Consider the following 50,015-nt stretch of genomic DNA (forward strand, 5'->3'; position numbering starts at 1 on the left):
ACGCTTATTAGGTTTATCCGCCTTTTCATGCTTGGGATAGCCGAGATGGTCTTCCATTTCAGCCTCTAAGGCAGTATCGATAAAGGATTGCATGAGCTGCTTTTGGAAGTCTTTGATGTCATCAAAGCTTTTCATGCTACCAGCCATTTGCTCGGCTAGTTTTTTAATGTCAGATTGAGTAGTCATTGCTTATTCTCCTGTTAATGGATTATAAGCAGTTACACAGTTTTTAGGAAACTCCCAAGCAAGTTGGAATAAAGAGTAGAGGACATAAAGTATTTAAAGAGAATTGGAATGAGAACTTCAGATAATTCAATGAAATAAACTTCCCAATACTTACTTATTCCTTCTCACCCAATAAAAAAGCCCAGTCCCCTATATTAAGGAGACTGGGCTTTATATTATTCTAACTTTAATTAACCATTAAGCAGCGTCTTTACTCTCTGCTGCTAATTGGCGTAGTACATAGTGCAACACGCCGCCATGACGCACATATTCGCGCTCTTTTGGCGTTTGTAGACCGACGTTAACCTCAAAGGTTTCAGTTGAACCATCAGCGCGAGTAGCAGTGACTTTGGCAGTTTTGCTCTCACCATTATCGAGACCACTAATGCTGATGACTTCTGAACCATCAAGCTTGTAAGTCTCAGCGTTTTCACCTTCTTTAAAGGTCAATGGCAACACGCCCATGCCCACTAGGTTTGAGCGGTGAATACGCTCAAATGAGCTGGTCAATACCGCTTTGACACCGAGCAAAATAGTACCTTTGGCTGCCCAATCACGGCTAGAACCAGAACCATACTCCGCGCCGCCAAGAACAACGAGCGGACGCTTGTCTTCTTTATACTTCATTGCGGCATCATAGATGGCCATTTCTTCACCATCTTGTAGCGTCGCGCTGTCACCCTTGAAGTAATAGGTATAGCCGCCTTCCTTACCGCCCATCATGGTATTTTTGATACGGATGTTGGCAAAGGTACCACGAGTCATGACCGCATCATTACCACGGCGTGAGCCATAGCTGTTGAAGTCAGCTTGCATGACGCCGCGCTCTTGCAAGTATTTGCCTGCAGGCGAGTCTGGATCGATATTACCCGCTGGTGAGATGTGATCGGTGGTGATTGAATCGCCGAACAGACCTAAAATGCGAGCGCCTTCGATATCAGGGATACCTTCTGGCTCCATGGTCATACCATCAAAGAACGGTGGGTTTTTAATATATGTTGAGCCTTCATCCCATGGATACAGCTGGCTATCGGCTGAGCTAATAGCGTTCCAAGCAGCACTACCGTCAAACACTTCGCCGTAGTTTTTGCGGAACATTTCAGCGTCGATATTATTGGCAATCAGCTCATTGATCTCTTCTGATGTTGGCCAGATATCTTTTAAGAACACATCATTGCCATCTTGATCCTGACCTAGTGGATGGGTGGTCAAGTCAATATCAACAGTACCTGCCAATGCATAGGCAACGACCAATGGTGGTGAGGCTAAGTAACTGGCTTTGACATGCGAGTGAATACGACCTTCAAAGTTACGGTTACCAGACAGTACCGCTGCTGCGACTAAGTCGTTTTCTTCAATGCCTTTTTCGATCTCTTCTGATAATGGCCCTGAGTTACCGATACAAGTCGTACACCCATAACCTACTAAATAGAAGCCCGTTTTTTCTAGCTCATCCATCAGATGAGTTTTCTCAAGATAGTCGGTGACCACTTTAGAACCCGGTGCAAGCGATGTCTTAACCCAAGGCTTGGCTTTAAGACCTTTGGCAGCAGCTTTTTTGGCCACTAGACCTGCACCAATCATTACTGCTGGATTGGAAGTATTGGTACAAGAAGTAATAGCAGCAATAACTACCGACCCGTCTCGTAACTTGTGTTGTTTGTCATTGATGCTGACATTTGAGAAGACATTGTTTGCTGGCGCATAACCTGCATTATCATCACTAGTATCAACTTCGATATTCGGCTCAGCCGCCAAGTGTTCAGCTTGCTCTTGCTCACCGCCTTCTTGATCGAAACGTACTTTACCTTCAACTTCCGACTTGCGATCTTTGGTCATTTTTTCTAGCGTTTCGCCAAATTTTTCGTGCATATCAGACAAGTTGATACGCTGTTGTGGCAAGTTAGGACCAGCCAGCGCAGGCTGTACTGAGGACAAGTCTAGATGCAAATTGCTTGAATAGGTCGCCGCTGGGGTGTCGGCATCGTGCCACATGCCTTGTGCTTTGGCATATTTTTCGACCAGCTCAATTTGCGCTTCGTCGCGGCCTGATAGACGCAGATAATCAATCGCCATTTGGTCAATTGGGAAAATACCACAAGTTGCGCCATATTCTGGTGACATATTGGCAATCGTCGCACGATCGGCAAGCGGCATGCTGTGCAGGCCTTCACCGTAGAATTCGACAAACTTACCAACCACACCATGGGCACGTAGCATTTCAACCACACGCAATACCAAATCCGTGGCGGTGACGCCTTCGGTCAATTTACCCGTCATCTCAAAACCAACGACTTGTGGAATCAACATCGATGATGGCTGACCAAGCATGGCAGCCTCTGCTTCAATACCGCCCACGCCCCAACCAAGCACGCCAATACCATTAATCATGGTGGTATGACTGTCAGTACCAAACACCGTATCAGGATAGGCAGTAAGCTCACCGTTGACATCAGCGGCCATCACCACACGCGCTAAATACTCAAGGTTAACCTGATGAACGATACCGGTCGCAGGTGGTACGACGACAAAGTTTTCAAAAGCGTTACGACCCCAATGCAAGAACTCATAGCGCTCATTATTACGCTTAAATTCGATCTTTTCATTCAAATCTAGCGCATCTTCGCGGCCATAAGCATCGACTTGTACCGAGTGATCGACGACCAATTCACTGGGAATAAACGGGTTGATTTGCTCGGCTTTACCACCCAGCTCAACCACGGCATCACGCATGGCGGCCAAATCGACGACCGATGGCACGCCAGTGAAATCCTGCAAGACGACGCGAGCAGGCATAAAGGCAATTTCTTTTGACGCTTCAGCACCTGCGTCCCAATTGGCGACGGCTTCGATGTGGTTTTTACCCACAGACTGACCATCATCTTCGTTACGCAATAGGTTTTCTAATACGACTTTCATGCAATATGGCAGCTTACTGATATTGCTATAGGTTTTGGTTAGCTCAGGCAGGCTGTAGTAGGAATGTTCCTTGCCATCGACCGACAAGGTGTCTTTTACGTTAAAGATATCACTCATGGTAGCTTCCTTATCTACTGGGTAGATTGTTATGAATTTATTGTTATAACTGGTGGCTAGATTAACTTTGAATTTATGAGCTTAAAGAAAAAAGGCTGATAAAATTTGCATCGACTGACCACTGGAATCAAAGAAAAAGATAAATAGTGTTTCCGTCGTTTATAACGACTCCCCTTCACCATAACAAATTTAGAGCCCTTTGTTAACGCCTAGACGGTGTCAAATCGTGGCACAATCGTAAACGTAACAGCCGCTTAGCGGTTTATTAATAAGGTGTTCAATGATTTTTCACTTTTTCTTTTGACGGCGACCATGACGAAACACATAGTTATCTTCATAAAAGCTCATATCAGCATTTTCTGCCCAAAAATGTGGCACGCCCAAAATAGGCAAGGGAGCCAGCTGGCGCGGTGTGACATTATCTTGTGACAGCAATTTATCCATATATTGAGCAATTTTGCCATCTAGATAGACCATGCGTGCAGATAGCGGCAAGGCAAAGAAATCTTGCGGCACAAGGATGACGATACTGTGCGCACATAAAGGTTTGCGCGGTTTTATCAATTGCTCAAGCAGTGCATGACCAAAAACATAAACCGCAGCCCGAGACTGACTATTCAGTTGTTGTGGATTGTCCCACTGCGCGCGCGGCTCTATCAAACTTGCCTGCCAATCGAAATTAATCAAAGCCTTGCCAATACGCGGCTCAGACGTCACTAGTACCGCCCCATTTTCATCAAACACAGTAATGGTATCGCGGACACGACCTCGGCTAGCGCCAATCCCCTGCTGGGCAATCTCTACCATATGATAATAATTAAGCAGCGCTTTAGTCTTTGGAAAAGTCAGCCAAATACTGCCGTTAAATAAATCATGCAAGTTATCACGTGTCGGAATCTTGCCACTAGTGCCAATAAAGCTTTCGTATGCTTCGCCTTCTGACAACGCCTCTTGTGAAACAAAGTTTAGCGCATGTGCTTGATTGTTTTGCGTGGACTTAGTGGTAGGTAATTGGCTTTGCAAATGCTCACTTTGCTGGTTTAACGCTTCGTTTAAAACCTTAGCGATCACGTCAGGCCGACTCTTTGGTTTAGCTTCATTAGAGCCCTCAGCTTCATGAGAGCCTTCAGCATTGTCAAAGCCTTCAGCGTTTGCCCCACCGAGCTGAGCGATGGCGTTACTGAGATAGTCCAATTGGTTTAAATGACCCAGCCATGGCACTTGCCAATCAATCTCAGCAAAGCTTTTGTCAAGACTGCTGTCGCGTGTAGACAGGCTTGTAATAGGCGCTTCAGAAGAAGCTGTTGAATAAGGTTTGGCAGGTAAATCAGTGGCGGTCATGTTCACTATCTCTATTAGACGTAGGGCTTGTCTATGGTATCATAGGGCGCTTTTTTGCTGCTAGATAGGCGGCTCTAAACACCCTCCTTAGCGATATTTTATGGCAAATCTTTATGGCAAATTTTAATACCCACTTAAATGTCGCATTCATGGCCAGTGGTACGCTCAGCTTGACGGTTTATAAAGCGGGATTGATCGATGATTCAGGGTTTTTGATGTGCGTGGCGCTCGGTACCATCGGTGGGCTATTGCCCGATTTGGATTCTGATAATTCGACACCGATTAAGCTGGGTTTTAATATTATCTCGTTTATATTCGCCTTTGGTCTGGTGATGCATTGGCGCAGTGAGCTGAGTTTACTGGCGCTCATTGCGCTATGGTTAGCTGGCTACGGCTTTATGCGTTACGTGGTGTTTTCGATTTTCACCAATATGACCGTGCATCGCGGTGTCATTCATTCCGTCCCTTATATGGCGATAATGGGGCTTGGAATGACCTATGTCAGCTATGATATTTTAAACTTACCGTTGGCAGTTAGCTGGTTTTACGGTTTGTTTTTATTCGGCGGTGCTATGGTACATTTGGCATTAGATGAGCTGTATAGCGTTAATTTATCAAATATGAAAATGAAGCGCTCATCGGGTACGGCGATGAAGTTTTATCAGCATAAAGATAAGTGGTGGTATCTGCTGCTGTATGTCACCCTTGTATTATTAATATACTTTGCACCGCCTTTCGATGAATTTTGGCAACAATTACGTGACCCAGCACCTTGGGCAAAGCTAAAACTCGGTCTATGGCCGGAATTGATAAAAAACTGGCTAAATTGAAATTTATAAAACTGTTAAAAAATGACTAACAACTCGAGTAAATAATGTCGATGTCCCTACAAACCTGCCCTTGCCAAATTAACCCATCCTCAAACGTTATAAGCTCACCGCTACTTTATAAAGATTGCTGTCAGCCTTATCATGACAGTTTATTGAGCGAAGAAGCTGATAAGACAGATGGCGTAAAAACGGACTCTGCTGAGCGTCTCATGTGGTCGCGTTATAGCGCCTTTGTATTGGTCAAGCCAGAATACATCGTCAAGACCACGCTACCTGTACAGCAAAAATTGCTAGATATTCAGGCGATTGAGTCTTGGGCAAAAGAAACAGATTGGGCAGGATTAGAAATCGTAGCGCATACACCAAAACTTGGTAAACGCCATGCGCAGGTTGAGTTTAAGGCTTACTTCAAGACAAATGAGGATTTGCAAGCACATCATGAGTTGTCTGCCTTTGTGAAGGTGACAGACAAAATCAATAATGATGAGCGTTGGTACTTCTTAGATCCAACCGTTTCAATGTCTGTCAGCCAAAAGCAGCCGTGTATCTGTGGTTCAGGTGAGAAGTTCAAAAGGTGTTGTGGGGTGTACTTGAGTTAGAAACTAAATTAGTTTTCCTTCGTAAAGAGTATATAGCTTCTCAAGCTGCGGCAAGTGCTTGTCATTAGATAGCAATTCGATATCATTAACCTTAGCCGTAGCAAAATGAAATATATCAAACTGACGTTTATCAATATTTTTATTGACATTATTTTCGTTGGCAATAAATTTATCTAGTCGGTATAAGTCAGCAGCTAAATCTGCGACATCTTGACTTATATCTAAAGTGGTGAGCATGTTCATCACGTTAACATATCTTTTAACCTCGTCATCTCCTTTCTTCCATAAAAAGTATCTTAGAAACTCATAACGGATGAGTGGTGTGATGACTACTTCGACGTTATTTGAAGCTATTTCAGCACGTAAGGTCTTTAATTTTTGCAAAAGATTAGCGTCATTTTCGTCAACCTTATCCTCTAGTAAATAAATTAAATAATTGGCATCAAGCAATAGTTCTCTTTCACTCATCATTGCCCTGCCTCTAGTTGTTTAATTTTTTCATCTAATAAACTGATAAGCATCTGCTTTGCTTCTGCTTGCTGTGGCGCATTATCACGTGCCAGCTTAAGACGATTGATATCAATATCAAAGGCATCTTTTAGTAGGTCTACAAATGCAGCATTATTCGGATGCTCTATCAGCTCAGTTTTTACGATTCCATCTTCTTTATCACGATACAACTCATAAGCTTCGCCATGTTGTAACTGGCTCAAAACAATAGCAGAGTGAGTAGTGATATAAAAGGTAGTATTAGGGAATAGACGTTTCAAGGTAGGAATAATAGTCGCTTGCCATTTGGTATGAAGATGGCTTTCTATTTCATCAATGAAGACCACCCCTTTGACATGAGCGATATTGGTTTCATTAGTGAAATAACTGTAACCTGCGATAATGGACTGCATGATTTTTAGTATTGAGGCAAAGCCACTAGATAATTCAGACAGCTCAGTTTTCTGTTCAGCTACCTTGATAAATACGCGATTGCTACCTGATATTTCAAGAAACTTACTATCAATTCGCTCGTCTACTTTGTTAAGTAAATTTAGCAGCGTGGTAATTTCAACTTCGCGATTATCTTCTACAGCTTGATAAGGGTTAGCAGATTGAGCACGCTGAATTATCCATTGATTTAATAACTCACCCATCCCAATGCTCTGCATTTCTTTGCTATTTAATGCAGAAAGATTTGTACTAAGATAATTTGATAAGCGAGGACCGTAAGATAAAATACTTTTTTCAAAATTACCTTCATGATATTTGATTGTGCCTCGATTCAAAGCTCCAATCATGACTACAGCCATACCATGACTTTCGAAACCTTTCAAATTTTCATTAGAAACATTATTAAATGTTCGCCCGTTAGCAATTATATTATCAAATGTGAATAGCTCATCGCTCATAGTGCTAGGATGAAGGATTTCATTGGTAGTAAAATATAAAGCAAACAAAGCCTCTAAACATCTGGTCTTACCAATGCCATTTTCACCGATTAGACAATACACTCTTTGGTCAGGTTGAAAACTGAGATGTACATCACCGACACCTACTAGCTGTTTTATTTGAATGTCATTGCCTAACATGGCTTCACCTAATTTTTATTAAACTATTAATTTCATAGTGGAACAACCAATTTAAAAATACAAGCCAACCATCCTAAACACTCGCCCCAACCGCCCGTGCCACCGCAATTCCTTCGTCAACCGTCAAAAACTTACGCTGGCTTGGGCTGTCTTTAAAGAGGATCTCGCCGTCTTGGAAGATGAGACATTCATTGACCGCCAGTTGTTGCCATTTTTCATTTTCAGTCAATGGCACGGTGACTAAGATAGTGACTTTATCCTGATCTGTGGTCACATCACCAAAGTTAATCGCCAAATCATCATCAGCCAGTTTGGCTTCCCCAAAAGGCGCTTTACGAGTGAGATAAAACAATAAGCTACCGGCATAAGCCAATTGCCATTTGCCATTAGATATCAAGCAATTAAACAAACCATTAGCAGACAGATAGCGACATTGGATGGTCAAAAAATTAAACAGCGTTTTGTCGTCAGGTCGGGTTTTAAAGCTGCTTTTTAGGCGATTGACCAGATAACAAAACGCCATTTCAGAATCAGTTGTGCCGACTGGTTGGCAATGTGACGCGTTACCATTGTCTTGCAAGCGTTGACAGCGTTTAATAAACTCGCTATTCATCTGCCCATTGTGCGCAAATACCCACTGCTCGCCCCAGACTTCACGGACAAAAGGATGAGTATTCGCCAAACAATTTTGCCCTTGGGTGGCTTTACGAATATGGGCGATAACATTCATGGCTTTAATCGGATAATTATTAACCAAATCAGCAACGGGTGACAAATGGCTTGGTTTATTATCATGGAAAAGACGCAAACCAGTTGAAGCATGCTCTGAGTCGCACTCACTACGCTCAAAAAACGCAATGCCAAAGCCATCTTCATGACTGTCTGTCATACCGCCGCGCTTGCGGAAACCTGCGAAGCTAAAGCCAATATCGGTTGGCGTATTACAGTTCATTCCTAAGAGTTGACACATTTACGCGTTACCACCTTTATTATATTGATTGTCTGCTGCGTCATGATTAACCGGATTACCTGACACAATACCAAGTTCTATATCACTCATACTAGCCAACAAATCCGCCCCAGTATTGTCATCGCTTTCAACACCATCTAGGATACGCTGGGCTTGTGCCAAATCCGTGTTTTCTACCCACAGCACGACACCAGAATTCATCCCGGGAATCGCACTGAGCGGTTGCAAGGACACGGTAATGCCATTGTTGCGCAGCAGATTGGCATGCAGCTCGCCTTGCATATTGGTATCGTAGCGCGCCAGTTTGTGCCAGTTATCAACTTGATCAGTCATGGTAAATTCCTTTTAAACAGTTAAATGTCTTGTTAATACAGATGAATTTAATAGAAGTCAAAACCTGATGACCAGTTAATTTGATTTAGCGGATAAGCATCAATATGAAAACCGTTTGGATACTCTTTAAAACCAGGTTGTGATTTTAATTGGTTGATAGCTGCTTGCGCTTGTTGCTCAGTAGCAAATACGCCGATTAATTTAAAATCTTCGACATCGTTGTTTTTATCATCGTCTTTATAAAGCGCGTGTTCTAAAACAAACACCGTATTTTGCGCTTTTTCAACATGTGACCAATGATAAGCAGCAAGGCGTTTCATCAGGTCAGGGTTTTTGACCATGATATTATCGCCAGTACGCCCTTCGGTACGGTTGTAATGGATAACGTTTAAACGCAATAGCCAAAAAATAACCGCCGCTTTGGCCAGCATAACAGGCAACGCTCGTTTTTCATCTTCGCCAAGCTGACGTTTTGACTCATAGCCTTGCAAAAAAGCCACCATTTTACTGCGATCAAAATTCACCGACTCGCCTTGCTCAGCATCGCCCCACGTGGTACAAAAATCATTAATCGTAATGGCAATATCCATCACATAATGCTCGACGCTGACTTCGGTAAAGTCTAACAAGCCTGTGAGGCGCTCTTCACCTTTTTGGATATTATTTAACGATAAGTTCCACAGCGTATTATCAGCAAACATATCTAGATGACACAAGCCTTTTGGCAAGGTCGCAAGCGGTAATTCGCTATATGACTGCCAAATATCGCTCATCAGCTTGGCTTCGTCACCGGGCATAAACTGCATTTCACGGTCACGTACTTCTGACCATGGATACAAAGGTACGCCATATTCTTCCGCAGGCTGTAATACTTGCAGCGTCTCATGCAGCATGGCTAAAGCGGCACCGATTTCATGACACATCGCTTGCGTGGTTTGCTGTGGATGCGAGCCAGCCAAACAAGGTACTAAGGTAATGGCTTTATTGTCGTAATGGATAACATAGCGTTTATCACCACTATTTTTATCCCTGTCTAATCCTTCACCATCGATCAATGCCAATGGCGCAGCGACCGGCAATTTACCATCTAATTGATTAAGGATAACTGCCATTTTTTCGATATCTTCTGGTGGCCGCTCTTCAAATAAGGTAAATACATAAGAGTGCGCACCATCTACATCATCAGTCGTCTGAATAAACCAGTTAGAGTTCTTAATGCCTTGGGTAATCGGAATGGCGCGCGCAAACGAGACGCCAAAGCGTTGGCAAAAGGCGGCAAACTGATCATTGGTTAACTGGGTATAGACGGACATGACATCTCACTTTTGGCAATTAAATAAAAAGTTAAATAGGACAGATTTAAACAGCAATGGCGACAATTGTAGCGCGCTTGGGCAAACGATAGCGAAAAGCGTAATAATCTTGCGAAAATCTGCCTGATATGGCGGTGATTTTGCTAGACTAGCGCATTGAGAGAATTGATTATAAGGTGAAAGACCCTATGTTAGCAAAGCGTATCATTCCTTGTTTGGACGTTGATAATGGACGCGTGGTCAAAGGCGTGCAGTTTGTTGATATTAAAGACGCTGGCGACCCTGTTGAAGTCGCCAAGCGCTATAACGAACAAGGCGCTGACGAGATTACTTTTTTGGACATTACGGCCACCAATGACGAGCGCGACACCACCTATCATACCGTTGAACGTATGGCAGAAACCGTGTTTGTGCCATTAACGGTCGGCGGCGGTGTGCGTAAAATCGCTGATATTCGTAATTTACTCAATGCAGGCGCGGACAAAGTGGCGATTAATTCTGCAGCCGTCTTTACGCCAGAATTCGTCGGCGAAGCGGCGCAGAAATTTGGTAATCAATGTATCGTCGTTGCTATCGATGCCAAGCGCGTTGCTGATATTGAGGTTAATGGCATTATCGTACCGCGTTGGGAGATTTTTACCCATGGCGGTCGCAAGCCAACGGGCATCGATGCCGTCGCTTGGGCAAGTAAAATGGCTGAACTCGGCGCTGGCGAATTATTAGTGACGTCGATGGACGGTGACGGTACTAAAAAAGGCTATGACTTGGCCTTAATGAAGCAAATTACCAGCCGCGTCAATGTGCCTGTCATTGCCTCAGGCGGCGTCGGTAATTTACAACATTTAGCGGAAGGAGTATTACAAGGCGGGGTCGATGCTGTGCTTGCCGCCAGTATTTTTCACTTCGGTGAATATACGGTGCAAGAAGCAAAAGAATATATGGCAGCGCAAGGGATACAGATGCGCCTGTAATACGTTGGTAAAATGCAAATAAATTAGAAAAAATGTTATCATAGCGCTAACTGCTTATTATCATTTGGTTTTCGTTCATTTAACGCTCAATTCGTTTGCGTGATAACCAATCGAATAAGTGATACCAATCACAAAAATTAGAGTAGCAAGGAAAACGAGTGTAAGTACTACGCATTGTAGACTAAACAAGTTTGACACAGCCAATCATACTTTTTGGGTTTGGTATTATTTGAATCTATCATTATATTTAACTACTCCTACATTTTAATTAAAAGCCCATGAGGCGAAGGATGTTTTTATGTCGAATTTACAACAGCAACGCAATGACGTGACTCATATCGATGGCAACCTGCATCAAAATGAAGGCGCTCGTATTGGTATCGTCGTCGGTCGTTTTAACGGTTTTGTCGTTGAATCATTGGTAGATGGCGCAATCGATGCCCTACTGCGCCATGGTGTATTGGGTAGCAATATTACCGTCATCCGTGTGCCTGGTGCATTTGAGTTGCCATTGGTTGCCCAACGCGCGGCTGAGTCAGATCGCTTTGACGCCATCATTGCGTTAGGCGCGATTATTCGCGGTAGCACGCCGCATTTTGACTTTGTGGCGAGTGAATCAGCCAAAGGCCTAAGCAGCGTTGCGATTGATTATAATATTCCTGTTGCCAACGGTGTATTGACGACTGACAGCATCGAGCAAGCGATTGAGCGTTCTGGCACGAAAGCCGGTAACAAAGGCTCAGAAGCCGCCATGGTCGTGCTAGAGATGATTGCAGTGCTATCACAGCTAGACATTGACGACGATAGCGATGACGCTTAATTAAACTCGTTACTTATTCATACTCATTAACATTTGAGTATTTTTAAGTCAGATTAAGCACCGTTGATTATTAATAAGCATTATTGTTGATTAAACTATTTAGGGCTATGGTTATTGCAATAGCCCTAAGTGTGCAGTGTAAATGTTCAACAGCAGTATCCAAAACTGTCTGGTAAATTTACCAGCCGACCACTATTTAACATTTTATTTTAAAACTTCTTATCTTAAAAACTAGGTATAGACCCCTTATGACTGACCAACTCAAGCGCGCTATTAGTGCTGCGAAAACTGCCCAAACCGATGATAGTCAAGCTGAAGCCACGCGTATTGCGAGCAGCAGTGCGGGTGATCAAACCTTCGATATGAGTGAGTCTTCTTATAAGACCAGTCACACCGCTGTCCGTAAAGCGCGACGCTTTGCGATGCAAGGTCTATACGAATGGCTCGTCACAGACCGCCGCTTCGACACTAGTGGTAAGCTTGGCTGGAAGGCCAATGCGCCGCATGATATCGCCGCTCGTACGCGTGCTACCAATGCCATGCATACGGTACATATTGGCTATTATCATGAAATGATGCACGATATTCCAGAGCAGATTGAAGCGCTAGATGCGCTTATTAGCCAGCATCTTGACCGTGAAATCGATAAACTTGATACCGTTGAACACGCTATTCTTTTGATTGGTGCTTATGAGCTGCAAAATCATTTAGAAATCCCTTATAAAGTCGTGCTTGATGAAGCGATGAAGCTGAATAATCACTTTGGTGCCACTGACGCTCATAAACTGATTAACGCCGTCCTTGATAAAATGGCGGTTGAGCTACGTGCTGTCGAAGTAGAAGCAGATAGTAAAGCCAATCTACGCACCTCACAAAAAGCGGCTGCTAAACCTGCAGTAAAAACTGATAGCAATATAGAAAATAGTGCTGATACACAAAGTATTGAAGAAAAGTCAACTGCTTCAAACAAGCCACGTATCAGTGCCAATAATGCCACCGTCAAACGCAACAGCGCTAGTAAAGCCAGTGCGAATATTAGTGACTTTAAGGCAACTAAGAAAAATGCTGCTGAAAACACGGTTGAAAATGATACTGTTAAAACAGCGACTGCGGCAGAACCAATTGTTGAAGAAGGCATTGTTGAAGAAAGCATTGTTGAAGAAAGCATTGTTGAAGAAAGCATTGTTAAAAAAGATGTCGTCGTTGATGAACAGCCTGCAGAAGAAAAGGTAGCTGCTAACGCTGTCAATAACGACAGCAACGAAGAAAATACGGCCGTTGATATTGGTCTAATTGACTCTAATCTTGTTAGTTCTGATGAAACTGTTAGTCCTGACGAAACTGTTAGTTCTGATGAGATTGTTAGCCCTGATGCAAAAAGCCAAGACTAACCATGAACGAATTTGAGCTGATCGAGCGCATATTTTCCCAAATGCAAATGCCACAGTCATTGTCCAACATTGTCAAAAAAAGCAGTGTCGAAAAAGGCATTGGTGATGATGCCGCGGTGATGAGCTTGCCTGCAGGCGCGCGCTTGGTCAGTTGCATCGATACACTCGTCCAAGGTCGTCACTTTAGCGCTGATTGGCAACAAGTCAATGAACTGGCATTTGCCATCGGTTATAAAGCGGTTGCGGTTAACGTCTCAGACATTGCTGCGATGGGTGCAACCCCGCATAGCATTCTGCTAGCGTTGGCCTTACCTGAGCGTTTGGCAAATGAGCAATGGTTAAGTGAATTTGCTAAAGGCTTGTTTCATGCCTGCCAATTATTCGGGGTTGCCCTTATTGGTGGTGATACCACGCGTAGTGATAGCTTAATATTAAGTGTCAGCGCACAAGGATTGCTTGATGCCAACACGGCAGCTGTTTACCGTTCAGGGGCGAAAGTGGGCGATAAAATATATGTATCAGGGTCGCTCGGCGATGCCAGCTATGCCTTGCAGCATCCTGACAACGCCGAAGGCGTAGAGCTTGCACATCGATTGCACATGCCGACCCCGCGTATTGCCTTAGGGGCAGCCTTAGCAAAAATTGGTGCTACAGCGATGATAGATATCTCTGACGGTCTTTATCAAGACCTTGGACATATCTGCCAACAAAGCAGCGTTAGTATGCGCCTTAATCTGGAGCAGCTACCTACTAGCAAGCCATTAGCAAGCGTTGATTTATCTGAGCGCTTATTATGCCAACTGACGGGTGGGGATGATTACGAATTGGCTTTTACTTTGCCTGCTGATATCGAACCTCGTGTTAATAACAACAGCAACACGCCAGTCACCTGTATCGGTGAGGTGACTGCGATGACAAATCATAAATACACAGACACATCTACCGCTTTACGTCCTGAGTTATTTTATCAAGGACAACTAGTCACCCCAACTCATTCCGCGCCATTTTCAACATGGCCCGACCTTACTGGTTACCAACATTTTGCAGGTTAATCCATGACCGATCAAGACCTCTCCAAGCCTGATATCCGACAAGCAAATGACTGCCCACCGCTACCAGCAAATGCTAGCCTGCTTGATCGTGCGGTTTATTGGCTTGGTATTGGTTTAGGTAGTGGCTTGCCTCGCCGTGCGCCCGGTACTTGGGGGTCGGTGGGTGGTTTAATCGTCGCCATACCTCTAATGAGCTTAGGTTTTGTGCCATTTTTGATTATTACTATCCTATCCTGCCTCATTGGTATTTGGATATGTGGTCGTACCTCTGAGCTGATGCAAGGTCATGATGATCCGCATATCGTCTGGGACGAATGGGCTGGTATCTGGATTACTTTACTGCCATTTTCTTATATGAGTGTCTCTACTGCCAGTTATTGGCAAGATATCTCACAGAGCTTATCGGTCATTGCGCTTATCATCGCTTTTGTTTTGTTTCGCTTTTTTGACATTATTAAGCCACCACCAATTGGTTGGGCAGATAAGAAGGTCGCTGGCGGTCTCGGTATTATGCTTGATGATATTATTGCTGGCGTAATGGCGGCAGCGGTATGGATAATTGTGATGCTCGGTATGCTGTTATAGTCAATACTCTATAAGCAGATGCGTAATTAGGCTTTCTTATATTAATTGTTATGTAACTTTTTATATAACTTTAAGTTACAAAGCTTGCACGGCATTGCGTTTTTTCGTCTTAACATTTGCGTTATAATAATAGATTATATTTTGTTACATTTAACGAGCTACTATGACCTCTCCTCTTTCTGTCATTATCCTTGCTGCCGGTAAAGGTACGCGTATGCAGTCGGCTAAGCCAAAAGTGCTACAGACACTGGCTGGCAAATCATTGTTAAGCCACGTATTAGATACCTGTCATCAGCTGACGATGGATGAGACTATCATCGTCCATGGTTTTGGTGGCGAGCAAGTAAAATCAGAAATTACCAGCCAATATGCGCAGTCCTCAATTACTTGGGTCGCCCAGACTGAGCAATTAGGCACAGGGCATGCGGTCAAAGTAACTTTAGCTGACTTACCAGCAGAGGGACAGAGTCTCATTCTGTATGGTGATGTGCCATTGGTCAGCTGCCAGACGCTAGCGGCATTGAAGGCAGCTAACACTAGTGGCATGTCGATGCTGACGTTAACGGTTGATAATCCATTTGGCCTCGGTCGTATCAAACGTGATACAAACGGCAATATCGAAGCCATCGTCGAGCAAAAAGATGCCAGCGCTGATGAGCAGAATATCCAAGAGATTAATAGCGGTATCTATTGCGTTGACAATGCTCTACTGCATAAATATCTGCCCAAGCTCTCTAATGACAATGCGCAGCAAGAATATTATCTCACTGATATTGTCAAAATGGCCGTTGCTGATGGCATTACGATTGCCGCGATAGAGCCTGAACATACGTTTGAGATTGAAGGTGTCAATAACCGTCAACAGCTGGCCAGCTTGGAGCGCACATGGCAGGGTAAACTGGTTGCAGACTTACAAGAAGCGGGCGTCCAGTTTGCTGATCCGACGCGCGTTGATATTCGCGGTAGCTTGAGCGCAGGTCAAGATGTATTCGTCGATGTTGGCGTGGTGTTTGAGGGCGATTGTGTCTTGGGTGACAACGTTTATATCGAAGCGGGTTGTGTCATCAAAAACGCGAAAATTGGTAATGCCTGTCATATTAAACCTTATTGTGTGATTGATCATGCTGAGATTGGTGCAGGTGTCGATGTTGGTCCTTTTGCCCATTTGCGTCCAGAAACCGTATTGGCTGACAATAGCAAGGTCGGAAATTTTGTCGAAATCAAAAAATCGACGATCGGTCATGGCAGCAAAGTCAATCATTTAAGCTATGTTGGCGATGCCACGGTTGGTACAGGCGTCAATATTGGTGCTGGTGTCATTACTTGTAATTACGACGGCGCCAATAAATCGCAAACCATCATTGAAGACAATGCTTTTATCGGCTCTAACGCCAGCTTGGTCGCGCCAGTAACCATTGGTGATACCGCTACGGTTGCAGCAGGTTCAGTGATTACTAAAAATGTCGATAGTAAAGCATTAGCCTTTGGTCGCGCGCGCCAAACGCAAAAAGATGACTTCCAGCGACCGACTAAAAAATAACGGCAGCTTTGACAGTTAGTTCAATGAAGCTAGCTCTGAGCAAACTTAAGCAGTACGACAATGATTTGTGGTGCTGCTTATTTATATTTATAGATTAAACAAACATCATTACATATCGAAACATCATCAAAATCTAAACTATTGAAATATCGAAACATCAAAACATGAAACATCGAATTTAAGGAATCACTATGTGCGGAATAGTCGGGGCAGTTGCTGAGCGTAATATCGCTAATATCTTACTTGAAGGTCTTAAACGTTTAGAGTATCGCGGCTACGATTCCGCCGGTTTGACCGTCATTCGTGATGGCGAATTACACCGTGAGCGTCAAGTAGGCAAAGTACAAGCCTTGGTCGATGCCGTCGCAGTCAATCCAGAGTTTTTTGATGGTCATATTGGTATTGCGCATACACGTTGGGCCACGCATGGCGAGCCCGCCCAGCGTAACGCCCATCCGCACGTATCCGGTAAAATTGCTGTTGTCCACAATGGTATCGTTGAGAACTACGCCGAGCTAAAAGAAGAGCTGATTGCTAAAGGCTATGAGTTCACCTCGCAAACCGATACCGAAGTCGTCGCTCATTTAATCAATGATATCTACAAAAGCACGCCTGATTTATTAGAAGCAGTTCGTGCGGTTATTCCTTTATTACATGGTGCTTTTGCCCTTGGTATTGTGCATATTGATTGCCCAAACGAGCTGATTACCGTCCGTTTGGGCTCGCCACTGGTCATCGGTGTGGGCATTGGTGAGAACTTTATCGCCTCCGACCAATTAGCGCTTTTACCCGTGACCAATCGCTTTATGTATTTAGAAGAAGGCGATATCGCCAAATTGACGCGTAGCAGCATTAAAGTTTATGCCGAGGGTGTCGAGGTGAAACGTCAGATACATGAGATCGACGCCGCCCAGCATAATGCTGATAAAGGCGAGTTTAAGCATTATATGCTCAAAGAAATCTATGAGCAGCCAGATGCGGTTGCTCGTACGGTTGAGATGGCGTTAGATAGCGATGAGCCGTCTAAACTGCGCGATGACTTTTTGCAGCGTCATGAAGCACAATTAAAAGGCATTAAACATGTCCAAGTCATCGCTTGTGGCACCAGTTATCACTCAGGTTTGGTGGCAAAATATTGGTTTGAGAGCCTAATTCGTGTGCCTTGTTCCGTTGAAGTCGCTAGTGAGTTCCGCTACCGTAATCCGGTCGTCATTGATAACACTTTGGTGATTTGCATCTCGCAATCTGGTGAAACCGCAGACACTTTATCAGCACTACGTGATATACAAAAGCACACGCCAGCAGGCTTAGTCAGCTTGGCCTTGTGTAATGTACCGACCTCATCTTTGGTACGTGAAACGGATATCTTTTTACCCACGCTTGCCGGCCCTGAGATTGGCGTTGCTTCTACCAAAGCATTCACGACTCAGCTAGCCGCTTTGATGCTACTGGTCTTAAAAGTAGGTGTCGTGCAGGAGCGTATGACTGGCGAAAAATTAACCACGCTGCTAGGTCAATTACAAGAACTACGTGGTCAACTGCATGCCAGCTTAAACCTCGACGCCCCTATCAAAGCCATGAGTGAACACTTTGAATATAAGAAAAGCTGCTTGTTTTTAGGTCGTGGCCTGCAGTTCCCCATTGCCTTAGAAGGCGCATTGAAGCTAAAAGAAATCTCTTATATTCACGCAGAAGGCTATGCAGCAGGTGAGCTGAAACACGGTCCATTGGCATTGGTCGATAAAGACATGCCTATTGTGGTGCTAGCGCCAAAAGACAGTATGTTTGATAAGCTAAAAGCCAACATGCAAGAAGTACATGCGCGTCACGGTGAGCTGTTTGTATTCGCCAGTGAAGAAAGCAAGATGGTCGCAGAAGATAGAATGCACGTGGTCTATGTGCCTGATGTTTGCGAGACGCTAGCCCCTATCGTATACAGTGTGCCCGTGCAGCTATTGTCCTATCATGTGGCAGTCATGCGTGGTACTGACGTCGATCAGCCACGTAACCTCGCAAAATCGGTGACGGTTGAGTAAGTTTTTAATTTTCAGATGATTGATTTGTCATTCAGTAATTACCTATCATATCAAGTAATTACTTATCATACTGATTAATTACCTATCATACTATTGTGTGATGATTGATCCTTCGCTATCTCATATTAACGAGATCGCGAAGGATTTTTTTTGAGTTTTAGACTGGGGTCTATTGAACATTCAACCATGGCACTGACAGAGACTATTTCTGTTAGTATCGGGGCTGATGCTAAAATCGCCCCATACTGCGTTACAAGTCTAGCTAAGGTATTAACATTATCGTCGACTTGCGCCTTATATGGAACAATTTTAGCGATGAGCACTGCCTATTTGTGAATGTTCAACACGCCCTAACATCTAAAGTGTAATATCACAGAGAAAATGAAAAAAGTTATAGATGCGTTTTTGGTTAATGTTCTTTTGATGTTTTTATAAAAAACGACATAATCAACCCGCTAATCGCCAGTACAATACCCAAGATAAAGGCCGTTTGTACACCAGCGGTTAACGATGTGCTTGCCATAGAGGGATCTGATGGATTGGCAACATTTTTTAAGAAACTATTTTGCGAAGCCGACATTATTGTAATCGCCAAAGCGGTTCCGATAGAGCCAGAGACTTGTAGTAACGTATTGATCAAAGCTGTCCCATCTGTATACAGATTTTTGGGTAGTGCGTTCAAACCATGAGTTTGCAAAGGCATCATAACGAATGTCACGCCAATCATAAGACCTGAATGCAACAAGATTGCCATCAGAATAGAGGTCTCAGTGGTCACATTCGATAGCAGCCAGAGCATAATAAGCATAATGATAAAGCCCGGCGTAAACAGCCATTTGGCGCCATATATATCATAGACACGGCCTGCGACTGGTGAAAGAATGCCATTTATTGCGCCACCTGGCATCAATATAAGACCTGCAGTAAGCGCCGTTAACCCGAGTCCAATTTGTAGATACAAAGGCAGCAAAATCATGCTTGATAAAATAATCATAAATGTGGCGGACACACTCAATAAGGCTAAGGTGAACACTGGATATTTTAAAGTCTGCAGATCTAACATGGGCTTATCGAGTTTGAACTGTCTTGACGAAAATATGAGAAGAGAGATTAGAGCCATAGACGATACCGCCAAAGCCAAGCGTCGATAAAAAGATGGAAAGTACATCGATTTTGGGCTTGGTCAGCTCCGTAACATTCTGCATAAAAAGCAGTCCGTATATCAATGAAAAAACTAGAAACGGAATGAGCAGCCAAAGAATCCAATTCCAACTCAGTACTTCAATGATCAATCCTGCCGTAGCGGGGCCTATAGCGGGTGCTGACATCATGACCAGCCCAACCAATCCCATAATCGTCCCTCTTTTATGAATAGGGAAAATAATCAAGATAGTGTTGAACATAAGCGGGATCAATAAACCGGTGCCGATTGCCTGAATGACACGGCCTAGGAGTAATACCTCAAACATAGGGGCGATACCAGAGACTAGCGCGCCAGCAATTGAAAATAGCAGTGAGGCCACAAATAACTGCCGAGTGCTAAACCATTGTATCAATAGCGCGGACACAGGAATGAGTATGCCCATCGTCAGTAAGTAGCCTGTGGTTATCCATTGTACTGTCGAGGAAACGACATTAAATTCAGTCATTAAATTACCAAGCGCCATATTTAAAGCCGTTTCGCTAAATAATCCGACGAATCCTGCGATTAGAAAGGCGATCAAAATGGGAATTGGTTTTATACCAGTTTGGTTTTGTTCAATTGCAAGGGTAGACATTAAAACTCTCTTCAGTTATTAACAGAATCAATTTTTGATACGCTAAGTAATTATTTCTCAACCAATTTTTTTATAAATAATGAGGGGATTTGTTCTGCTATCGCTTCAAGTGGCTTACCACTTTTCATCGTTAACGCTAATAAGATACCGCCTTCAGTCAACGCATGAAAAACAGTCGCTAAGCTTTTGGCTTGATCCTCTGGATAGCCTGCTTCAAGAAACTTCTCCGTATAGATAGATTGCCAACTCTTAAAAGTTGCTTCACACGCCAATCGAATCGGCTCACTCGTAGAATGTTTTTCTCCAGCAATGGTGCCAATCGGAGAGCCAATCGGATCACCACCCTCCCCAAATACCTTGGACAATTCATACACATAAGCTTGCAAGGCATCTATTAGATTAGAAGTCTTATTAAAAATATGCTTGATGTCTTCCATAACCAGTTTTTTGGTGTTATCAATCGCTGCAATTGCTAATTGTTCTTTGCCTTCTGGAAAGTAGTAATACAACGAACCCTTAGGGATGCCGCTCTCTTCAATAATGTCATTTAAGCCTACTCCGCAATATCCACGCACCTTAAACAGGCGTGATGCTGTCTCAATCAGCACATCTTTTGACTTCACTTTCTCATTCATTAACGAGATCCTTTTTAAAATTATAACAACCGGTCTATTAGTTGGGTATGGTAATGGTAGATTCACTATCTGTCAATGTCATAAGCATATGCCAAAGATGAATGCCACCCATACCCAAAAGGAGTTGAAAGTGGCTGACGAATTGCTCTGTAACTGCTTCACTGAGTCTTTAGCAGAAACAAAAAAAAACACCCAACCAAGTTGAGTGTTTTCTATTTTTAGCTAAAGCAAGAGCGACTAGATGGGTTCAATAAGATTCATTTACACGATTAATTGGATATCGCTTTTTGAAGGTCAAAATCGATATGCTGCTGCGCTTAAACCAAGCCTTTATAAAGGAAATAAAACCCTACCACCGTTAATAATATCGCAAAACATTTTTTTAGTAATGCTGGTGATAGTATATGCGCGACTTTCGCACCTACTTTTGCGGTAAAAAAGCTCATAATACTAATGCCTAAAAAGGCATAAATATGGACGAAGCCAATGGTATTGGGCACATCGACTTGCTGCTGCATGCCAAAAATCATAAAGCCCAACGCACCAGCAATGGCAATCGGCAATCCACAGGCTGCTGATGTGCCAACGGCTTTTTGCATGACCACGCCATAACGCGTGAGATAAGGAACGGTTAAGCTGCCACCACCGATACCAAAAATGGCAGAAGCGACACCGATAACCCCGCCTGCTGCTAATTGCTTAGGCTTAGACGGCAGTTCTGGATTAACATCATGAGAATGACTAGCGACCTGCTTTTTACCCCCAAAAAACATTTTATAAGCGACCCAAAGTAAGAATACGCCAACGATAAGCTGGAGATATAGCCCAGATATTTGCCCTGCTATTCCTGCGCCCAAAAAGCAACCAAGCGCTAGACCTGGTGCGAGATTTTTAAAGACAGGCCACATGACCGCGCCCTTTTTATTATGCGCCATGAGCGAGCTAATAGAGGTGACAATGATGGTTGCTAGTGATGTCCCTAACGCCAAATGCATGATATTGTCAGGGCTGTAGCCCATTTGAGTAAAGACAATAAATAATAATGGTACGATGATGGTGCCACCGCCCACGCCAAATAGCCCTGCAGCAAAACCTGCCAGCGCCCCAATTATTAAAAAAATGAGTATTTCCACGGGATAGTTACTTCTCGGTTAAATGATAGTTTTATAGTCGATGCTAAATAAAATAGATACGTTATCTTAAACGATTTCTATCTGACCTACTTGATGGTAAGCACGATTAAAATACACCAAACTTTCATCAGTGCCACCTTGTGATACGGCGTGCTTGATGGCGACTACACGACACATAAAGACGCTATGTGTGCCTACTTCTTGAATATGCTCAATCTCACAATCAAAACTGACCAGCGCATCCTCTAAAACAGGCGCACCTGTCGCTAATTGCGTCCAAGCGCCCTGTTTAAATCGTTCTTCCGAACTTAATTTTGAGGCAAAGGCATTAGATATTGGCTCATGCTGTGCGCCTAGTACATTGACACTCAAGGTTTTATTTTCAAGAAAGTGGGCATGTGAGCGAGAGGTCTGATTCATACAGACCAGCAAGGTAGGCGGTGTGTCTGTGACGCTACATACCGCAGATGCCGTAAACCCATGAATACCAGAGTTACCTTTTGTGGTAACCACATTAACGGCAGTCGTCAATAGCGACATGGCATCTCTAAAGTCGGTGGCTTCAATCATAATTTCAGTCCTAAATTTATCACAGATTATTTTTAAAACGCGCTCAGCTGTAGGCTGGGTTTTTGACCCAGCATTGTATTTTTAAAAATATAGAAGCTGAGTTAAAAACCCAGCCTACAATAATTAAATTTTATAGCTATAAGTTTGTTTAGTAATAACTGAGGCCATTCATGGGCTTAAACAAGCTAGGGCTTGTTAAGAAATGCTAAACGCTTAGCTCTTTGCGAATGATTGCCGCGCCCTCGCTCAACGCTTTCAACTTGCCGCGTGCTACCTCGCGAGGCAAAGGTGCCATGCCGCAATTGGTCGAGGGATAGAGCTTATCGGCATCGACGAATTGTAGAACTTTGCGTAGGGTATCTGCCACTTCTTCAGGGGTTTCAATAGTATTGGTTGCCACATCGATAGCGCCGACCATTACTTTTTTACCGCGAATCAGTTCAATCAAATCCATCGGCACGTGCGAGTTTTGGCACTCAAGCGAGACGATATCAATGCTTGACTGCTGCAATTTTGGAAAGGCTTGCTCATATTGACGCCACTCGGAACCCAGTGTTTTTTTCCAGTCATTATTAGCCTTGATGCCATAGCCGTAGCAGATATGCACCGCCGTTTCACACTTTAGACCTTCAATAGCACGCTCTAAAGTGGCAATACCCCAGTCGTTTACGTCATCAAAGAACACATTAAACGCAGGCTCATCGAATTGGATAATATCCACCCCAGCTGCCTCCAACTCTTTGGCTTCCTGATTGAGGATTTTAGCAAATTCCCAAGCCAGCTTTTCACGACTTTTATAATGGCCATCATACAGCGTATCAATCATCGTCATCGGACCGGGCAATGCCCATTTGAGTGGCTGATCGGTTTGCTGACGTAAGAATTTGGCATCGTCCACAAATACTGGTCTTTGACGGCTCACCGCACCCACGACTGACGGCACACTCGCCTCATAGCGATCACGAATTTTGACAGTTTTACGATTCTCAAAATCTACGCCATCTAAATGTTCAATGAAGGTGGTCACAAAATGCTGGCGGGTCTGCTCGCCATCACTAACGATATCTATCCCTGCATGTCTCTGTTCTTGCAATGTCAAACGTAGTGCATCTTGTTTGGCTTCACTTAACTGCTCCCCTTCTAATGCCCAAGGTGACCAGATTTTCTCAGGTTCTGCCAACCAAGAAGGTTTTGGTAAGCTGCCCGCGGTTGAGGTTGGTAATAATAATTCCATATTGGTTACTCTTTTATATTTTAGTCTTTTAGTTTTTTTTATATGTCGGTTGATAAAGGTCTATTAAGCCGCGCGTTTTTTTACCGCTTCTTTTTGCACAGTTTCACTTGTCACTACATAGTTTGCCGCCCACTCATCAAGAATGGCCTGATAGGGTTTAATGAACTCATCTTCGGTAAATTTGCCTTGCGTCACCGCCATCTGGCTGCGCTCCTCGCGGTCATAGACAATTTGAGTCAGTGAATAATCTTGGTATTTCAAACTTGGCTGATATACGTGACCAGCGGTTGAGTTGGCATTATAGATTTCAGGGCGGTAAATCTTTTGAAAAGTCTCCATGGTACTGATGGCACTGATTAGCTCAAGGTCGGTGTAATCACTCAGCAAATCGCCCGCGAAATAAAATGCTAAAGGCGCCACACTACCGGCAGGCATAAAGTAGCGCACTGTTAAGCCCATTTTATGGAAATAGTCATCGGTTAAGGAATACTCATCTTGCTTGTATTCAAGCCCTAGTACAGGATGCTGATTGCCAGTACGCTGATAGACTTTACTACTTGACACACTCAGACAAATCACAGGTTGTTTATCAAAGTTGGTTTGATAGGCCTCTGAGTTCAATAAGTGTTGAAACAGTTTGCCGTGCAAATCACCAAAATCGGCTGCTGGTGGCGATTTTGGGTTTTTCTCAAAATGTTCCGGCAGTACAATGCTAAAGTCATAATCGCGCACATAAGAGGAGAAGCTATTGCCAATCATACCGTCAATACGCTTGTTTTCTTTATGATCCACAATCGTTGTTTTTAAGGTCTCAATGACTGGGAATGTATGACCATTACCTTCGATATCCAAGTCAGCAGAGATGATATCAACTTCAACGGAATAACGGTCTGCTGTTGGGTTATCCCAATGCGCGAGATCATTAAAACGGTTATTTATCATAGTCAGCGTTTTGCGTAAGTTCTCTTGACGTCTCTCGCCACGCGCCAAATTGGCAAAGTTAGTCGTCAGACGTGTGCTGTCTGCTGGCTGATAGTTTTCATCAAAACGAATGCTCGAGATGGAATATGTAAATTGTTTACTCATGATAATCTCCTACCCTAATCTCATTGACTGAGATAACACCAAATTTTTGTATGTGGTAATCATACCTAAATCACTACATGAATAAAAACGATACAATTTTGATATAAGATGAATATTATTCATGTTAGAAGAGTTGCCACACGATAGAAGAAAACTGATATCAGCAATATCGTCGCGTTTTTAGGATATTTTGACTATATGATGGATACGGCAGCCCTATCTAATGCAAGAGCTAAGTAGGCACCAACAAGGAAGATAGGAAGAGTTTGGCGATAAGTAATGACTCAATAAAAAAACCAAAACGCTATAAGTCTTGGTTTTTCTGCTTACCATGATAAATATACTTCACACGGTTACATAAAAAATCTGCTTCTAAGCCTAGAGCGTGTCCTCAATTCAAACGCTTGTATCTAAATGGACTAAAAATGGCTAAATTTTGCCAAACATTGTCAAATAGCTGATTAATATCTCGATATTATTTGCGCTACTTTCCTCTTTTGACGGCAATTTATCTTATTTTTATGACCATTTTTAAAATGAGGACACGCCCTAGAAATCTACTGCTTTGCCGCCTCAATCTGAATATCCAAATCAACTTTTTCAGTGATACCTAACAAGGTATATTTGCTAATGCCCCACTTGGTTCGATCAAGCGTCGTCTTAAAATCTCCACCGCACACGGATTTTTTTAGTATAAAGCTAAAATAGCAGTTGAATTTGGTTGCTGTTAACGTAATAGGGTTGGTCTTACCATGCATTGTCAGCATGCCATCAACTTTAGTGACCCCGGCGCTGCCTTTTTCATCTGCAAAATGCCACTTAGTAGACTTAAAAGAAGCCAATGGGAACTTTTCAATATCAAAAAAATCTGCACTTTTAAGAGTGTTATCAAATTCTTTGTTGCCAGTATTTAGACTGTTTAGCGGAATAACCAACGAGACATTGCCTAGCTTAGACTCTGGGTCGTACTCTACCTGACCCGTTATATTGTAAAAGCCACCTGTATTGGTAGAAGTACCAAAATGGTCAATCGCAAAGCGGGCATTGGCATGGGTTGGATCGATATTATAGGTGGTAGCTTGACTACTAGTGATACCTAAAGCAAGCAATAGAAGCGCTGCCAGAGGCTTACGATAAGATAAAACGACGGGTGGTAGTGAGAATCGACGCATAACGACATTCCTTTGTAGCGGTCTATGGTAGGTCAATCACGTCCGCTGTGATCAACAACTTTGTCCATATATAATGACGCTAAGACCCTATTTAAGCAATAAATATTGTCTTGCGCCATCATCATGTCATCATTCACGACCTACTAAGGCCCTACAATAAGGTATGCCCTAGACCTTTTCCTCAGACCTTTTCCTCCATCGTTGCCTGCTTTTCTTTGCCATGCGGCATTAGCCATTTAGCAAACCAGCCTGACAAATCATCCATCAAGGTATAAACCACTGGAATCACCACTAAGCTTAATAATGTGGAGGTTACCAGACCGCCAAGAACAGCAGCTGCCATCGGACGACGGAAAGTAGGATCCGCATCGCCCCAGCCAAACACCAATGGCAACATGCCAGCACCCATCGCAATAGTGGTCATAATGATAGGACGCGCGCGCTTATGACAGGCATCAATAATTGCCTCAAAACGTGCCATGCCACGACGCTGTGCAATCAGCGCATAATCGACCAGCAAGATAGAGTTCTTGGTAGCGATACCCATTAGCATGATAAAGCCAATCATCGATGGCATAGACAGACTACTATTGGTAATCACCAAGCCGACGAAGGCACCACCAATAGACAAAGGCAATGCCATCAGAATGGTGAAAGGTTGTAGCAGACGTCCAAATAACAGAATAAGCACGCCTAAGATACAGACCACACCGACAGACATAGCGATAATAAAGCCGCTGAATAACTCGGCCATGTTTTCTGCCTGACCTTGATCAATGACAGTAATTGACGATGGTAGTTGCTGCATCGTCGGTGTACTTTTGACCGCTTGCACCAAATCACCCAGCTCGCCACTGGCAGGCTGGACAGTAATCGTAATAGCACGCTCTCTATCAAGCCTATTAATCTGAGCAGGTCCTGTGCCAAAGTTTAGCGACGCAACCTCACCGACCCGCACCCCTTGACCTGCAGGCTGGGTATTCGGCACATACAAACCCTCTAATTGACTGACATTTTGCTTGGCAATATCTGGCAAGCGCACCACAATAGGTATCTGCCGCGTGTCTAAGTTCAGCTTGGATAAACGCTGCTCATAGTCACCAACGGTCGCTATACGTAACGTGGTAGCGATATCTTGGGTGGTCACCCCTTTATCAGCCATCGCCAATCGGTTCGGCGTCACTGTCAGCTCCTGACGCGGCAAACTGCGGTCGCTGGTCACTGATCCAGCACTCGGTAACGCACGGATATCTGACATGATCTGCTGGACAGTCTGTTCTAATACTTCTGGATTGGTACTGGTTAAAGAAAAATTATATCCTGTCTCACCGCCGCTCGATAGACCGACTGTAAAACGAGCACCCGGCACCTCTGCCAACATATTACTAATTTTTCGTTCAATCTCTTGTTTAGAGATACGCTCTGCTCGCGGCGCTAGCACAATATCCAAGCCAGCGATGTTTTCTGCTTTACCCCCGCTTGAAGCGGAATCCATCTCCTGCTGCGCTTCCCCCACTGAGGTAAAGATATTGGTCACTTCAGGCATGGCTAAAATACGCGCACTGGCCAGTGCGGCAACGCGCTCAGTATCCTCTAAAGCCACATCAGGCGTAAGCTCAATTGCCACACGCGTTTGGTTAATATCGTTATCGGGAATAAAAGACGTCGGTAGCAGTTTTACCAATGCCAGCGAGGCCACAAACAAGACCAAGGTTGCGCCCATCGTGAGCCAGCGATGCTGCAACGTCCATGAGACTATCTTGAGATACCACGTCATCATTTTGCTTTGTTTTTCGACGTACTTTTTTTCTGGTCGTAGGATATAGGCCGCCATCATGGGCGTGATCAAACGCGCCACCATTAATGAGGCAAAAATTGATAAGGCGGCCGTCCAACCAAACTGACGAAAGAACTGACCGACAATACCACCCATAAAAGCGGTGGGCAAAAATACTGCAATTAGGGTAAAAGTCGTGGCGACTACTGCCAACCCAATCTCATCGGCGGCTTCCATCGCTGCCTCATAAGGCGTCTTACCCATACGCAGATGGCGAATGATGTTTTCGACCTCAACGATGGCATCATCGACCAGTACGCCAATGACCAGTGACAGTGCTAACAGGGAGATAATATTGAGACTAAAGCCAAACAGATACATGCCTAAAAAAGTAGGAATGACGGATAGCGGCAACGCCACTGCCGCTACGATGGTGGCACGAATATTCTTTAAAAACAGGAATACCACTACTACGGCGAGCAAACCGCCTTCAATGAGCATACGTAGTGAGGCTTGATAGTCTTCTGCAATGGGAGTGGCCCGGTCATAGACTTTTTCAATATTGATATTGCCGACGTCTGCGGACAGCTTGGCAAGCTCTGCATCGACCAGCTCCATCACTTCAACTTCACTGGCACCGCGTGAGCGCGTAATATTAAACGCCACCACCGTTTGCCCATCGAGTTTAGCAATAGAGCTTGGATCAGCCGCGCCATCAGTGATTTGTGCCATACGCCCAAGCGCTTGGGTGCCACCTGTTGGTACAGCTACTTGCAGATCATTCAGCTCACCTGCGCGCTCGACCGCACCCAACACCCGAATGGTTTGCGTGGTTGTGCCCACTTCCGCTTCACCACCTGAGCTGTCTTGTTGAATACCCGCTATTTGTTGCGACAGCTGAGTAATAGAATACTTTAGCCCACTCAAAGCGATAGGATCCGCCGCGACGGTAATCTCACGCTGTAAACCACCGATCCGGCTTACCGTACTGACGCCCGGAATGTCAGAGAGACGCTTGGTAACGGTATCATCCACGAACCAAGAGAGGTCTTCTACATTCATGTTATCAGCAGCCACCGAATAGGTGACGACTGGGAATCCGGCAGTTGAGACCTTCGTAATGATAGGATCATTGGCCGCTGCTGGTAGGTCGCCCTGCACTTCACCGACCGCTGAACGCACATCGTCGACCGCTTCTTGGATATCTTTTTCTAAGACAAACTCAGTGACCATCGTGGCCGCCCCAGTTTGTAGCGTCGTCCGAATATGCTTGACACCTTCAATACTAGTGAGCTTATTTTCTATCTTTTTGGCAATATCGTTTTCGAGCTGCGACGGTGCGGCACCCGGCAAAGTCACCGTGACCACGACCGCTGGCAAATCAATATCTGGAAACTGCTGCACCTTCATTTGCATAAAACCGTAGATGCCGCCCAAGGTCAGCAGCACAAACAGCAAGATGGCAACCAAAGGGTTTCTAATCGAGTAAGCGGAGACATTTAAACTCATGAGCGCGCCTGCGTGGCTGTGCCAGTGGTTGCAGTGTTTGCAGCTTTACCAGTTTGGCTGCCTGATGTATCAATGGCGGTATTTAGACCATCAACGATACGTACCAAGTCGCCGTCGTTTAAAAAGCTACCGCCCTGCTTTACAAGTCGGCTGTCTGCTGATAGTGGCTCCGTTAGTGCCACATTGTCACCAAAGCGCTCACCCAAAGTTACGCGTTGTTGCTTGATACGGCCAATGTTTTGACCGTCTTGGCTCTTAATATTGGTCACTAGCATCACGTAATCATAGCCGTCATTACTGACGATAGCGCTATTGGGCACCGTTTGCGCGCTGGTGCTACCCAATAAAAACTCGCCCGTTTGATACATGCCCGCGCGTACTTTTGAGTTTGGCGCAAGGCTAGCATAAATGGTGATTTGGCGATTATCATCGGCCGTTGGCGCAATACGATTAACTTTACCCATGACCGAATCGCCGGCTGGCAAGCTGACGCGCACTGGCGTACCGACACTCACTTCGCCTAGCAGCTTAGGATCGATATCCGCACGCCACTCTAAAATACCGCCTTTAATAATGGTAAATAATGGCTCGCCTCCAGCAACGCCTCCAGCAACGCCTCCAGCAACCATACCGACTTCCGCCATTTTTTCACTGATAACACCGCTGACTGGCGCGAGCACATTGGCGTTCTTCACACTCAAGCGTTGGGTACTAAGACGCGCTTTCGACGCTTGCAAGGCCGCCTCTGCCTGTAGCTTTGAGGTACGATAGCGATCCGCTTCTTGCCTACTAATGGCATCAATCTCAATCAGCGGTAGGACACGAGCGGCATCGGCAGTTGCATTGGCAAGCGTTGCTTCGGCTTCGGCAACATCGGCTTCTGCCTGCAAGACTTGCTGCCGCATGGCATCAGTATCAAATATCGCCAGGACTTGCCCCGCTTTGACCCGATCGCCTTCTTCAACCAACACCTGCTCGATAGCCACACCATTTACTTTAGGGCTGACATTAGCGACATCTTTGGCACTGATGGTACCGTCCGCACTCAAAGTATTGCCAATCGTATCTTGGCTTGGCATCACGGTTTCTACCGATAGCACAGACTGCTCCGTACTGGCATCGCTCGGATTTTTGCCATCGTTTTGTGTGCTTGCCGATGTTGGTGACCCATCGCTGAGCGCCTCATCACCAGCGCCCCAATATTTTCCGAGCAGGACACCAATGACCAGCACAATACCGAGCACTGGCAACAACCACAGCGGCATCTTTGACGAAGGTTTATTACCTAGCGTGTCAGCTTGACGGTATGGTGGCAGCTCAGATTCAGGAGATAGTTTAGGGTTGGTTTCTTCAAGATCGCTCATGATAAGTCTCTATAAGTACGGGCAATAATAAAATTCAAAACAATTAGCATAGGTTGTTAAGCCTAGTCATAGCTATAAATGATAGTAATAATAAAAATGGCAGAAAGTAGAGGCAGTCTCTAAGCTGATGTTTATTATTGCAATAATCTATAAAATAATTGAGGATAGCACAATCTAATCGTCATCTTGTTTTTTATATAGTCGGTTCAATTTGGAAATAGTACAAGGCAGCCGAGTGCAGATGTATAGGTCATACTTCAAACGAGGTCAACGCCGTAACATTTTTATAGTAATTTGACTATAAAACGAAGTAGCCACATAACACAACGCACACCCCTAAGAATGTGCGTTGTCATTAATCAAGTTCGAGCATCTATCACCAGTAAATTAGAAGCGATAGCCGACGCCAAGATAAGTAATGTATGGATCGATATCAAGGTTAGACTTGGCACGAATCAGTTTTTCGCCAGCTTCGTTTTTGACCGTAATAGTTGTGTCGCTATCGAGTTTTGCATAGGACAAAGAGCCGACGCCAAACCATCTGTCATTAAAGTCATAAGTCGCACCAAGAGTGAGGATAGGGGCAAAGGCGCTATCGGCCTCGACATCAACCTTCATCGCACTACTAGATTTTACATTTTCTAAAGCAGCGCCTGCTTTGCCATCTTTGATATTTTGGATTTGATCGCCAGCACGCTCCAAGTCTTGACGGATACCGTCATTCAAATCGATATCATTAAAGTAGGCATACATGACGCCTGCTACCACGTAAGGGCGGAATTTATTGACGCCAGATTGGCCAAATTGATACTGTATACCAGCTGCTGGTAGCCAAGCTCGCGCCGTTGATGCCACCCCATTGCCTTGCTCTAAGTCCGTAATCGGAATGTCTTTTTTAATCGCAAACTCTGGCAATACCGAGCCTATCCCACTAGCATTAACCTCACCAGTAAAGGGGGCGAAGACCTGACCCTTACCCATGATATCTACTTTTGGTGGTATGCCCGCTTTGAACTCTACTGACCAGTTGTCATCAAAATAATAGTTGAACAACAAACCTGCCGTATCGACATCATCAGATTCTAAACCAGTACCAGCACTGGTCCAGCTCTCTAAGCCATTAACGTTGACTGTGCCCGATGCCGATGCACCCAACTCTCCTAGATCCGTATCAGCTGGCAAAATACCTAACAGCCCATTTACGGCTCTTAATGTGCCGGAATCTTGATCAGGGTCGATGACTTCTCGAACCGTTGAGATACGTACACTACCATTTTCTAACGTCCTGTTAGAAGCTATCAAAGCAACGACTATAGTATTATTTGGCCACTTTTCGTTCTAACTAAAACGCCAAAACAGCCACATACTAGCAAACCAGCACGGTCACAAATAGTGATGCAGCAACATAAACTGCCATAGTAGTGAACATATATCAACCGAAATTATCGAACAAATAAGTCAATATTAGTTTATTAAGATATTAGAGTGCGAATATTTGAGCGCAAGCTATCGCAATACAGATAAACTATAAACAATTGATTATACTCATATTTTATATTCGTAAATTGATATTAGCGAATAAATATAACCAGTAAAAGAACATAACTATATAAATTATTCGATAATAGTATGGTTGGCTCAAGACAATTCAGATAAAAGGGAGGCGAGTGAAAGTAAGGCAAGTAGTAAACTTAATGAGTCTAATTTATATAGGATTGACTATACGGATAAAAAACCCGCTATGCATTGGTGTAACGGCTGGCTTCTGGCATCCAGCGATGGATAAGCTGACTGACATCTGCTTTACGTGCAGGATCAGCAATTAAGTGTTTGGCAAGGTGCTGGGCAATGGCAAATAATTGCTCATCACGAATCAGATCGGCCAAATAATAACCGACATTGCCCGTTTGACGTTTACCCAGCAGCTCACCCGGCCCGCGCAGCTCTAAGTCTTTTTGGGCAATGACAAAGCCATCGGTACTGTCGCGCAATACATTTAAGCGCTCCGTGCCTGTTTCTGACAACGGCTTTTGGTATAACAACACACAGTAGCTTTTGGTCGAACCACGCCCGACGCGTCCACGCAATTGATGTAGCTGTGACAACCCTAAACGTTCGGCATTTTCAATGACCATGAGCGACGCATTCGGCACATCGACGCCAACCTCGATGACCGTTGTGGCAATGAGCAGATCAAGATTTCCGGATTTGAATGCTTGCATGATGGCTTGTTTGTCAGCGGACTTCATCTTGCCATGGACGAGACCAATGCGAATATTTAAGCGCTCATTTAGGTCTTCATAAGTGGCTTCCGCCGCTTGCGCATCCAGCACACTAGATTCTTCTACTAATGAGCAGACCCAATAGGCCTGCCTGCCCGCCTCACAATTAATCGCAATACGCTCAATCACCTCATCGCGGCGATTACGGTCAATGGTCACTGTCGTAATTGGTGTACGACCGGGTGGCAACTCATCAATGATAGAGGTATCCATATCACCATAGACGCTCATCGCCAGCGTACGCGGAATGGGCGTTGCCGTCATAATCAGCTGATGCGGCGTGCTATTGGCTACGCCTTTATTGGTCAAGGCCATACGCTGCTCAACGCCAAAACGATGCTGCTCATCGATAATGACCAAGCCCAACTTGGCAAACTGTACTGTTTCTTGAAACAACGCATGAGTCCCAACCACTATTTGCACCGTATTCTCACTCACCGCCTCTAATGCTTCGCGGCGCTGCTTCGCGGTTTGTTTGCCAGCCAACCAGCCGACCCCAACACCTAAGGGTTCAAACCAGTTTTTAAAATTGACCAAATGCTGCTCTGCTAAAATCTCTGTGGGTGCCATAACCGCCACTTGCCAGCCACTGTCGAGCGCATAGCCTGCCGCACCTGCCGCGACCAACGTTTTACCAGCGCCCACATCGCCTTGTACCAGTCGCAACATCGGAATAGAAGTCGCCATATCAGCTGTGATGTCTTTCATCACCCGTTGCTGTGCGCCTGTTAAATCAAAGGGTAAAGCGGCAAACAACTTATCCGCAAGCGGGCTTTGAGCGGCACATTTAGGTGCTTTATGCTGATGTAATTGCTGACGTCGATATAACAAACTGAGTTGATGCGCGGTTAACTCTTCAATGATTAATCGCTGGCATGCCGCATGAGTACGAGCACTTAATTGAGTGAGCAGCTGATATTGCCGACCAGCATCGGTATAAGTGGGCGGCGTGTGCAATAACACTAAGGCTTCAAATATCGTCAGGTTATAGACATTACTATTGGCAATACTAGCAGCGGCTGTATGGGGTTCATTATTTGCACTATAAGTAGAAGGGCTGGTTTTATTGACACTATTATTAATAGAATTGTCAGGCACACTGCGGGCAAGCGTTGAAAAAATATCGTCTGGAAAATCATCTTCTGTAACTGCTGATTTAGTAGGCTCAAAGGGTGCTAACGGTAAATCAGCGACCACGGCAAAATCGTCATTGGTAAACAGCGTCATCGGTAGACCTTGACTGCGCACAGTTTGTAGCGCCAACTTAATCAAAGTACGCAATTTATTCTGATGCAAGCCTTTGACACTAGGATAAATGGGCTGCAACCCAGTATTGGTTATGGCGCTGCTATCAGTAATGATTTGATACTCGGGATGATGCATCTGCTTACCATAACGGCTGACTTTTACTTCGCCGAACAATTGCAATTGCGTGCCCAAACTCATGGTCTGCGCCAGACCTCGATAGACTTTAAAAAACCGTAAAGATATCGTCCCAGTGTCATCATCTACAATCACGGTCATGCCACTGCGCTTGACATCGACGTGTACCACGCGCCCAGTGATTAACGCTGCTTGTCCATGCCCCACGTCTGCTATCGATACCAGTCGGCTACGGTCTTCATAATCTCGTGGCAGGTGCAGTAGCAAATCAAAGATTCGCACAATACTCAACTGTGCCAGTTGCTCGGCAACCTTGGAGCCAACACCTGCCAGCGCCGTCACTGGCATATCGAGTGCCGACATAGGCTGCTCAGATCTCCAATGCTCGGCTGACTGAGTTGAGGAAGGTGATGAGGCGTGACTAACCGATATGGGCATCAAAAATCCTAACGATATTGGTTTTACATTGCGTAAGTGCAAAATAGTTTATTAGGCACTCTGATACTACTTACGACCTATAAAAGCGATGATAATCAACTGGCTATAAAAATACTGAGTCAGACTCATTATAACTGACAATATGATTGATTATGCTAAGCTATTTAGTAATACTGCGTCTAGATGCTTTGTGGAGACATACATCCAATCTATCCTTTATGGATTAGCAACTTTACCGATAAGAAACTTTATCGATAAATAGCTTGCTTGATAAATAAATGTCTCAAGAATTAAACGTATAAACAATCAACCAATGCCCTAACTTATGATGATTTTATAAGGTCTTTTTTATGTTTGCGCCCACTTTACTGCCTCAATCTTATCATCATTTGCTATTCCTGCGTATCAGTGTGTTTGCCATATTGTCCCTAAGTATCAACGCTTGTAGCACGCTGACACCGCCACCAACATCAGTAGCACCCATAGCAGATGCACCAAAAGTTGCGTTGGTATTGGGCGGCGGCGGTGCCAAAGGTTTTGCGCATGTTGGCGTAATTAAGGCGTTAGAAGCAAACGGCATCAAACCAACTTTGGTCGTTGGCACCAGCGTCGGCAGCTTGGTTGGTAGTCTATATGCCAGCGGTTACATGCCAGCACAGCTTGAGCGCTTGGCATTGACCACCACTGATAGCGAATTGACGGACTTTACCTTATCCAACCAAGGCTTTATAGAAGGTATCAAACTCAAAAACTTTATTAATACCAAAGTTGGCGGACGCCCTATAGAGTCTTTTCCCATACACTTCGCTGCGGTCGCGGCTGAGAAGCACACACTAAAAAAAGCGGTCTTTAGCACGGGAGATGCTGGACTTGCCGTTCAAGCGTCTTGTAGCGTGCCCAATATTTTTATTGCCCCGCGTATTCCCGAAAAAGTTGGCAAAAAATATATTGATGGCGGTGTGGTCAGCTTAGTGCCTGTCGATAGCGCGCGTGATTTGGGGGCAGATATCATCATCGCTGTCGACGTGACAGTGCCTACTAGCAAAAAGAACGTAACGAACAATCTTTTACCTGCTATCACCTCATTGAGTGGCTTTTGGGCATTACTTGAAAACAATCTATCCTCTAATGTAGCACCTAATAACACTTCCAACGTTGCTTATGCAGACGCCAAACACAGCGCATCGATACGCAATGAACGCGGGCGCGCTGACATCGTCATTACCCCTGATGTGGGTCATATTAGCTCATTAGATACCAGTCAACGTAGTGCCCTTATTACGGCTGGCGCGCAAGCCACCACACCACAAATCACTGCGATTAAGCAATTAATTAAAGAAAAATCGCAGAGTAAATATGCGACTCTATAGCGATATATAATCAAAATACCCTAAAAACGCCACGGTATTGCTGATATCAATTTTTTGTCGTCTCTGTCTGCGCAGGTACATTACAGCAAAGAAGATTGATATCAGCAGTGCGTAATGTCTCGATATTATCTGCGCTATTTTCCTTGTTTGACTGCAATTGACCTCACTTTTATCACCATTTTTAAAATGAGGACACGCCCTAGAATTTCAGCCATTAAAAAAGCACCGCAGTCATAAATCGTGGTGCTTTTTACTGTTAGCTAGATCAATTCTGCTTAAACAGACGGCATCAATTAATAAGCAAATTTATTTAACGCGGGCGCGATATTTCACTGCCACGGTGTCATTAAGGCCAACCCCTTCGATATCCCAGCGTACCGATTTATAGTATTTCAATGGGATTTCTTGCAGTTGGTTGTCTACTTTGCCACGTAGCGGCATACGGGCGAAAGTATTGCCATCGGTGCTACCATAGGGAAAGTCAGGAGAGACCGCGCGCAATAGTTCTACTTGCTCAGGGATACTCATGGTGACCGTCATTTTACGGACGCGATCAGCATTGGTATTGGTAAAATACCCTTGATACTCTAAGACATTGCCTGACTGCAAACGCGTATTGGCATTAACCGGCACCAAGACCTCTTGACCATTGGCATCAACACTAATCAGCGAGGCGGTAATTTTGCTATTAACGGCTTGCACGGTAGAGTTACCGCTATTGGTGCTTGCTTGATTGCTGTTGGACTGCACAGCAACTGAAGTATCGATCGCTTGCTCTGGCGTCGGCAACATCGCTGATGCTTGGGTGACCGCCATGACACCGACGAGCGTACCGGCTATCACGTGAAACAAGCGGTGGCCGCTAAAAGCGCTAAAAGGATTGGCAAGATGGTTACTTTTTTTCATGACTTTCATTATCCCTAGTTAATGTATCGGTAAAACGTAGCTGGCAAAACTTGACTGTCTTGTTAATACCTTCTTAGTAATACTGTCTTGTTAATGCTTTTTTATCAGCACTGACTTCTGAATACTTTTTAATATAAAACTTATCGCTGCAACATTGCGTTTTAACGTCTTAAGTTTTTGACGATTTGAATAGATGAGACTTTATATAAGCAATGTATTTAATGGCTACCATCTCTGGCTATAGATAGACCAGTCATCATCATATACACTGAGTACTAATAACGGTTATTTTTATTGATTATCTGCGTTAGCCGTCTGTAAAGCAATAGCGATTAGCATAGCAAAAAGCGTTTGTAGGTACACTAACCGCGTGTTGAGGTTGTGTATATCGTCAATCTACTATAAAGATTGATTAACGCTACTGAAATAAAAGATAGCTCATAACGGCGTTTTTTGCTATGGTAATTCTTTAGCGACAGGTATCTTTTGTCACGCCCCTTTTCTTATTCTGACTACTATTGCTCCTATTATGACTACTAGCGCCATGCCACAGATTAATCCTGAATACGTTCATTGGTTCCGCAACTCTGCCCCCTACATTAATACCCATCGCGGTAAGACTTTCGTGATTATGTTTGGTGGTGAAGCGGTCAATCATTCGAATTTCAGCACGCTTATTCATGACTTTGCCTTGTTACATAGCTTGGGTATCAAGCTAGTCTTGGTACATGGAGCACGACCGCAGATCGAAAAGAACCTGCAAGGGACTGATATCACCTCGCCGTTGCATGAAGACATTCGAGTGACGCCGCGTGTGGCGATGCCTTCTATCTTACAAGCCGTTGGTGCCATCCGCTTACAGATAGAAGCACAGCTGTCGATGGGACTGGCCAACTCACCCATGTATGGCTCGCGCATCGATGCCGTTTCGGGCAATTTTGTCACTGCTCGTCCCTATGGCATTCGTAATGGTGTCGATTATCAGATGACCGGTGAAGTGCGCTCTATCGACGTTGAGGCGATTAAAAATAACCTACTCCACGATCATATTGTGATTTTAGGCTCAATGGGTTATTCGGCGACAGGTGAAGTCTTTAATTTACTCGCCGAAGATGTAGCATTGAGCGCTGCGGTGGCACTTGGCGCGGACAAGCTTATATTTTTGGGTGAAGAAGCCGGCATCAATGACGATGACCGCTTGCTACGCGAGATGATTCCAAACGAAGTCGATCGCTTCTTACGGGATCGGGACTTAAACTGTGAGATTAACTACTTTTTAAATTGCGCCAGTAACGCTTGTCGCCAAGGTGTCCATCGCACCCATATTATCTCTTACGCCAAAGATGGCGCGCTATTGGAAGAGCTATTCACCCGTGATGGCTCTGGTACGCTCATTAGCCACGACCCTTATGAAGAGATTCGCCGCGCAGATATCGACGATGTCGTGGGACTTATTGAGCTGTTATCGCCATTAGAAGAACAAGGCATCTTAGTCAGCCGCTCGCGCGAACGCTTAGAGCAAGAGATTGATCATTATAGTGTCATTGAGCGTGATGGTATGATTTTGGGCTGTGCAGCGCTCTATCCATTAGATGCGGATGCTGCAGAAGTGGCTTGTGTCGCGGTTCATCCTGAATATCGTAGCGGTAGCCGCGGTGCTGACTTGCTGGCATTTTTAGAGCAGCAAGCACGCAGCCATGGTCTGCATAAGTTATTTGTTCTGACCACTCGTACCGCGCATTGGTTCGTTGAGCAAGGCTTTGCGGAAGTTGAGGCAAGCGCTTTACCAGAAGCGCGCCGTGAAAAATATAATAACGGTCGTAACTCTAAAGTGTTCCAAAAAACGCTATAGCACCAAAATCTCTATAGTCAGCGCCTAGGTTAAGTCGTTAAAAGCTCACTTAATTACCGCACACGAAAAAGCCCTCATAATAGTTATGAGGGCTTTCTTATTTCTTATAACCACTATAGGTTAAAAGTCTAATAACGCATTATTTTACTTTTAACAGCTCAACCGTAAAGATCAATGTGCTGTTAGGCTCGATACCTGAGTTGCCCGCTTCGCCATAAGCGATGTCTGATGGGATATAAAACTCATATTTGCCGCCCTCTTTCATCAACTGTAGACCTTCGGTCCAGCCAGCGATGACTTGATTCAGTGGGAACTCAATTGGCTCACCACGCTCATAAGAGCTGTCAAATACCGTACCGTCAATCAATTTGCCTTCGTAGTTTACTTCGACCACGTCAGTTGCTTTTGGTGATTTACCAGTACCTGGGGTGATGACTTTATATTGTAAGCCAGAAGCCGTCTCTTTTACGCCTTCTTTTTTCGCGTTTGCCGCTAAGAATGCTTCACCAGCAGCTTTATTGTCAGTCGCTTTGCTTTCCATATCTTTGACAAACTTCGCTTCTTGCTCTTTTTGATAGGTCATCAATACTTCTTGCATTTGCTCTTGCGTCAATGCGGAATCATTGCCTTCATAACCATCACGGAAGCCTTTTTCAAAGGTATCAAGATTTAGATCACCGACCGCTTCTTTGTTACCTTCAGCCATCATATAGCCCAAGCTATAACCTACTTTTTCATTGGCTGGGCTTTTTTCAGTGACTGAAACGCTTTGGGTAGAAGTTTCTTGATTACCATTATTAGTACTACAACCGGTAACTAATAACATAGCACTAGCAAGTGCACTAACGCTTAAAGTGGTGATTTTTTTCATATATTACTCTCAAATTGTAAGAATAGTGGCGAGATGTCACATATTTCTATAATAACAAATCTTAGTTTTAGGAGCCACGGTTAGGATAAAATTATCGGGCTAATGTACAGTCTGTGTTAAAATTTATCATAAAAATAACAAGTTATCACACAAATATAGTAACAGGTTAAGCTTTCTGTCTTTAAATCTATCAATACATCAGCTAAGCTAAATTAGTTAAGGTGATAAGTAACTGAACGTAAGTTTTACTAATATATGTTTAGGTATCGGTAGCAGCGCTGCGCAGCACAAATGTATCACCAGCGCAAGCCTATGTTTACCATAATAGTATTACTGATTCAGTCATTATAATATCCCTGTATAACTTAAATTAAAAATACTATTTATAATTACCATCTATATGGTTTTGCTGAATAATAACGGTGCTGGGTACATGACAATTGTGCCAGCTATTCTTGTTATTTTGTGGCTCATGTATGATGATTAAAGGAGGATAAGATGAATCCAATGTTTACATCTTTTAACGGTTATCTTGGTGGGCCCATCGGCTCTATCATTGGCGCGATTTTGATATTTATTATTGGCTGGCTCGTGGCACTAGGTATCGCGGCGTTGGTACGTGGTGTGTTGTCTAAAGTGAACCTTAACCAACGCATGAACTCTTCCACTGGTAAAACCTACGATCTAGAGGGTATTATCTCTAAGATTGTTTTTTGGTTTATCTTTATCATCGCAATTTCAGGGGCTCTTAGCCAATTGAACTTGAACTCTATTTCGGCACCATTTGCAAACATGGTCAACCAAGTATTGGCCTTTATCCCTAACCTTATCGGTGCTATCGCCCTTGGTGTGATTGGTTGGGTAGTGGCAACTGTTGCCCGCACAGCGATCAATGCCGCATTGGCCAAGACATCAATGGATGAGCGTTTAAGTGCACAAGCTGGCGTCAAACCAATGAGCAGCACAATTGCTGATATGGTTTATTGGTTCATCTTATTGGTTGTTCTAACCATGGTATTGGGTCAATTAGAGCTTGATGGTCTATTTGCACCATTGACTAATATGGTTGACAAAATCTTCAGCTTTATTCCGAACATCCTAATTGCTGGTGTTGTATTTGTCGTTGGTTATATCATTGCTAAAGTAGTACGCGGCATTGTGACCAACCTTGTTTCTACTTTTGATGTGCAAAAACTGGCAACAAAAGCAGGTTTAAGCGAACAAAACAGCCTACCTAATATTGCGGGTTCATTAGCCTTTTTAGTTGTGATTATCCCAACGATTATCGCAGCATTAAATGCGTTAAAAATCGAAGTGATTGCTCGTCCTGCGACGAACATGCTGAACAAAATCATGGAAGCGTTGCCAAATATCTTTATGGCAGTTGCTATCCTCGTTGTGACTTTCTACGTGGTACGTATGGTCGCTAACATCATCAAAGGCTTGATCGAAAACACTCAGATCAACCAATTGCCTGCCAAAGTTGGCTTGCAAGAAACGATGGGCGATAAGAAAGTTTCAGACCTCGTTAGCTATGCGATCATCTTCTTTGCGATGTTATTCGCTTCTATCGCTGCCGCTGATTTGTTAGGTTTTGAGCCTATCTCAGCTATCATCGCGATGTTTATTGCTTTCGGTGCCAACATCATCTTGGGCGCGATTATCCTATTCATCGGTTTTTGGCTTGCCAATATCATTGCTGGTGTCGTTGAGCGCTCTGAGCAAGGCTCACAGTTCTTAGCAAACATCGTACGTGTATTAATCATGGGTTTGGTACTAGCCATGGGTCTAAAAGCGATGGGTATTGCTGACTCTATTGTTAACCTAGCATTTGGTCTAACACTAGGTGCCGTTGCGGTTGCCTTTGCTCTATCATTCGGTCTTGGTGGTCAAGAAGCAGCAGCACGTTTCCTCCGCAAGATGCAGGATAAAATGGACAAAGAGCGTACTGAAGCAAAAGCGAAGTCTGCTTTGACGCCTAATTCATCGACGCAAGACAAAGTTGCTGATTCAGTTCGTGAGAATACGCCGAGTGCACCAACTACCTCGGCAACTAACTTACGTACAGATACAGTCGATACCACAAAACTTGGTACTGACCCTGTAGATACTACTGATGTTGGAACGACTAGAACTCCTGGAATTCAGACAGATAATGATTTGTTACCTGGTAGTGGTCTTATCGACAACACTAATAAATAAGTCTTTATGACAGTATAATTTTGCATGAAAAAAGACAGCTTAGGCTGTCTTTTTTTGTGGGTATAATCAAAACATCCTAAGAACGCGACGGTATTGCTGATGTATCAATATTACTTTCCATTGACTATATTGGTTCGTGTTGGTTATTTCAATAGTTATATAGATGTAGTCAATTCGACATAGAATCGATACGCTAATATTACCAGCAGCACTGTATTTTTTTATAGTGATTCAACTATACTTTTTAAGATTGAACGCCTACGCATTTACCTAATTACCAAGGCGTGCCACTATTTATGGTTTATCTTTGCGGGCTGGAATAGAAAGGTTGAGACGAACTTGAGGCAAATCGTTTGCTTGCTGCGTCAATTTTTTGCTCGTAGGCTGCTCAGTACCTTGTTGTTTAAGGCGCTGTATTTGCTTGGTAAGTTGACGCTCGCGCTGGGTCATACTATTCATAGGTTGAATCCACAGATCGATATCTATAAAGGTCTCGCCTGCCTCAGAGATAAAGTCTATACCAAGTACAATGACGTGATGCAGCTCAGCCATCGGTAGCCGCGTGGCAACATCTTGCGCAATTTGCTGTAAGTTTGGCTGAATAGCCGCCTTACTATTCTGCCCCTGCACATCTTGACCATAGAATATCAGCACATAATGCCGACCGAGATTTTCATACGAATGCTGATGTACTACATAGCCAGTTTTTTGCAACGCCTGCTGTTGTTTTGGGTGTCTATATAAAGTGCGGATAAGCTCATGCCGCGAAAACAAAGACTCATCTAAGAGTTGCTGCTGCCAAACAGAAAATGAGGGTGTTATTGACTCTTTATCTGCCTTAGCTTTTAGCTCTGCACTGACCGTATGAATCATCTGCGCACTAAGCTGCGACCAAAGTGTCGCGGCCTGGGCCATATGTCTTTCATACATCGGTGCCGTTTTGCTTTGATTCTTTTGCGCTAGGCTCATGGCTATCAATGCAGAATTGGGCGCTTGCTGAATACCGTACTTGATAAGCGCGTTATCGACCGTGATAGCGTGGTTAAATAAAGATACACTGCTTAAAAACTGCCTGATAATTCTTTCTTCGGACTCAAAGCTCGCGATGTGACTAGATACCGACTGCTGTAGCTGCTCTAGATGATATCCCAAAAACCGCCATAGCTCGCATGGTGTCTGCAACGCTAGCATTATCGAACACCAATCATGCCAGCTGAATATTTGAAGTTGCTGACCACTGTCACTTATATCAACGACTAAATCTTCCATAAAGTAGCGCGCAGCAAACGCATGCTTTAGACGCTTGGGTAACTTACTTGGCTGACTATTACTTTCAAAATCACTATTGTTTTCAATATTACGGTTATTATCACTATCGCTACTGTTGTCATTGTCGCCACCATTGTTAATGCTATTTTTAGCGTGCTCACTAAACTGGATATCGACGACCAATACCTCATAGCTGAGCAGCTGAGCGTCTTTACTTTGAGAGGTGTAACTCTTATGCCATGCCAGCGCTGCTTTGACTGCTGCCATCCGCACTGACTCAATCTTAGCCAAGCTCGTCTCAGAAGGCAGAGTTACCGTGAGCGTTAATAGCTGCAGCTTACCTAGTCGCAACTGATAGTGATACTGCCGAGCCTCATAACGCGCCTCTATGGTTTGGAGATTAGGTAAAACAATCTCTGACGCAGCTGCCTGCAGATAACAAGCCAATTCATCAGCTAAATGACCCCATTCAGATGTGGCAGTAGTCGAATTTAACACAGTTCCAACCTTTTATTATCAATTGAATATAACGCATCCTATAATGCCACTGAGAACGATAATGCCCTTCTTGCAAGGATAATAAGCATTCTTCGCTAAAGAAAAACTAAACTATAGTCAAAATATCCTAAAAACGCGACCTTATTGCTGATATCAATTTTTTATAGCCTCTGTGTCAGCGTAGACACAGCAAGCAAGAAAAATCGATATCAACAGTGCGTGAGGTATCAATATTACTTTTCACTGACTATACATAAGTGCAATTATACAAAGTCGCTTTCAAAGCAATGACTTGTTATGATGACATAAAAGCAGCAAAGCTGATGCATCGATTTATAACTCACCCACCACTTAGGGTTTGCTTACTCATTTTTTATGTAGTGACTATTATCTGCATATGATAACAAGGACTGAACATCATGAAACGTTTTAAAGAAAAAACCGTCATCGTCACAGGGGCCGGCTCAGGTATCGGTCGCGCAACTGCCATTCGTTTTGCTCAAGAAGGCGCTAGCGTCGTTTTAGTAGGACGTACAGCTGACAGTTTGGCAGAAACCGCTAAGGAGTTTCCGACAGATCGCACTTGGATTCATACCGATAATTATATGACCATTACTTGCGACATTAGTGTGCAGAGCCAAGTGCAAGAAATGATTAAAAGAGCCATCGATCAATTTGAAAAGATTGATATCTTGGTGAATAATGCAGGTAAGGCCATTCAAGGTAAAATTACAGAGCTAACGGCTGAAGACTGGAAATTAGCGATTGATGTGAATTTAAATGGTACTTTTTACGTCTGTCAGGCAGCCATGCCGCACTTGATAGCAACCAAAGGTAATATCGTCAATGTCTCATCATTGTCAGGGGTCGGCGGTGATTGGAATATGGCAGCTTACAATGCCGCCAAAGCTGGCGTTAGCAATCTAACACGGACGCTGGCTTTAGATCATGGTCCTGATGGGGTACGTGTCAACGCGGTTGATCCGAGCGTGACTAAGACAAACATGACCAGTGCCATTCAAGATAATGATGCCAAGACCGATAAATTCTTAGATCGTTGTCCACTTGGTCGTTTGGCCACGCCAGAGGACATTGCCGCTGCCATTACTTTTTTGGCAAGTGACGATGCGTCGATGATTACTGGCGTCAATCTTGCGGTGGACGGCGGGATTAGTGCTTCTAACGGTCAGCCTCAGTTTTAGCTATTGCTCTCTTTGTAATTGAATATGAGTATTTTGCTAGCCATCCCTAAGAGGCTTAAATACTCATATTCGCAAGACATATCTAATCGGCTGATTGATTAACATCCTGTAGTGGCTGCGACAAGCGCTCAGGATATTTTGGTAATACGCCTTTATATTGAGCATAGATTTTTGGCAAGTCAGCCTCGATATCGCCAGTAGGATACACCGCTGACAAAAAACGTATTTCTTTGGTCTTATAATCCAATGCCACTGGCAAAATAGGGACACCAGCGCCCACTGCTAAATAATAAAAACCTGTTTTCCATTCTTTCCTATAATCGCGAGTGCCTTCTGGAGATAGCCCCAAGAACAAAGGCTTACCAGTCTTAAACTTAGCAATACTCGCTTGTAGCACTGAGCCCTTATTGCCCCGATTGATGGGAATAATACCCATCCAACGTAATAGTTGTGCCAGTACTGGTACTTTGAATAATGTGTGCTTACCCATAATGCTAACTTTTAAATCAATAGCAAACAAACCGGGCAATGCATAGAGGCCATCCAAATAAGAAGTGTGCGGCAAAGCCAATACCACTGCTTGCGACACATTTGGAATATCGCCAACAGTACGCCAGCCTAATACTTTTAACAAACGCGCACCGATAACTGGCGTAATAGCACCGCCACGTCTGGGAATTAAGTCACCCAAATCCTTTCGGCTAAGCTTCGGTAATATTTTAGAGCGTGTAGAACTAGCGGCAATAGGCTTAGAACGACGGCTAAACTTCGATGTCATAACGGCACCAGATAATAAAAGATAGCTACATAATAACATTAACCTTATGCCACTAAATTGCCTTTTATAATCTTTTATCGTGCTGTCTCTTACTCAACCCTACAGCGAGCATCAGCCTACCTAATGCTCGTTGTTACTATAGTTTATGAGATATCAGCCAAGTTACCTTTGTCCTCAAGCCAAGTCTTACGATCAGCAGAGCGTTTCTTAGCGAGCAGCATATCCATCACACTATTGGTTAATACCATGTCGTCCATGTCTAGCTGGACTAAGCGGCGGGTATCACGATTCATGGTCGTCTCACGTAGCTGCTCTGCACTCATCTCTCCCAGCCCTTTAAAGCGGGTAATTTGTGCTTTTTTATTACCCGGTACATTAGCCAAAATATGGGCAAGCTCAGGCTCATCTAACGCATAATGTACGTCTTTACCGACATCCACGCGATATAACGGAGGCATGGCGACAAATAGATGTCCTGCATCAACCAACGCTGGAAAATGCTTAACGAACAACGCGCAAATCAAGGTGGCAATATGCAGACCATCAGAATCCGCATCCGCTAAAATACATACTTTATCGTAGCGTAATTCGGACAAATCGTCTGACGCTGGATCGACACCGATAGCGATGGCGATATCATGGATCTCTTGGCTCGACAGCACGGTATCTGAGGATACTTCCCATGTATTTAGAATCTTACCGCGCAGTGGCAATATAGCCTGATAATGACGATCTCGTGCCTGTTTGGCACTACCGCCCGCCGAATCTCCTTCCACCAAAAATAACTCTGCACCATCACGTAAATCACCACGGCAATCAGCCAATTTACCCGGTAAGGCAGGACCTTGAGTAATCTTTTTACGCGCGACTTTTTTGGCAGATTTTAGGCGACGTCCTGCTTTATTAATCGCCAACTCGGCGATCTGAGCACCCATATCGGCATGCTGATTTAACCACAAACTAAAGGCATCTTTTGCCAATGTCTGTACTGCGCCAGCGGCTTCTCGACTCGATAAACGCTCTTTGGTTTGCCCTGAAAACTGCGGTTCAGAAAACTTAAGCGACAGGATATAATTGACCCCATCCCATACATCTTCTGCGGTCAGCTTGACACTACGCGGCAATAAGTTATGAATATCACAGAACTCACGTAAGGCCTCTAAAATACCTGTGCGCAGACCATTAACATGCGTGCCCCCCTGAGCCGTCGGGATAAGGTTCACATAGCTTTCTTGAATGGGCGTACCCCCATCTGGCAACCAAGACAAGGCAAAGGTAATGGCGGCACGTTCGCCCGCTTTCGCATCGTAATTATAATAGAACGGTGCTTCAGGCAAAGTTTCAAGACCATCTAACTGTTCATTTAAATATTCAACGACGCCATCAGCGAACTGCCAGACAACTTTTTCATTATTAATATCATCGACGAACTCAATCGTCAAACCCGCGGCCAACACCGCTTTGGCTTTTAGATTGTGCTTGAGTTGTTTAACATTAAATTTTGGCGTATCGAAGAAACTACCATCCGCCCAAAAATGTACTTTAGTACCGCGTTTACGCTTGTTTGAGCTGATCGTTTCCGTCAAAGGCGTAACTGGTGCACCATTTTCAAAGACCATTTCAAACTGGGTACTATCACGCCATACGGTGACTTCCACTCGCGTGGATAGCGCATTGACGACCGAGATACCAACGCCATGCAGACCACCTGAAACTTCATAATTAGAGGTCGAAAACTTACCACCAGCATGTAAGCGGGTCAAAATCAGCTCAATCCCTGACTGTTTAAACTCAGGATGAATATCAGTCGGCATACCTCGCCCGTCATCCTCAACTGACAACGAGCCATCACTATACAATTGAACTTTGATGGTTTTAGCATAACCCGCCAACGCCTCATCGACTGAGTTATCAATCACCTCTTGTGCCAAGTGGTTGGGGCGTGTGGTGTCCGTATACATGCCGGGGCGACGACGTACCGGCTCAAGTCCTTCTAAAACTTCTAACGATTGCGCATTATATTGACTCACAAATGCATCCTTAACGATTCATGTCTGATTAATTCTATTCAACCATTATAACGAAAAATAGCGACGTTAAGGTTAATAGTCCATCGCTCACGTCATATAATGTCGCCTGTTTAGACTCGTACTAAATCTTGTAGCATATTTATCACCATCGGCAACTGCTCACCAAAGTCACTAAACCGATGATCGCCACCCGCTTGTAAAATAACCGTACTCCCTTGCTGTTGATAAAAGGCTTTAGACAATTCAGGATTTAATAACTCATCGTCTTCTTTGATAAATACCGCAATTTTTTTAGGATAATGAATTTCTGATAACTGATGATCTGCAAACCATTGCAAATCCGCAGAAGTAATATCCCAACCGCCAGCAGTCGTATAGAGAATTTGGTTCTTTGGCAATTCATCTTCGCCTTGACCTTCATTACTATCGTTATTTAATAGTAGGTCATGAGCAAAGCGCTGTAATGTCACGTGTGGCTGGGTACTAGGATTTAATAGTAAAGCCGGACAGCCTGTATGATTGCTCACCAAGGTGGAAAAATAGCCACCTAATGAACTGCCAATTAGTACAGTTTTTTCTTCTGTATTGAGTTCGGTTACCAATTTAACTAATTGCTCAAACACTTGCTCAGGGGCGCTGTTAAGATCAGGGCGATATACGTTAATATCAGCATGATGCTGCTGGCCATAGCTTTCTAATAATATGCCTTTGGTCGAGTTGGCATCACTATCCAATCCATGAATATAAATAATGTTCACGTACAATCTCACTTATTAATTTTGTTATGATGACTTTATATATGCTATAAAAGCTAAGCATAGCATTGCCTCGCCAAAAACAGTAACAATAAAGTGGCACACTATTATTCGTTATTTACGACATAATAATGTTTTAAAATAAGATGAGGCAAGTTAAGGGAATAACGATAAACGCGATGGAGCCGCCATGAATCAACAGTTTGAACTGTTCGAGATTGCCAATCCATGTATTGGTCTTTGTCAAAGCAATAAGAAGGGTTATTGCTTTGGTTGCCTGCGTAGTCGAACTGAGCGCCAGCGATGGCATGACATGACGACAGAGCAGCAACGCGAGGTGCTAAGGCTTATCGCAGGACGTAAGCTGCGTATTGAGCTTATGCGGCTACGTAAAAACGAGCAGTTAGATTTTGATTTTGAAGAAGACGTTGAGATGGGTGAGTTGTTTTGAAAATATAGGGTTGTGATATAAGATTAAATAAGAATACCTACCCTATAACAATTAAATTAAAAAAATTATACTTTCTGACCTTATTTATCTTCTTTTTCATACCAATACTTCAACTGTCTCTTAGATAGCATTTCTCTCATTTGTTTAGCTAATTCTTTATTCTCAATTGATCCATTTTCAAAAATCTCAATCATTTTTTGACGAATTGGTTCATGTGCTTTACGCCTCGTCATTATTGCACTCATAGTACTCATAGCCGTCCTATATAAAAAATCGTTTTCTTTCATACTGACAAGAATCTTTTTATATTCATTGGTGACATCCACCCAATCTTCCAAATTGTCTGCTTCTTTATCAAAATGAGCAGGCGTAACCTTACTTGGAGACTTTGCTTCAATAATTTCTATTCCAGCACGAGCATAAGCCTTTGCTACCAATTCTGAGCAAAAAGAGGAATTGTCGTTTCCAGAACCCATAAAAGCTTTATTGTAATCTTGCGCATAGAAATACATGGCTGCTTCTTGTAGCCTCTCAGTATCTGAACAAGATTCGGTAATTGATTTATGTCTAATAACTCGCCAGTTTTGATTGCAAGCTTCATCCTCATCGACTAATAAAGCCAAATGAACACCCTTATCATTAGTCGAGTGTATAAAAATTCCATCGCCCAAGCTAAATTCGACATGGCTTGAACTGGCGTTGGAATAAAGTATTTTCTGCGCTTTTATAAGTGATGAGGACAACTTATTTTCACCAGTCACTAGTAAAATATCTCCAGGTAGCATTTGATTCTCCTAAGTAGCTAACACTGTACAATATGTACGGAATAATAAGTCATTTGATAGAGC

General features: G+C 43.9%; 39 protein-coding genes and 1 pseudogene. 14 read left to right on the plus strand and 26 right to left on the minus strand.

Going from position 1 to position 50,015, the window contains the following annotated elements; genetic code table 11:
• The 3 genes from CXF65_RS01865 to CXF65_RS01875 all read right to left on the minus strand — a co-directional run.
• On the minus strand, positions 1 to 186 hold a 186-nt coding region (locus tag CXF65_RS01865; protein ID WP_198551944.1), incomplete at its 3' end, for a transposase.
• A 237-nt stretch (positions 187 to 423) separates the two neighbouring features.
• Positions 424 to 3,261 (minus strand): aconitate hydratase, encoded by a 2,838-nt coding sequence (locus CXF65_RS01870; protein WP_101210837.1) that lies wholly within the window; start codon positions 3,259 to 3,261, stop codon positions 424 to 426.
• A 288-nt stretch (positions 3,262 to 3,549) separates the two neighbouring features.
• Complete coding sequence (locus CXF65_RS01875) at positions 3,550 to 4,602, minus strand: DUF3025 domain-containing protein (protein ID WP_101210838.1); 1,053 nt, start codon at positions 4,600 to 4,602, stop codon at positions 3,550 to 3,552.
• Positions 4,603 to 4,715: 113 nt separating this feature from the next.
• On the opposite strand from CXF65_RS01875, the gene CXF65_RS01880 reads away from it, so the two are divergent.
• Both CXF65_RS01880 and CXF65_RS01885 read left to right on the plus strand, forming a co-directional pair.
• On the plus strand, positions 4,716 to 5,432 hold the full coding sequence (locus tag CXF65_RS01880; protein ID WP_101210839.1) for a metal-dependent hydrolase: 717 nt from the start codon (positions 4,716 to 4,718) through the stop codon (positions 5,430 to 5,432).
• Between the two features lie 50 nt (positions 5,433 to 5,482).
• Positions 5,483 to 6,031, plus strand: coding sequence for a YchJ family protein (locus CXF65_RS01885; protein WP_264754718.1), 549 nt, complete (start codon positions 5,483 to 5,485; stop codon positions 6,029 to 6,031).
• 3 nt (positions 6,032 to 6,034) lie between these two features.
• Here the strand turns inward: CXF65_RS01885 and CXF65_RS01890 are convergent, their stop codons facing one another.
• From CXF65_RS01890 to CXF65_RS01910, 5 genes are all read right to left on the minus strand, one after another.
• Complete coding sequence (locus CXF65_RS01890) at positions 6,035 to 6,499, minus strand: type II toxin-antitoxin system VapC family toxin (protein WP_101210864.1); 465 nt, start codon at positions 6,497 to 6,499, stop codon at positions 6,035 to 6,037.
• The gene (locus CXF65_RS01895; RefSeq protein ID WP_101210841.1) at positions 6,499 to 7,611 is read right to left on the minus strand and encodes an AAA family ATPase; all 1,113 of its coding nucleotides are present in this window, start codon (positions 7,609 to 7,611) and stop codon (positions 6,499 to 6,501) included. The genes CXF65_RS01890 and CXF65_RS01895 overlap by 1 nt, the downstream gene beginning before the upstream one ends.
• Positions 7,612 to 7,684: 73 nt before the next feature.
• The gene (locus CXF65_RS01900) at positions 7,685 to 8,581 is read right to left on the minus strand and encodes a class II glutamine amidotransferase (RefSeq protein ID WP_101210842.1); all 897 of its coding nucleotides are present in this window, start codon (positions 8,579 to 8,581) and stop codon (positions 7,685 to 7,687) included.
• Positions 8,582 to 8,914, minus strand: coding sequence for a hypothetical protein (locus tag CXF65_RS15105; protein ID WP_227523180.1), 333 nt, complete (start codon positions 8,912 to 8,914; stop codon positions 8,582 to 8,584). It lies immediately after the preceding gene.
• A gap of 47 nt (positions 8,915 to 8,961) precedes the next feature.
• On the minus strand, positions 8,962 to 10,227 hold the full coding sequence (locus CXF65_RS01910) for a homoserine kinase (protein ID WP_025653209.1): 1,266 nt from the start codon (positions 10,225 to 10,227) through the stop codon (positions 8,962 to 8,964).
• A gap of 188 nt (positions 10,228 to 10,415) precedes the next feature.
• Between CXF65_RS01910 and hisF the strand changes: the two genes are divergently transcribed.
• The 7 genes from hisF to glmS all read left to right on the plus strand — a co-directional run bounded on the left by hisF (position 10,416) and on the right by glmS (position 18,622).
• The gene (gene hisF / locus CXF65_RS01915) at positions 10,416 to 11,198 is read left to right on the plus strand and encodes an imidazole glycerol phosphate synthase subunit HisF (RefSeq protein ID WP_101210843.1); all 783 of its coding nucleotides are present in this window, start codon (positions 10,416 to 10,418) and stop codon (positions 11,196 to 11,198) included.
• Between the two features lie 298 nt (positions 11,199 to 11,496).
• A complete protein-coding gene (ribE, locus tag CXF65_RS01920) occupies positions 11,497 to 12,018 on the plus strand; it encodes a 6,7-dimethyl-8-ribityllumazine synthase (RefSeq protein ID WP_025653207.1) in 522 nt (173 codons plus the stop codon).
• Between the two features lie 248 nt (positions 12,019 to 12,266).
• A complete protein-coding gene (gene nusB / locus CXF65_RS01925; protein WP_101210844.1) occupies positions 12,267 to 13,409 on the plus strand; it encodes a transcription antitermination factor NusB in 1,143 nt (380 codons plus the stop codon).
• Between the two features lie 2 nt (positions 13,410 to 13,411).
• Positions 13,412 to 14,461, plus strand: a complete 1,050-nt coding sequence (thiL, locus tag CXF65_RS01930) for a thiamine-phosphate kinase (RefSeq protein WP_101210845.1) — start codon at positions 13,412 to 13,414, stop codon at positions 14,459 to 14,461.
• A gap of 3 nt (positions 14,462 to 14,464) precedes the next feature.
• Entirely contained in the window at positions 14,465 to 15,046 is a 582-nt protein-coding gene (locus CXF65_RS01935) for a phosphatidylglycerophosphatase A (RefSeq protein WP_101210846.1), read from the plus strand.
• A gap of 163 nt (positions 15,047 to 15,209) precedes the next feature.
• Positions 15,210 to 16,586 carry a bifunctional UDP-N-acetylglucosamine diphosphorylase/glucosamine-1-phosphate N-acetyltransferase GlmU gene (gene glmU / locus CXF65_RS01940; RefSeq protein WP_101210847.1) on the plus strand — a complete coding sequence of 459 codons (1,377 nt, stop codon included), beginning with the start codon at positions 15,210 to 15,212 and terminating at the stop codon, positions 16,584 to 16,586.
• A 191-nt stretch (positions 16,587 to 16,777) separates the two neighbouring features.
• Positions 16,778 to 18,622: a glutamine--fructose-6-phosphate transaminase (isomerizing) gene (gene glmS, locus CXF65_RS01945; protein WP_101210848.1), complete on the plus strand. Its 1,845-nt coding sequence runs from the start codon at positions 16,778 to 16,780 to the stop codon at positions 18,620 to 18,622.
• Between the two features lie 409 nt (positions 18,623 to 19,031).
• Here glmS and CXF65_RS15250 read toward each other — a convergent pair.
• The 11 genes and pseudogenes from CXF65_RS15250 to recG form a co-directional block, all read right to left on the minus strand.
• Positions 19,032 to 20,400 (minus strand): annotated as a pseudogene (locus CXF65_RS15250) (MDR family MFS transporter).
• 50 nt (positions 20,401 to 20,450) lie between these two features.
• Positions 20,451 to 21,035: a TetR/AcrR family transcriptional regulator gene (locus CXF65_RS01955; protein WP_025653199.1), complete on the minus strand. Its 585-nt coding sequence runs from the start codon at positions 21,033 to 21,035 to the stop codon at positions 20,451 to 20,453.
• A 317-nt stretch (positions 21,036 to 21,352) separates the two neighbouring features.
• Positions 21,353 to 22,168 (minus strand): sulfite exporter TauE/SafE family protein, encoded by an 816-nt coding sequence (locus CXF65_RS01960; protein ID WP_101210849.1) that lies wholly within the window; start codon positions 22,166 to 22,168, stop codon positions 21,353 to 21,355.
• Between the two features lie 66 nt (positions 22,169 to 22,234).
• Positions 22,235 to 22,738, minus strand: a complete 504-nt coding sequence (locus tag CXF65_RS01965) for a flavin reductase (RefSeq protein ID WP_025653197.1) — start codon at positions 22,736 to 22,738, stop codon at positions 22,235 to 22,237.
• Positions 22,739 to 22,943: 205 nt separating this feature from the next.
• The gene (locus tag CXF65_RS01970) at positions 22,944 to 23,972 is read right to left on the minus strand and encodes a methionine synthase (RefSeq protein WP_101210850.1); all 1,029 of its coding nucleotides are present in this window, start codon (positions 23,970 to 23,972) and stop codon (positions 22,944 to 22,946) included.
• A 63-nt stretch (positions 23,973 to 24,035) separates the two neighbouring features.
• Complete coding sequence (locus CXF65_RS01975; RefSeq protein ID WP_025653195.1) at positions 24,036 to 25,058, minus strand: DUF1852 domain-containing protein; 1,023 nt, start codon at positions 25,056 to 25,058, stop codon at positions 24,036 to 24,038.
• A gap of 557 nt (positions 25,059 to 25,615) precedes the next feature.
• The gene (locus tag CXF65_RS01980; protein WP_025653194.1) at positions 25,616 to 26,230 is read right to left on the minus strand and encodes a YceI family protein; all 615 of its coding nucleotides are present in this window, start codon (positions 26,228 to 26,230) and stop codon (positions 25,616 to 25,618) included.
• Positions 26,231 to 26,411: 181 nt separating this feature from the next.
• Positions 26,412 to 29,516, minus strand: coding sequence for an efflux RND transporter permease subunit (locus CXF65_RS01985; protein WP_101210851.1), 3,105 nt, complete (start codon positions 29,514 to 29,516; stop codon positions 26,412 to 26,414).
• Complete coding sequence (locus CXF65_RS01990) at positions 29,513 to 30,880, minus strand: efflux RND transporter periplasmic adaptor subunit (protein WP_101210852.1); 1,368 nt, start codon at positions 30,878 to 30,880, stop codon at positions 29,513 to 29,515. Before CXF65_RS01990 ends, CXF65_RS01985 begins: the two co-directional genes overlap by 4 nt.
• A gap of 387 nt (positions 30,881 to 31,267) precedes the next feature.
• Positions 31,268 to 32,182 carry an OmpW/AlkL family protein gene (locus tag CXF65_RS01995; RefSeq protein ID WP_227523181.1) on the minus strand — a complete coding sequence of 305 codons (915 nt, stop codon included), beginning with the start codon at positions 32,180 to 32,182 and terminating at the stop codon, positions 31,268 to 31,270.
• 437 nt (positions 32,183 to 32,619) lie between these two features.
• Complete coding sequence (gene recG, locus CXF65_RS02000; RefSeq protein ID WP_101210854.1) at positions 32,620 to 34,983, minus strand: ATP-dependent DNA helicase RecG; 2,364 nt, start codon at positions 34,981 to 34,983, stop codon at positions 32,620 to 32,622.
• A gap of 350 nt (positions 34,984 to 35,333) precedes the next feature.
• Here recG and CXF65_RS02005 point away from each other — a divergent pair, with 350 nt between their 5' ends.
• Positions 35,334 to 36,353 carry a patatin-like phospholipase family protein gene (locus CXF65_RS02005; protein ID WP_101210855.1) on the plus strand — a complete coding sequence of 340 codons (1,020 nt, stop codon included), beginning with the start codon at positions 35,334 to 35,336 and terminating at the stop codon, positions 36,351 to 36,353.
• Between the two features lie 306 nt (positions 36,354 to 36,659).
• On the opposite strand, the gene CXF65_RS02010 is transcribed toward CXF65_RS02005, so the two are convergent.
• A complete protein-coding gene (locus CXF65_RS02010) occupies positions 36,660 to 37,259 on the minus strand; it encodes a hypothetical protein (protein WP_025653186.1) in 600 nt (199 codons plus the stop codon).
• A gap of 529 nt (positions 37,260 to 37,788) precedes the next feature.
• Between CXF65_RS02010 and argA the strand changes: the two genes are divergently transcribed.
• Entirely contained in the window at positions 37,789 to 39,111 is a 1,323-nt protein-coding gene (gene argA, locus CXF65_RS02015) for an amino-acid N-acetyltransferase (protein WP_101210856.1), read from the plus strand.
• Positions 39,112 to 39,250: 139 nt separating this feature from the next.
• On the opposite strand, the gene CXF65_RS02020 is transcribed toward argA, so the two are convergent.
• Entirely contained in the window at positions 39,251 to 39,982 is a 732-nt protein-coding gene (locus tag CXF65_RS02020; RefSeq protein WP_025653184.1) for an FKBP-type peptidyl-prolyl cis-trans isomerase, read from the minus strand.
• Between the two features lie 498 nt (positions 39,983 to 40,480).
• On the opposite strand from CXF65_RS02020, the gene CXF65_RS02025 reads away from it, so the two are divergent.
• Positions 40,481 to 42,184 (plus strand): mechanosensitive ion channel, encoded by a 1,704-nt coding sequence (locus CXF65_RS02025; RefSeq protein ID WP_101210857.1) that lies wholly within the window; start codon positions 40,481 to 40,483, stop codon positions 42,182 to 42,184.
• 294 nt (positions 42,185 to 42,478) lie between these two features.
• Here CXF65_RS02025 and CXF65_RS02030 read toward each other — a convergent pair whose 3' ends face one another.
• Positions 42,479 to 43,951, minus strand: a complete 1,473-nt coding sequence (locus CXF65_RS02030) for a hypothetical protein (protein ID WP_101210858.1) — start codon at positions 43,949 to 43,951, stop codon at positions 42,479 to 42,481.
• Positions 43,952 to 44,370: 419 nt separating this feature from the next.
• Between CXF65_RS02030 and CXF65_RS02035 the strand changes: the two genes are divergently transcribed.
• A complete protein-coding gene (locus tag CXF65_RS02035) occupies positions 44,371 to 45,153 on the plus strand; it encodes an SDR family NAD(P)-dependent oxidoreductase (protein ID WP_101210859.1) in 783 nt (260 codons plus the stop codon).
• An 82-nt stretch (positions 45,154 to 45,235) separates the two neighbouring features.
• Here the strand turns inward: CXF65_RS02035 and CXF65_RS02040 are convergent, their stop codons facing one another.
• The 3 genes from CXF65_RS02040 to CXF65_RS02050 form a co-directional block, all read right to left on the minus strand.
• The gene (locus CXF65_RS02040; RefSeq protein WP_101210865.1) at positions 45,236 to 45,931 is read right to left on the minus strand and encodes a lysophospholipid acyltransferase family protein; all 696 of its coding nucleotides are present in this window, start codon (positions 45,929 to 45,931) and stop codon (positions 45,236 to 45,238) included.
• 143 nt (positions 45,932 to 46,074) lie between these two features.
• On the minus strand, positions 46,075 to 47,961 hold the full coding sequence (gene parE / locus CXF65_RS02045) for a DNA topoisomerase IV subunit B (protein ID WP_101210860.1): 1,887 nt from the start codon (positions 47,959 to 47,961) through the stop codon (positions 46,075 to 46,077).
• 110 nt (positions 47,962 to 48,071) lie between these two features.
• A complete protein-coding gene (locus CXF65_RS02050; RefSeq protein WP_101210861.1) occupies positions 48,072 to 48,719 on the minus strand; it encodes a YqiA/YcfP family alpha/beta fold hydrolase in 648 nt (215 codons plus the stop codon).
• 187 nt (positions 48,720 to 48,906) lie between these two features.
• Here CXF65_RS02050 and CXF65_RS02055 point away from each other — a divergent pair, with 187 nt between their 5' ends.
• The gene (locus CXF65_RS02055; protein WP_101210862.1) at positions 48,907 to 49,167 is read left to right on the plus strand and encodes a DUF1289 domain-containing protein; all 261 of its coding nucleotides are present in this window, start codon (positions 48,907 to 48,909) and stop codon (positions 49,165 to 49,167) included.
• Between the two features lie 80 nt (positions 49,168 to 49,247).
• Here CXF65_RS02055 and CXF65_RS02060 read toward each other — a convergent pair whose 3' ends face one another.
• The gene (locus CXF65_RS02060; RefSeq protein WP_101210863.1) at positions 49,248 to 49,952 is read right to left on the minus strand and encodes a YiiX/YebB-like N1pC/P60 family cysteine hydrolase; all 705 of its coding nucleotides are present in this window, start codon (positions 49,950 to 49,952) and stop codon (positions 49,248 to 49,250) included.
• Positions 49,953 to 50,015: the final 63 nt, after the last annotated feature.

This window comes from Psychrobacter sp. Sarcosine-3u-12 (assembly GCF_002836005.1).
Classification (GTDB): Bacteria; Pseudomonadota; Gammaproteobacteria; order Pseudomonadales; family Moraxellaceae; genus Psychrobacter; species Psychrobacter okhotskensis.

Coding starts and splice junctions, on each gene's coding strand:
- CXF65_RS01870 (WP_101210837.1), bottom strand. CDS start 3,261: ATGAGTGATATCTTTAACGTAAAAGACACCTTGTCGGTCGATGGCAAG.
- CXF65_RS01875 (WP_101210838.1), bottom strand. CDS start 4,602: ATGACCGCCACTGATTTACCTGCCAAACCTTATTCAACAGCTTCTTCT.
- CXF65_RS01880 (WP_101210839.1), top strand. CDS start 4,716: ATGGCAAATTTTAATACCCACTTAAATGTCGCATTCATGGCCAGTGGT.
- CXF65_RS01885 (WP_264754718.1), top strand. CDS start 5,483: ATGTCCCTACAAACCTGCCCTTGCCAAATTAACCCATCCTCAAACGTT.
- CXF65_RS01890 (WP_101210864.1), bottom strand. CDS start 6,499: ATGAGTGAAAGAGAACTATTGCTTGATGCCAATTATTTAATTTATTTA.
- CXF65_RS01895 (WP_101210841.1), bottom strand. CDS start 7,611: ATGTTAGGCAATGACATTCAAATAAAACAGCTAGTAGGTGTCGGTGAT.
- CXF65_RS01900 (WP_101210842.1), bottom strand. CDS start 8,581: ATGTGTCAACTCTTAGGAATGAACTGTAATACGCCAACCGATATTGGC.
- CXF65_RS15105 (WP_227523180.1), bottom strand. CDS start 8,914: ATGACTGATCAAGTTGATAACTGGCACAAACTGGCGCGCTACGATACC.
- CXF65_RS01910 (WP_025653209.1), bottom strand. CDS start 10,227: ATGTCCGTCTATACCCAGTTAACCAATGATCAGTTTGCCGCCTTTTGC.
- hisF (WP_101210843.1), top strand. CDS start 10,416: ATGTTAGCAAAGCGTATCATTCCTTGTTTGGACGTTGATAATGGACGC.
- ribE (WP_025653207.1), top strand. CDS start 11,497: ATGTCGAATTTACAACAGCAACGCAATGACGTGACTCATATCGATGGC.
- nusB (WP_101210844.1), top strand. CDS start 12,267: ATGACTGACCAACTCAAGCGCGCTATTAGTGCTGCGAAAACTGCCCAA.
- thiL (WP_101210845.1), top strand. CDS start 13,412: ATGAACGAATTTGAGCTGATCGAGCGCATATTTTCCCAAATGCAAATG.
- CXF65_RS01935 (WP_101210846.1), top strand. CDS start 14,465: ATGACCGATCAAGACCTCTCCAAGCCTGATATCCGACAAGCAAATGAC.
- glmU (WP_101210847.1), top strand. CDS start 15,210: ATGACCTCTCCTCTTTCTGTCATTATCCTTGCTGCCGGTAAAGGTACG.
- glmS (WP_101210848.1), top strand. CDS start 16,778: ATGTGCGGAATAGTCGGGGCAGTTGCTGAGCGTAATATCGCTAATATC.
- CXF65_RS01955 (WP_025653199.1), bottom strand. CDS start 21,035: ATGAATGAGAAAGTGAAGTCAAAAGATGTGCTGATTGAGACAGCATCA.
- CXF65_RS01965 (WP_025653197.1), bottom strand. CDS start 22,738: ATGATTGAAGCCACCGACTTTAGAGATGCCATGTCGCTATTGACGACT.
- CXF65_RS01970 (WP_101210850.1), bottom strand. CDS start 23,972: ATGGAATTATTATTACCAACCTCAACCGCGGGCAGCTTACCAAAACCT.
- CXF65_RS01975 (WP_025653195.1), bottom strand. CDS start 25,058: ATGAGTAAACAATTTACATATTCCATCTCGAGCATTCGTTTTGATGAA.
- CXF65_RS01980 (WP_025653194.1), bottom strand. CDS start 26,230: ATGCGTCGATTCTCACTACCACCCGTCGTTTTATCTTATCGTAAGCCT.
- CXF65_RS01985 (WP_101210851.1), bottom strand. CDS start 29,516: ATGAGTTTAAATGTCTCCGCTTACTCGATTAGAAACCCTTTGGTTGCC.
- CXF65_RS01990 (WP_101210852.1), bottom strand. CDS start 30,880: ATGAGCGATCTTGAAGAAACCAACCCTAAACTATCTCCTGAATCTGAG.
- recG (WP_101210854.1), bottom strand. CDS start 34,983: ATGCCCATATCGGTTAGTCACGCCTCATCACCTTCCTCAACTCAGTCA.
- CXF65_RS02005 (WP_101210855.1), top strand. CDS start 35,334: ATGTTTGCGCCCACTTTACTGCCTCAATCTTATCATCATTTGCTATTC.
- CXF65_RS02010 (WP_025653186.1), bottom strand. CDS start 37,259: ATGAAAAAAAGTAACCATCTTGCCAATCCTTTTAGCGCTTTTAGCGGC.
- argA (WP_101210856.1), top strand. CDS start 37,789: ATGACTACTAGCGCCATGCCACAGATTAATCCTGAATACGTTCATTGG.
- CXF65_RS02020 (WP_025653184.1), bottom strand. CDS start 39,982: ATGAAAAAAATCACCACTTTAAGCGTTAGTGCACTTGCTAGTGCTATG.
- CXF65_RS02025 (WP_101210857.1), top strand. CDS start 40,481: ATGAATCCAATGTTTACATCTTTTAACGGTTATCTTGGTGGGCCCATC.
- CXF65_RS02035 (WP_101210859.1), top strand. CDS start 44,371: ATGAAACGTTTTAAAGAAAAAACCGTCATCGTCACAGGGGCCGGCTCA.
- CXF65_RS02040 (WP_101210865.1), bottom strand. CDS start 45,931: ATGACATCGAAGTTTAGCCGTCGTTCTAAGCCTATTGCCGCTAGTTCT.
- CXF65_RS02055 (WP_101210862.1), top strand. CDS start 48,907: ATGAATCAACAGTTTGAACTGTTCGAGATTGCCAATCCATGTATTGGT.
- CXF65_RS02060 (WP_101210863.1), bottom strand. CDS start 49,952: ATGCTACCTGGAGATATTTTACTAGTGACTGGTGAAAATAAGTTGTCC.